Raw genomic sequence first — 57,671 nt, 5'->3', positions numbered from 1 at the left:
TGAAGTGAACATTGAGCCTGTATCCTTTGAAACATCTTCATTGCCTTTACAATCACCGCATCAGATCCATATTGAACAGCCAATCCCTACTTTGTCTAAAGATTTAACATTTACTGCTTTAAGTGTACCCAACCCTCACCTAATAACAGTCGTGCCTGAAGTGCATGATGAAAATCTCTCTTGGTTAGGAAAAGTAGCTAATCAGGATAAAGAACTTCTTCCAAATGGAGTGAATGTGAGCTATGTTCAACCACTTGGCGATCAGAAGATTTTTGTGCGTACCTACGAGCGTGGTGTTGGATTAACAAATGCATGTGGAACAGCGATGTCTGCTTCTGCACTTACAACAGTCATTGTAGAGATGAATCAATTGAATGAAGAGATCTTCGTTTTTAACCGGGGCGGTTTCGTTATTTGCACGGCTTTAAAGGATGGGGATGATTATGTTATTAAACTGCGTGGAAATGCTACTTATGTTTATTCATCAACGATTCAGTTAGATGAAGCAACAAGTGAAATTACAGAAGTAAAGGATCGTAAGCTGTTTGAAGCAGAGAACCATGCCTATGCTAAAATGCAGTCATACGCACAAGAACAAATTACGTTATAATGAGAAAGTAGCCCTCCCTATTTAAACGGGAGGCTTTTTCATACAAAATAAACAGGTGCAATGATATAATGAGCATGAAATTATGATTATATGGAGCGTTGTTATGATTACAACTTTATTATGGGTCGCACTTATCATAAGTATTGTTATTACAATTTTTCGAGCTATTCGACGCAAAAGGAAATATGGAAAGGTTGGGGGATTTAAGAGTTACCTAACCTCAATCAGTTTGTATGCAGTGGCTGTAGTAAATTTGATTGCCGCTCATATGGAATCTCTCGGGATCGTGAGCTGGGTGCTTACACTTATTTTCATTCTGTTAGGAGCGTACTTCTCCAAATTCATCCCAGTTGAAGAGAAGTCTCCATTCGTAAAGGATTCATAAAGTCGAGGGTATTGCCTCATACTATGTGTAGGAGGCGATGTAGATGAGTGAAAAAATCGTAGCAGTCCGAAAAAATAACCAGGGTTCAATCGTTGAGATGAAATTATCATCTGGTCAAGTTGTTGGTTATAAAGAAGCCCAACAAATGGCTCGCGATGGCATGCTAGAGCATGTGAATTTAATCCGTGGCAAGGACAACGAAGAACATCTGCGAAGCGAACCAGACGGCGATCCAACGAACAATTTAGCTAATTTACCATTATTTTAAGAACCAAAACCTCTGGCCATAAGCCAGAGGTTTTTTACGTAGTAAAGAACTGAAGAGAGTCAGGCACCGTGCATTACTTTAACGTGTTGAAGAGTGCCTGGCACCATTTAGTGCTTTAATGTGATAAACGTTTGAGCGTTGATACAATGGGATTTTTTGAAGGGGGTTGCTTTTTTTGGTAATAGGTTTTATTATCAGTTAAAATAGGGATATTATTTGGGAGAACGTACTGTTGAGGTAATGATTTCAAATAGCAGGGACATCGAAAGAGGGTGACATAGGTGGAGCGGATCTCTTTTATTCAAATGTTAAGTGCACGTTTTGATGAAGAGCTAGTCAATTATGCTGAAAAACACGATGCATTGAAAGAGCCTAAAGTGAAAAATTGGGACCCAATGAAAGCGGAGGGCTTATATGAGTTAATGCGGTTTGACTGGAAACAAGATGAGGAAGAAGTATGGTCTTGGATTCTGAAAGAATGGCAGTTCTGGAAAAAAGCAAAAGCTCATAATAATATCGTGTTAATACGAGGTTCTAAGTACTTTCAAGCTCTCCATCCAGAGAGTAGCGGAATGCACGTTTGGTGGACATTGTTCGATGAAATTGTACTTGAAGTATTACGTCAAAAAGTAAAATGGTACAATAATTAAGAAGCTGCTTTCGAATGGAAGCAGTTTTTTGGTGCTTGACTGAACGACTTAGACTGTTAGAAACTAACCAAGTTTCATATATATAAAAGAAGAGGTGGGAAAGATGCAGCTTGAGGCATTCACTAGAGTGTTCGAAGACTACACGGATTCCATACATAACTCACTACATATAACCTTTTCCTTTAACGGCGATTATCAAATTGCTATTGGTAAAGGTGAGGATCAAAAAATAGTGCCTCTTACGCTAGAGCACCTTCAACTCCTCTATCAATCTATAGGAGACCATTTGGAGCGTCATGCATTCAGAAGTCAGTTGATGGAGGACATTGTACAGTATGCTTTGAGCATCCCAACCATTGATGGGCTGCGTAGCTTTTTGAGGGAAGTGGATCAAGTTGAAGGGATCGAAGTGACTGAAATTGGAGAGCGAATTAAGAATAACTCTCCAGCTTTCATGTTTGATTTCTTGGATTCACTAATCAATGAAGTTGTAAATGAGAGACAAACAGCAGAATCTTAATTGACATAGAAGACCCCTTTGAGGGTCTTTTTTTGTTTCTTTTCGATCAGCAACAAGCATACCGGGATCGTACAAATATTGTAATTTTACAGCAAAGAATAGATTGATGGTATCGATTACAGGGTAAAGAATAAATAGAAAATTAAGAAGAATAGGAACAAGCTTATGAAGGAGGCCAATGATGGGATACAATGTAACCCAGAAACTAATTAAGGATCATCTTGTAAAAGGAGAAATGAAGCCTGGTGAAGAGATCGGGCTAAAGATTGATCAAACGTTAACGCAGGATGCTACAGGGACGATGGTCATGCTTGAACTTGAAGCGATGGGGCTTGACTATCGTAAAACAGAAGCTTCTGCACAATATGTGGATCATAACTTAATTCAAGAAGATAGTAAGAACCCGGATGACCACTTATTCTTAGAAAGTGCAGCCCAGCGGTTTGGGCTACATTTCAGCCGTCCTGGTAATGGTGTCAGTCACCCGGTTCATATGCAGCGCTTGGCAAAACCAGGACAAACGCTACTTGGTTCCGATTCTCACACTTGTGCCAATGGCTGTATGGGTATGCTTGCGATGGGAGCAGGCGGAATTGACGTAGCCATGGCCATTGCAGGGGAACCATTTTACGTTAAGATGCCTGAAGTTTGGGGTGTGTATGTAAAGGGAGAACTTCCTGACTGGGTAGGTGCTAAGGATGTCATTCTTGAGATGCTTCGACGCCATGATGTGAAAGGCGGCGTTGGAAAAGTAATTGAATACTATGGACCAGGGCTAAAAGAATTATCCGCTATGGATCGCCACGTTATTGCCAACATGGGAGCAGAGCTAGGAGCGACAGGCACTGTATTTCCTTCCGATGAAGTTGTAAAAGATTACTTAAAACGTCAAGAACGAGAAGAGGATTGGATTGAGCTTGTAGCTGATAAGGATGCTGAATATGATTTACATGAAACCATCAACCTTTCAGAGCTTGAACCTCTAATCGCTAAACCTTCAAGCCCTGGAAATGTTGTTCCTGTCCGTGAAGTTGCAGGCGAGCCAATCTATCAATCCTATATAGGATCCTCAGCTAATCCAGGATACCGTGATTTTGCTGTTGCAGCTGAGATTGTAAAAGGGAAGTCTGTTGCGCAAGGGGTTTCGTTTGATCTTAATCCAACTTCTCGCCAAATGCTTCAGGACTTAGTAAAGGATAACCATATCGCAAGCCTTTTATCTAGTGGTGGCCGTTTACACCAGGCAGGTTGTAACGGATGTATTGGAATGGGACAAGCACCGGCAACAGGGCGCAATAGCCTTCGTACAACGCCGCGTAATTTCCCAGGACGTTCTGGTACAAAAGAAGACAGTGTGTTCCTGTGTGGACCGGAAACAGCAGCTGCTTCTGCACTGTATGGTAAGATTGTCGACCCACGAGACTTAGGTGAATATCCTAAAGTTGAAGAGCCAGCCCATCCTACAGTGGATACAAGCTTACTCGAGTATCCATTGCCAGAAGATGAGGCGAAGAACGTAGAGCTTGTAAAAGGGCCAAATATTGCGTCTATTCCTGAGATGGACGAGTTACCAGATCAGCTTGAGCTACCGATCTTACTGAAGATGGGAGATAACATTTCGACTGATGAAATTCTTGCTGGTGGTGCCCGCGTTCTTCCGTACCGCAGTAATCTTCCTGAGATAAGTAAATTTACTTTCGAAATTGTAGATGATACGTACTACAACCGAGCGATGGACACGAAAGAACAAGGTGGTCATGCCATCGTTGGGGGATACAATTACGGTCAGGGTTCAAGTCGTGAACACGCAGCGCTAGCTCCTCGTTATCTGGGGCTTCGAGTAGCCATTGTACAAGACTTTGCCCGAATCCATTGGCAAAATCTTGTGAACTTTGGGGTGCTTCCATTAACATTCGCAGAAAGTGCTGAAGCAGAGAAAGTCGAGCAAGGTGATATCATTCAGTTTAGTGGATTGCGGGAAGCTATGAAGAATGGAGAAACCATTACCGCGAAACTGAAAGATAAGAATCAAGAAGTGCAATTGCGCCACACATTATCAAGTCGTCAAGTTGACATGATGCTAAAAGGTGGACTTATTAACTGGACGAAAGAAAAAGCTTAAATATAAAGAAGAGGCAGCTCTTAGTAGGGCTGTCTCTTTTTTAAATAAGGGGGTCATTTGTAGAGACTGATTAAAGTAATATAAGGATATTTATTGATCATTTATAGTACCATGTAGATATTGTCGAAACATTGCCTGGGAAATAGAGAAGCAAGTTTTGTCATAAAAAGCTTATCACAAGATATTGATAAAGGAGGGAGTGCCCTCCTTATCGTCGTAAATCGATCAATCCATTTCCTTCAACACTTTTAGGTAGGCCTAGGTCTCGTGTATGCTTCACTAATAAAGCATAGAGTTCTGGTTCTGTTAGGGTACGTTCAAATTCCTTATTTCCTTTTTCGAGTAAAAGCGCTGCGGCGCCTGCTACGTGTGGGGTTGCCATAGAAGTGCCGGAGAGTTTGGCGTATCGATTACCAGGATAGGTGGAGATAATATCCACGCCTGGTGCCACAAGGTCAATTTCATCATTTGTATTGGTGAAATCGGCCATCTGTCCCTCATAATCAATGGCACCTACTTGAACAACTTCTTTATAAAAGCCTGGATACATCTGTTCTGTGGTTCTGGCATTGCCATCTCCTTGATTACCAGCGGCACACACAACCAGTATATTTTGTTCGACTGCGCGCTTTATAGACTTATGAAGTAAAGAGTAATCTCTGCTTCCTCCGAAAGACATGGAAATAATTCGGACCTTTTCACCTCTTGGCCCTCTCCATTTCGTTGCGTACTGAATCGCTTGAATGATGGTTTGATAAGATGTTTCCCCGTTAGCATCAAATGCTTTCAAGATCAGCAACTTTGATTTTGGAGCCACTCCGGCAACTCCTTTTCGATTCAAGGAAGCTGCAATCGTTCCAGCTACATGTGTTCCATGCCCGTTCTCATCGGTGACATCTCTACGACTTCCATTCGTGAAATTATGCCAGCCTATAATGGAATTCTCTAAATCAGGGTGATCAATTTGGCAACCAGAATCAATAACGGCGACTACAGAACCTTCCCCTTCGATTCCCTCTTTCCACAATGTATCAGCCCCAATCATCTCAATACCTCTTGGAGCTTCATCTCGTAGCTCTAATAATTCTTGTAGGTGAAACGGTATGAGTTTCATGTTTGACATATCTATTCCCCTTCATATCGTACTACTGTATTACATTCAAAAGGGGAAAATATGTGCTTCATTACATCTACCATATGTGGTAAGCATTCACCCGAATAGACTAAGAAAAAAGAGGCATACCAAGTAAGAAGGGGGGCTAACAAATGGCTCGTCGTAATAAGTTATTGGTACCCGAAGCAAGACAGGGTCTTGATCAATTAAAAGCTCAGTTATCTAAATCAAATGATCCAAATGAAGCGAAATTTGAAGTAGCTCGTGAACAAGGCGTAACCTTAAATAAGGGATATAATGGAAACTTAACCTCTAAAGAAGCAGGGAAAGTCGGAGGTAATATGGGTGGTAAAATGGTGCGAGAATTGGTTCAGATGGCTCAGCAGCAAATAAATGATCAACAAAAGAAATAGTAGTTCTAAACAGTTTTTTTAATTAAACAAAAGCATGGAATCCTTTATCGATTCCATGCTTTATCTCTATAGCTTCGTGAATGATTATGAATGAATGGTTTTGGATGCCGCTATTTCATCGATTGCCATAGTAGAATTCAACTCTTCTAAGAATAAGGAGGCAAAGTAGGGGTCCCACTGAGTTCCGCTGCCATCTTCAATAATCGACATCGCTTTTTCAATTGGCATTCCCTTGCGGTACGGTCGATCTGAGGTCATCGCGTCAAACGCATCAGCTACAGCCATTAACCGTCCAAATACAGGAATGTCTTCACCCGCTAATTGGTCCGGATACCCTTTCCCATCATAACGTTCATGATGAGACCTGACCCCTGGTAAAATAGGGTGAAGATCGTCTGGTAAACCGACTTGTTTTAAAATGTTATAGCCAATTACCGGATGTTCTTGAATTTTAGAGAATTCTTCGTCCGTTAGCTTGCCTTCTTTTAGAAGCACGTAATCACGAACACCGATCTTTCCAATGTCGTGAAGCAGTGCTGATTTCCTCAACAACTCTATCCTCTCATCAGAAAAACGGGCCCGCTTGGCAATTCGTACTGAATAGTCAGCTACTCGTTCAGAATGACCAGCTGTATAAGGGTCTCTTGCATCTAAAGTAGTTGCAAACACCGTAAAGAAACTTTCTATTAGTTGTTCATTCTGTTTATCACGTTCTTTTATCCCTGTAACCATATGATTAAACCCGTTCACCAGATGAGAGAACTCGTCATCATATAGGTTATCCATTGATTGAATATCCCCTTCAAATACTGAATCAAAGCGTTCTTCTAGTTCCGTAATAGGGTCCTGGATATTTTTAAATAACAAGATGGCACCAGATAAAGAAACAATGAGAACGACCACAACAATGATTGAAGCCCAGCTCCAGTAGTTAGAAAGCATCTGGCCTTCGTTTTCAACAAGGCGGATTTGAGAAGCTAATATAAATAAAAGAACAGGAAATAACGCAGTAAAAACAGCGCTAGCTAAGAGTTTCGCGCGTATACTAACTTGATTCCTTGGGTCGATCTTTAAAGTCATACCGTAACGCTCCAAACTCTCAGATGTAATGTATTGAATGAGCGGTCGTATAGAGCGATAGGTTAAGAAGAATTCAATCATTGCATGCATAAGCGCAATGAGAATAGCACCGCACCAGGCTAATGCGATGTAATAGATTGGTAGATTCAGGACTCCTAAGCTAATAAGAACAAAAGCTAGGAGAGAGACGGGAATTGAAAAACCGAGTAAATGCGGACCTAATATACGTTGTACGGTTAATAATGGAAATCGGTGTGCTGTTCTATAGGCGAGTTGTAAATCAGCCTGAGTTGTCTTATGACGACTAGCAAAAATCTTACGAATGGGAGTGACGTGTTTGGAATAAAGTAAGAACTCGCTGTAAAGCATGATTATGACAGACACACTCATGATAAACAGTAAATAATTCATCTCACTTGAGGTGAGATCTAATGTATGAAAAATAAACATACTCCCCACGCCAAATACAGCGATGAAGGAGCCGATTAAATAGTTTAGGAGCATTTTTTGTTGAAACGATTGGAACAAGGTTGAGAAGCCTCCTCCAGAATATATATAGTTCTATTATACCAAATAAAACCTTTAAAGGAAGGTTTTATTGAAAGTGGTCAATGTGATCCTTATCTAGATTATTAAAAAGTTTTAAAAATATTAATATAAGGAATAGAAGAGTAGATTATGAACAGGAGGTTTTATAGTGGATAGATTACAAGATAAAATTGCTGTTATTACAGGCGCTGCAACTGGAATTGGTCAAGCGACAGCTGAGCGCTTTTCAGAAGAAGGGGCTACAGTAATTTGTGCTGATGTGGACCAGGATGGGATGGACAGAACAGTAACGCAAATTCGAGAAAATGGAGGAAATGCTGAAGCTTATTACTTAGATGTTTCAGACGTTGAAAGTGTCCAGACATTTGCTAAACAAGTTGAAGAGAAATATAAAAAAATTGATATCCTTTTCAACAATGCAGGTGTTGATCAAGAGGGTGGAAAGGTACATGAATATCCGGTGGAACTATTTGATCGAATTATAAATGTTGACCTGCGTGGGACATTCTTAGCGAGTAAGTTTCTGATTCCGCTTATGCTGGAGGAAGGAGGTTCGATTATAAATACTTCTTCAATGTCAGGACAAGCTGCTGATTTGGATCGGTCTGGTTATAATGCAGCTAAAGGTGGTATTACGAACTTCACCAGAGCCATGGCGATCGACTATGCTCGTGAAGGAATTCGCGTAAACTCTATATCGCCAGGGACCATAGAAACCCCTCTAGTTGATAAATTAGCAGGTTCTAAGAACGAGGAAGAAGGGAAAGAGTTCCGTGAAGCACAGAAGTGGGTTACCCCTATGGGACGCTTAGGTGATCCGAGTGAAATGGCTTCAGTAGCCCTTTTCTTAGTTTCTGATGATGCTTCTTACGTAACGGGTGAGGATATTACTGCTGACGGTGGTCTTCTAGCTTACACATGGCCTGGGAAGATGCTTATAGATGAAAGTTGGAAAAAAGGGACAAAATAAACCCTAAGAAAGAAAAGGCAGCTCTTTAGAGAGCTGCCTTTTCTTTAAGTTATAATGAGGATTAGTTGGGTTTTACTAAAAAATACATATCAATAGTTCTCTGTATATAAAAGTAGTAAAGCAGTCTGCTGACGGATCATACTAAGGATCCCCCAATTGAGTTGGACTGAAGTAAAAAAGGAGGGAGTATCTTGCAACCTTTCACGAAAGAAGTTATTACAATCATAAAAGGAATCCCAGAAGGTCAAGTCATGAGCTACGGTCAAATTGCCAAAGCAGCCGGAAACCCAAGAGCCGCTCGCCAAGTGGCTCGAATTCTCCATTCTATGAGTCGTAAAGAAAATCTCCCATGGCATAGAGTTGTAAATGCTAAAGGGGAGATCGTGGTTGGTGGGGAAGAAGCCATCTTTACACAAAGATCTACACTAGAAGAGGAGGGAGTTCAGGTTCAAGACGGAAAAGTTTCTCTCTCTAGGTATCGATATAATTTTGATGAGAGTGAATAGCGCCGGTTTAACATGTAATTCACTAGGGGATAAGAATGATACGCCCTTATTAAGTCTTAGTAAGAGAAAGGTCGATTCTTATGCATCCAAAAGTGAAAAGCGTTGTTATTCAAATTAGTATCGTACTTATTGCAGCAGGAGTGATCGTAGCGTTAAATCATTATGTGTTTCAAATAAAGCCGGAGCAAATTAAAGACTGGGTAGACCAATTCGGCTTTTGGGCGCCTTTTATCTTTTTATTAATCTTTGCGGTGCGCCCATTTACACTAGTGCCGCTGTCCATTATCGCGATCTCATGCGGAATCATGTTTGGTTCTATTAATGGGACCATCTACATTATTTTAGGTACCACTCTGGGAGCTTTCACATCTTTCATTGCTATGAAATATTTCTTTAAAGAACTGCATATGAAAGAAGAAGGACAAGTGAACCTGAAGGCATTAAAAAATGACCTGGAGGAACATGGTTTTAAATCTGTACTGTTCATTCGTTTAATACCAGGCTTAAATTTTGATTTTATCACTTACATTTGTGCGAAAACGAAAGTGAACTTGCTAAAGTTCTTGCTTGCTACATTTGTCGGAACGATACCAGGCTCAATGATGTTTGGTTTCTTCGGTTCAAGTCTTCTTTCTTTAAAAACAGAAAATCTAATTGTATTAGGTATTATCCTACTTGTTATGGTCTCACTTGGACTTATTATTAAAAAATCAGTAGGGAAGAAGTATGACGTGGATCAACTTAAATCAGAGATTAAGGATTTAAAGCAAAGCTCATAATAAAAAACGACACTCTAAGAAATAGAGTGTCGTTTTTTTATGTTCTCTTTTGTCGTCTCCTCTGACGCCAAAGGGTTAACTCTAAACCGTAGATACAAACGAACAGCCAAGAAATTCCGAACGCGAATCCTGCTAGTATATCTGTTGGGAAGTGAACTCCGAGGTAAACCCGGCTGAATCCGATTAGAAAGATTAAAAGACCCAAAATGGTATTCAATACATAACGAATGGACTTTTTCCACCGCGTAGTTGAAACCATATAGATCATAAAGCCGTAGAACACCATAGAGCCTGTTGAATGGCCGCTTGGGAAGCTGAACCCTGTACCGTCATATTGCTGCAATACTTCAGGTCGTTGTCTTTCAAATAGAAGTTTTAAGACTTTCGTAAGTAAACTAATGCCAAGCATGTTTATGGCAAAATAGACAATAACCCACCGACTCTTTTTGGTGAAGAAATAAATGAATAAAGCAAATAAAACAGATGCTACAGTCAGCAGCATGACAGAACCGAGTTCCGTAATCCAGCCGAACATTGTGCCAAGCCATGGAGCTTGAATATCTTGTACCCAATCTGTAACCATTTGGTCAAAAGCGAACTTTTCTTCTTCAATTACTTGTTCTGCTAATTCAGCAAATAAATAAACGGCCATGCCAATCGTAACAAAGCCTATTAAAAGAATTAAAAACGATTTCCTTGAAAAATCTGATGGTTTGGTTCCTTGAAAGATCAAGTGGCTAACCTCCTAATATCAATATGTTAAAGTCGGCTTTTCCTAATGGTTTACCCTTTTGTGTGGCTTGTAAACAGAACTGTATTCTATGGGAAAATATTACGTCATCCTTCTTTTTTAAAAGATTGAATTATGAGAAAATAATGTAGATTTCATCAAAGAGGGGAAAGCGATATGTCTAAGGAAAAGTTAATAATAGAACGCACAAAAGAGCCGAGAACAAGAGAAACATTAAAGAATGATTTGACCAATATGGGTATAGAGGAGGGGATGACGATTCTTGTCCATTCGTCCTTGTCGGAGATTGGCTGGACAAATGGAGGGGCGGTAGCGGTCGTCCAAGCATTGATGGATGTCATAACTGAACAAGGAACCATTGTTATGCCTGCCCAATCCCCGGTATTATCTGATCCATCTGAATGGGAGAATCCACCGGTACCTGAAAAGTGGTGGCAAACGATAAGAGATACGATGCCTGCTTATGATCCTGTTATCACACCTACATTAGGAATGGGGAGCATTGTCGAACTCTTTAGAACGTTTCCGAACGTCAAACGTAGTGATCACCCGGCTGTTTCTTTTATAGCATGGGGGGATAGAGCCGATGCAATTCTTTCTGATCACCCTTTACATAATGGTTTGGGTGAAGAATCACCTCTTGGAAAGTTATATAATGAAGGTGCCTATATTCTTTTTATCGGAACGGGATATGATACAGCAACAGCCTTTCACTTGGCTGAGTACCGTGTACCATATCAGAAGAAAATCAATAAAGGTGCTCCATTATTGGTTCAAGGGGAGCGGGTTTGGAAAGTATATGAAGATATCGTTTTTCGTGAGGAGTTGTTTGAAGGAATTGGTAATAGCTTAGAAAAACACATCTCCGTTACTAAAGGTTTTATAGGTTCAGCGGAATCGAAGCTTTTCCCAATGAAGCAAAGTGTTGATTTTGCAGTCAGGTGGCTTCATTCTTACGACCAGACATATGAGGAGTGAATCACGAAGTGTTAAAACAATTTGAACACGTGCGAGGGTGTAATATTTATACAAAACAGTTTGGTTCAGGAGAGCCGATTCTTTTCTTGCATGGAGGACCAGGTGCAAGTCATAGGGTCTTTCTTCCCCATATCGAACCCTTAGCAGAAGACTACCACCTTCTGCTATATGATCAAAAAGGGTGCGGGCGTTCTGATGCACCATCTGATGACGAATACAGCATCCATGAAGAAGTAGAAACGCTTGAAGCCCTACGCAAGGTGTGGGGGCTTGGACAAATGACGCTCGTGGGTGAATCCTGGGGTTCTATACTTGCATTACAGTACGCTAGTATGTATCCCACACGCGTTAAGAAACTGTTCTTAACAGCAGCAATCGGTGTAGATGCCAGAGGATATAAGGAATTTCCTAAACAGTTAATCAGACGTATGAATGTTCAAGATCGCTTAAAGTTTCTCTATCATGAGCGAAAAGGAAATTCAGATCAAGTTATGGATTTAATTGAGCCTTATTACGTTTATGAGCCAGCATCTTTAATAAGAAAAAAACCGATGGCCTTTAATCAACAAGCGAATGAACAAATCGGTAAAGACATCATAAAGCATTACAACCTTAGGCCATTTGCTCATGAACTACAATCGATTCCTATTCGAATTGTCCAGGGAAGTCATGACCTTCTTTCACCTGAGAAAGTTTTGAAAACAGTGAAACACGTGATTCCCAAAGCTCAGGTGATTCGATTAGATGAATGTGGGCACTGGAGTTTTATTGAATGCCCTGAGATGATGAATCACTTATTAAAAGAATTTATGGAGATTAAATAACAGTAAAATGAATAGAAGAAGGGAGATGAGAACCATGTTGAAAAAGTTTTCCCTCATGGCATTAGGGGTTATGCTCGTTATTCTCGCGGCTTGTTCTGATGAAGACAAAAAAGAAGAGTCCCCGCCTGAGGATAAAGAGGAGACGGTTAAAGCAGAAGAAGTAGTAGGTACATGGAACGGGGAGATTGAAGTTCCCGATGGAGCACTTCAAATAATTGTAGAATTTAATAAGGATGAGGAACTAAACGGAACGATTGATATACCCAAGCAACAAATTGAAGACTTCGGTTTAGAAAATATTGAGTTAAATGGAGATGGGGTTAAATTCCAGATGCCATTGTCCGGTACGCCAATGACATTTGACGGAACTGTTGAAGGGGATACAATCTCAGGTACATTCGTCCAATCGGGACAAAGTTTCCCGTTCACTTTAGAGAAAGGGAAAGGTACGAGTGATCCCAAAGCGAACAAAGACGAAACCTTTTTATCTATTGAAACAGAAATGGGAACCCTAACTGGTGCGCTGATGACACCAGATAACCAATCAGAATTTCCCGTGGTGCTTATCATTCCTGGATCAGGTCCTACGACCCGAGACGGGAACTCAGCCCAGTTACCCGGGGAGAATGATAGTCTCCTTAAAATTGCTGAATCCCTTAAAGAAGAGGGAATCGCAAGCCTTCGTTATGACAAACGCGGAGCTGGGAAGAATGCTTCCGTCATAAATGAAGCCGACCTTCGCTTTGACCAGTTTGTGGATGATGCAAGCCTATGGATAGAGAAACTTGGCCAGGATGACCGATTTACAAGTGTTGGTGTCATCGGGCATAGTCAGGGGTCACTTGTTGGGATGCTATCAGCTAAAGACTCGGAGGCAGGAGCGTATGTGTCCTTAGCAGGTGTAGGGAGATCATTTGATAAAGCTCTTCTTGACCAGCTCCAACGAGCATTACCAGGAGAGTTGTATGAAGAGAGTAAAAGAATCGTCGAAGAGATCAAAAAAGGAGAAGTTGTTAAAGATATACCTGAGTCTTTGCAATCCACATTCAGACCATCTGTCCAGCCCTTTCTACGATCTTGGATGGAGTATGACCCTGCTAAACAAATTCAAGAGCTCTCCATTCCAACTCTTATAGTGAGTGGGACCCATGATTTGCAAGTTCCACCTAAGGAAGCAGAAATGTTGGCGGAAGCTCAACCTGAAGCGGAACTTTTAGAAATTGAGGGGATGAATCATGTTCTAAAAGATGCCCCAAAAGACCGTGAAGGAAACTTGAAGGCCTACGAGGACCCTGAAATCCCTCTAGCCGAAGGATTAATGGCAGGCATTGTAACCTTTTTAAAAGATCATCTCAATTAATCGTTTATAATGTGCAAAGTTTGAAATGGACTTTGGATCTTTACGTTTAAAGGTGTTAAGGAAGGAGGATGCCAGTGTCTGTTCAAATGAATGCGTTCTTATTTCTATTTGTCGTTGCTCTTTTTATTATCCTTTTTTGGTATATTTATTACCGAATTAGAATGGCGACTGTAAGAGAGGGAGCCCCTGTTATTATGGTCGAAAATTACGAGGTTAAAGAGAGCGATAATCACCTACATATAGAAGTTACGTGCCATGCTTATGGAAATTCTGTAGCGCCTGTAGTGTATTTGTTAGGGAAATGGGAGGGCAGAGAGCGCATAGAGAAAGCTGCTCCAAAGCAATTTATCACATCAGAGACAGGCGCTTTCACAATAAATCTCGATATACCGCTTCAAGAAGATATATCTGATTCAAATGTCAATGAGCTTGAGCTTGTCATCTATTATAATGATCCCTTTGGTACGATCTATGAATCTCCTGTTGTAAAGCGTAAAGAGGGATATATGGATCAAGCATTCTCAAGGTCTATTCGCACTTATCCCAAATGGTCTTTTCAAAATAAAGAGATTTTGGGTTATATCCAAAAACACAAATAAGTTGGGAGAGAAGTCGTTGAAACTGTTAATTGCGGATCGGGATGAAACAGAAAGATATGGGATGCGATGGCTTGTCACATCGTCTTCTCTACCCTTTTCTTCTGTTTTACTATCAAGTACATTAAAAGAAACCTTAAGCATGATCGAGTCTGAACGTCCGCACGTAATCATACTCGAACTTGATATGATGAACGAGAATTCGTTTAGTGAAATGAAATGGCGTCTTGCGGACTACGTCATAAAGGTGGTCGCTACTACAACTGAAGCGACTTTCGCTAGAGCGATGGAAGCGATCGAGCTTCAGGTCGAGAAGCTACTTATGAAACCTTTATCGCCTATGCAACTACAGAGTATATTAAAGAAAAGTTTATTAGATATAGAGTCTCAACGTTCGAAAGAATCAAGTGTTGAAAAGCTTGACGATCATCACTTTCTTTATCATGCTCTCTTTGTAAAAGATTCCCCTGCTTTGAACGAAAATCTCACCCTTTTCTTAGTACAACCTGAGTACTCACGTGGTCTAAAGTCTCTCCACCACTCGCTCCAATCCTACCCTTTTCAGTATCCGGTTACGGTATTGCCACTAAGCGATCGAATCATCTGCCTTTACCCTTCTTCGGATCGGAATCTTGTTATCGATGAAGCCAGGCGTTTTTTAAGGGATTGGCATGATAGCTCGAAAGGCTCCATAGGGATTTCCTTACCAGCAACCGCGCTTAACGATAATAGTATCTATCACCAGTATCAGGATGTGAAGAAGGGCGTTGAACTCTTTTTTTATAAAGGATTTCGTCATGTGATGGCTCTTGAAGAACCAGTAAATTGGCGATATTTAGATCCATTTCTTAGTCCAAGTGAGCAAGTCGAATGGGAAGATATACTTAAGAAGAAGGATCAAAACCGCATGAAAGATTGGATGTATGGTTCATTCCTTCATGTTATACCTCCATATCCTGATCCTGGCTTGTTAAAAACACGTCTAACGAGCATACTAGCTCAGGTAAGGCGTTTTATGAAGACTCATCATCTTGATGAGGACAAACGATTAGAAGAGCGATATCAAGGTGTGTTTGAATCCATTCTTCATCACCGTCTTCTCTATAAGATTGTGCAAGATATGCTTTTGTTTATGAGTCTGGTTGTGGAGGAGGTAGAAGAAAAGGAGATCGATCATTACGATGTGGTAGAGAGTTGCCTTGGTTATATGAAGACACACTTTGCTAACCCGAGTTTATCGCTTGTGGAGGTGGCTCGATCGGTGAATCGTAATCCGTCATATATTAGCACGTTAATAAAGGACCGAAAAGATCGGTCTTATCGAGAGATTTTGTTACATATTCGTATGAATGAAGCAAAAGTTTTGTTAGCATCCTCAAAAGAACCGATTCAGCAGATTGCTGAACATGTAGGGTTTTCTCAGGCCAATCATTTTAGCCGGAAATTCAAAGAAGCAACAGGGATGAGCCCTAGTACATACCGTAATCAAAAATTGAGATCATAACCCAATTAATCGATCATTAATTTGATGAGATGGTCGAATGAGATGCACATACACCTAATGTATGTGTATTTTTTTATGTTTTTTCGACATTCTAACGATCTTTTTCATTCGATATAGTGTAATTAGACAGAAAATTAAGTGAAAAAGGATGATTACAATGGAACGATTAAAAGCAAATCAGCCCATCAAAAGTCCAACAGGATCAACGCTTCATACAAAAGGATGGATTCAAGAAGCCGCTCTCAGAATGCTTTTAAACAATTTAGACCCAGAAGTAGCAGAGCGTCCGGAAGACCTCGTAGTGTACGGAGGGATTGGGAAGGCTGCCAGAAATCAAGAGTCATTCAACGCAATAGTGAAAACGCTTCAAGATTTAGAGAACGATGAAACGATGCTCATTCAATCAGGGAAACCTGTGGCCGTTTTTACGTCACATAAGGATGCGCCTCGCGTTTTACTAGCAAATTCTAACCTCGTTCCAGCCTGGGCAAATTGGGACCATTTTCATGAGCTAGACCAAAAGGGGCTCATGATGTATGGCCAGATGACAGCTGGCAGTTGGATCTATATTGGGAGTCAGGGCATTGTGCAGGGGACGTATGAAACGTTCGCCGAAGCGGCTAAGCAACATTTCGGTGGATCCTTGAAAGGAACCATCACGGTGACAGCGGGTCTTGGTGGAATGGGCGGGGCCCAACCTTTAGCTGTGACACTGAACGGTGGTGTTTGTATTGCCATCGAAGTGGATCGATCAAGAATTCAGAAACGCCTTGATACAGGCTATGTCGATACAATGGTTGAAACATTGGATGAAGCAATTCAACTAGCGCAGGATGCCAAAAATAAAGGGGAAGCCCTTTCTATTGGCTTGCTAGGGAATGCATGTGAAATCCTACCTACTATGCTTGACCGTTCATTTATACCAGATGTTCTCACGGATCAAACATCGGCTCATGATCCGTTAAATGGATACATTCCTGAATATACCTCCCTCGAAAAAGCCAACTCCTGGCGTAAGGATGATCCAAAGACATACGTGGCGGCTTCTAAGAAATCGATGGCGAAACATGTGAAAGCGATGCTTCAGATGCAGCAGAAGGGAGCCATCACATTTGATTACGGAAACAACATCAGGCAAGTGGCCAAAGAGGAAGGTGTAGAGGATGCCTTTGATTTCCCTGGCTTTGTCCCTGCTTATATTCGTCCGCAGTTTTGTGAAGGGAAAGGTCCTTTCAGGTGGGTGGCGTTATCTGGGGATCCTGAAGATATTTATAAAACGGATGAAGTGATTTTACGAGAGTTCAGTGACAATAAACACTTGTGTAATTGGATTAAAATGGCAAGAGAGAAGATTCAGTTTCAAGGATTGCCATCAAGGATTTGTTGGCTTGGATACGGCGAACGAGCTCGATTTGGCAAAATCATTAACGATATGGTTAGGAATGGAGAGCTAAAAGCCCCGATTGTAATAGGTCGAGATCATTTGGATTCAGGATCTGTCGCTTCACCAAACAGGGAAACAGAAGGGATGAAAGATGGCAGTGATGCTGTAGCAGATTGGCCAATTTTAAATGCGATGATCAATAGCGTTGGCGGAGCCAGTTGGGTATCCGTTCATCATGGTGGTGGCGTAGGGATGGGGTATTCCATCCATGCAGGTATGGTCATTGTTGCTGATGGAACGAAAGATGCAGAAGTAAGATTAGAGCGGGTGTTAACAACAGACCCTGGCATGGGCATTGCAAGGCATGCAGACGCTGGATATGATCTTGCAATTCAAACGGCTAAAGACAAAGGTGTAAACATTCCAATGCTAGATCAATAGAAGGAGGAACGGATATGAAGCCGATTTTTATTCGACATGCTAGCCAAGTAATCGCAGGTCAGAAAGATCAAGGAGACCCACTCACTCAAGAGGCAATGAATGTCTTGAATGTCATTGAGGACGGAAGTGTGTGGATCGAAGAAGGAGTCATTAAACGTGTTGGTACTGATACACAGTTGGTGGAGGAGTTCGGTAGTCGTGTGGAAGAAGCGGACGTAATAGACGCACGAGGCAAACTCGTTACACCAGGTCTTGTCGATCCTCATACGCACCTTGTTCACGCGGGGACAAGAGAAAATGAATTTGATATGCGCTTAAATGGGAAAACGTATATGGAAATTATGAATGCAGGTGGCGGTATCCACGCCACTACAAGAGCAACAAGAGAAGCGACAGAAGAAGAACTATATAAGGAGAGCTATGAACGACTCAATCAATTTCTTTTGCACGGGGTGACAACTGTTGAAGCTAAGAGTGGCTATGGAATGAACCTTGAAGTGGAAATGCGTCAGCTTCAAGTGGCTTCGGAGCTACACAAGGATCATCCAGTTGATATTGTTCGTACGTTTATGGGAGCGCATGTAGTACCACCTGAATATAAAGAGGACACGGATGCTTTTGTAGACCTCGTCATTGATCATATGATTCCGAAAGTAGCTGAATCCGGTCTTGCTGAATTTAACGATGTATTTTGTGAACGTGGTGTATTTACGCCGGAACAATCGAAGCGCATTTTAGAAGCCGGCAAGGCGTATGGTCTACATCCTAAAATACATGCAGATGAGATTGAACCTTACAAAGGAGCTGAACTGGCCGCTGAAGTAGGAGCCATATCGGCTGATCATTTACTTCGTGCCTCTGATGAAGGGGTAAGGATGATGGCTGAGCGCGGGGTAATGGGTGTGTTATTACCTGGTACTGCCTTTTTCTTAATGGCTGATAGTGCTAATGGTCGTGGCATGATTGACGCTGGGGTACCTGTTGCACTGTCTACTGATTGCAATCCAGGCTCCTCTCCGACGGTTTCTCTTCCTCTAATTATGAACCTCGGCTGCTTGAAGATGGGAATGACTCCTGCTGAAGTGTTAAATGCAGCTACAGTGAACGCTGCGCATGCCATTCGTCGCGGAAACGTAGCAGGGAGCCTCTCTGAAGGTAGAAAAGCAGATGTAGTCATTCATAACACACCTAACTTTATGCAACTGCAGTACCGATATGGAGTGAATCATACCGATACCGTCATTAAAGCTGGAAAGGTTGTTGTGAAAGGGGGTGCCCTCGTATGATGAACTATCCGTATCCTCAGCTTGAGCGCCCTTCTTTTAAGTGGAATAGGAGTGTAAATGAAGATCCCAAAGTCCACCATTGGATCCGAACGGTTCCAGAAGATGGGGATATGGAATGGTCCGATGTTGATGTGACACTTCTCGGGGTACCACTTAGCAGGTCTTCAATTAGTGCTTCTGCGGCAAGTGAAAACCCAGACGCTATGCGGAGAGCCTGGAAGTCGTTTTCAACCTATAATATTGATTACGATATAGACCTATCAGCGTTAACGGTTGTTGACCTTGGTGATACGAGGCAACATGTAACCGATATTGAAACGTGTCACAGACACATTGTAGAAGCTATGGAAACGGGGCGAAAGGTTCATCCTCATACAATCCCTTTAACCCTTGGAGGCGATCATTCCATTACAGCTATGCTTATAAAAGGAATGAAACGAGCTGAACCGCATAAACGCATCGGCCTCCTTCAGTTTGATACTCATTTTGACTTGAGGGATCTTGAAACGTACGGACCAGCAAATGGCACTCCTGTTAGGAACTTAATTGAAAGCGGGACGGTTAAAGGAGAAGATGTTTATAACATTGGATTGCACGGATTCTTTAATGCGAAATCATTAAAAACATATGCTGATCAAGTTGGCTTACGGTACGTGACGATGAGAGAGGCAAGGAAAATGGGTATGGAGTCTGTCGTCAATGAAGCCATAAAGGAGCTTTCTAAAAAAGTCGATATGATTTATATGACAGTCGACATGGATGTCCTCGACATGACACAAGGACCTGCGGCACCAGCCTCAACTCCAGGAGGTATGCGAACGGATGAACTGTTCGAAGCAATCACACTAGCAGGCAGCTCTCCCCACGTTCAAGCAATGGACATCGTCTGTCTCGACCCTACTAAAGACGTCGGGGACTTCACCGTCAAAGCCGCCGTCCACACCATGCTCTCCTTCCTAACAGGCCTAAGCATGAGGAAAACGTGAGTGCTTTAACAAACGAAAGCGTGCCAGACACCCGTCAGTGCTTTAGAGCAAGAAAGGGTGTCTGGCACGCTTCATTCTGATAGAGAGTTAAATCACTTTGGTTTTTTGGTTTCATAGTTATGTTGAATGATATCCTCAAATTTATTTTCTTGACCTCCGTACATAGAGTCCCCGTATTGACTTATAAATTGTTTGTATAGGTGTTGAACGAACTCTGCGTCTTGAGGGCGATTAGATCCTATGTTTAAGAGTTTGTCCCATTTGAGGGATTCTAGATAAGTGTTGAATTCGTTCACATGATAACGATTTATTTGACCCTGATAAAACTTGTCATAAAATTCCGTCCACACGTTTGTCTCTTTTAAGTAGATCGCTCCGTTTGTCATTTCTTTCAGAAATCGTCTTTCATTTTCTTTATGTTGAAGGGCGGTATATAAATGTTCTCCAGCTACAAGAGAATGAAGGTGAATTTGCGCACGTACTTCTGATGCTGTTCTTATTACTTTGGCATCTTCACGATGTTCATCGTAGAAAAATATCGTTATAAAGATCAGAATGAGGAAAGAAAAAAAGAACAAGACTCGTTTCGTAGACCACATTTCCTTTCACCCTTTCAAATATGATTATTTTAGAAGTATACATGACACTCCAAATGATTCCAATGATACATGAACTAGATTCCGAGGTTTTCCCTTTGTAATAAAGCATAAAAAAAGAACCTTCTAAAGGTTCTAGGTTTTGCTCTTTCTTGTCATCATCCCATAAATAAGGGAATAGCTGCTGCTCTTGCTGAACAGAGCTTTCGGTAAAGAAACTTTGCACAACATGGTTTGAAAGCAACGATACATAGATAGCAAACAGAAGGACTGGTATGACGGGAACTCTCAACAAACCCCCTCCTTCTTTCTTGATGTTAATGTAAAATATGATTAGAGAGGGAGAATTATGTCAGCACCATTTCCACTACGTACTTGTCCGCACGAACTTATTTTTTGTTATACTAGTTAATTAGAAATGAGTAGAAGGAGTACGGTTACATGGAAAAGAATAAAGTATTGCTCGTAGACGGAATGGCGTTATTATTTAGAGCCTTTTATGCGACTGCGATGAGTGGTTATTACATGGTCAATAGTAAAGGAGTGCCGACAAATGCCGTTTACGGATTTGTGAAGCACTTATTTGCAGCGACGAACGAATATAAACCAAGTCACGTCATTTGTTGCTGGGATATGGGGAGTCATACGTTCCGAAATGATCTATACCCAGAATATAAAGCAAACAGAGGAGAGGCTCCTGTTGAATTGATTCCACAGTTTGAACTTGTCAAAGAAGTTACCGCTGCTATGGACATTCCAAATGTCGGAATAACAGGTTATGAAGCCGATGACTTAATGGGCACGCTTGCTAACGTTTATAGTGAGGAAAATGAAGTGCTTATTCTAACTGGGGACCAGGACACTCTACAACTTCTAAAGGATAACGTAAAAGTCATTCTTATGAAGAAAGGGTACGGCAACTTTGCAGAATATGAACATGGAACGTTCTATGATGAAAAAGGGATCTCACCTCAGCAAATGATTGATTTAAAAGCACTTATGGGAGATAGTAGCGATAACTATCCTGGTGTTAAAGGAATCGGTGAGAAAACAGCGTTAAAATTACTGCAAAAGCACGAGACAATCGAAGGACTCCTTGAAAATTTAGATGCCCTAACCAAAGCACAGCGCACAAAGATCGAACAAGACCTAGAGATGCTTCACTTATCAAGAAAACTAGCCCGCATCCACTGCGAAGTAGACGTCACATGCTCTCTTGAAGAAGCTGTGCTCTCGATTAACGAAGACCTCATGCATAATAAGTTTGATGAGCTCGAGTTTAAAAACATCAATCGATTAATCAATCCCTAAAATAAAACGAGTATGAAATCCTAGAGATTTCATACTCGTTTTTGTAATGTTTCCGTCTGCTTTGATAGAGCGGAAGGTGGTCCTGGAAACCACTCAATAAACATAACGGCCCCTGTTTTCCTCAGAAAAATAGCATGTGTAAACCAATCTATTGTTTGTCACGATGCATCCGGTTAGAAATGAACGACATCACCATAACGATGATAATCACCCCGATTAAATTAACCCACCATGGAGATTCAAAAGCTGAAGTGAAAATCCCTAATAAAAAAGCTAGGGCGAGAGTCCAGAAAAAGCGAGTAGTAGATTTCATATTTCAACGACCTTTCTCATAGTTGTATAGGTTTAGTGTAATGGAAATCCCTCGTAAATGAAAGCTTATTATAGGATGATACTTATAGGTGTATGGGTATAATTGTTTATATTTGGTGGAATAGGTTTAAGGAATCCCTGATGAGGAATGAGTACAGTGGTTGTAATCATAGTAAATGAGGTTTCCATGTATGGAACAAGAAAATCAAGAACAAACGTATACGATGCCAAGAATTGGCGATGAGGCGCCATCTTTCCAGGCCGCTACAAGTCAGGGGAACCTGAGTCTTGAAGATTATAAAGGGAAATGGGTTGTTCTATTCTCTCATCCATCTGACTTTACTCCCGTATGTACAACAGAATTTGTAGCTTTTCAAGAGATTTATCCAGAATTAAAAGAAATGAACACAGAACTGCTCGGCTTAAGTGTAGATAGTGTCCCTTCTCACATAGCCTGGATCAGAAGCATTGAAGAGAACTTTAATACGACGATTGAGTTCCCGGTCATAGCTGATCTGGATAAGCAGGTGGCTATGAAATATGGCATGATTATGCCAGGTGAAAGTCAAGTGGAAACAAGTCGTGCTGTATTCGTTATTGATGATAAACAAAAGATTCGCTCCATTATCTATTATCCATTAACAACTGGTCGGAATATGCAAGAAATTCTTCGCCTTGTAAAAGCCCTGCAAACGACAGATGAGCATGGTGTTTCAACACCTGCTAACTGGACAGAAGGGGACAAAGCTGTCGTTTCACCGCCTAAAACACAAGAAGATGCAGCAAAACGAGCGCAAGAAGAAGGCATCGAATACATTGATTGGTATATTTCTAAGAAAGAACTTTAAGAGTGTGAGGATGTAAACTAAAGGTAATGTAGTTTCGCTTTTTTCGATCATTGCATTCTAAATGTAAAAAGGCAGCTCCCCAAAAAAAGGGGGGCTGCTTTTTTTAATATCTTTTGATCATCCACTCTAGTTTATGTAAAGTTTGAATTTTGAACAAGTTGGATGAATCGATCAACCTGAGGGAGATTACGGACATTTTTTTGAAAACACAGCCACGTTTCTCTGCTGAGGGGCTCATTGTCCAGTGTCAAGGGTAGGTGTGGATACTGATGAAGTTCTTCAGAGACGACACTTTTAGGGAGAACGGCCATCCCTAGTCCTTTCTTCATAAACTGTTTACACGTTTCAATCTGATCCACTTGAATGCTCTTGATGGGTTTAAAAGAAGGGTGAGATAGGAACCACTCGTCCACTAGATTATGGAACGTTGAATCGCTTTTGAACGCAATAAGAGGACGTTCTTTTCCAGATGCAAATGGCTTCGTGTCATACAAGTATAGGGGATCGCTTAATAAGTGTATGTTTTCTCCATCTTTCATCGCTTCGCCGCGAATGAGACGGACATGGAAGTTCTGGTTGGGATTTCTAAGGTCCTCGCTTAATCCTGTTACTAAATCAATTTTTACATCAGGATAAAGGGAGGTGTATGTTTCAAGTAAGCTCGGTAAAAACTGCTGACTCACAATCGATGAAGCTCCGATCGATAACGTCCCGGAAATCTGATCTCCATAAGATTGAAGAAGGGTTTGAAGTTCTGTTTCTTTCTCAATTACTTCTTGTGCGTGTTCTACAATTTGTTCTCCAATGGGTGTTAGCAATAGTTTCTTTGATGTTCGTACAAATAATGGGTGATGAAAATAAGATTCTATATAGCGAAGACGTTGGGTGATGGCAGGTTGGGAAACGTATAGGTGCTTAGCTGTACCTCTGACGGTCCCGATTGTGGATAGATGAATAATCAATTCATAATCTTCTAGCTTCATAGGTTCACCTCCTAGAGTGATAAGTAATGGTTATCGCTTTTTATTATAACTTAGTATTATTCCTAATGCGATAAATTGAATATAGTAAAAGTAGATAGCAAAGGAGGAATGTATGATGAACAAGAAACGAAATGTGCAAGAACAGTTCGGGAAACATGCCAATCGCTATGTAACAAGTACCACTCATGCAAAGAGCGAAGATCTCCCTATGATGGTGGAGTGGCTGCAGCCTCAAAAGACAGAGAAGGTCCTCGACATTGCAACAGGTGGAGGGCATGTCGCTCATACCTTAGCCCCTCATGTGAAAAGAGTGGTGGTAAGTGATCTGACCAAGCCTATGCTACAAGCTGCTGTCAACTTTTTAGAAACACATGACAATATTGAGGCGGTAGTAGCCGATGCAGAAGAGTTACCCTTTTTAGATGAAACTTTCGATATTGTCATATGCCGTATTGCGGCCCATCATTTTCCTAACCCTGATCGATTCATTCAAGAAGTAGGGCGTGTAATAAAGAAAGGAGGAGCTTTTGTTCTTATCGATAATGTTTCTTCTGAACACCGTGAGATAGCGGACTTTTATAATTCATTTGAAGAAAAGAGAGACTGTAGTCATCAGCGGGCGCTTCCTATATCAGAATGGAAAGCGCTTATGAATCAGTTCGATTTAAAAATCCAAAAGCAGTCGTTAAGGAAGAAAACACTCCCTTATCATGAATGGGTGAGTCGCATGATAGAAGATGGGAATGAAAGAGAGGAAATCCATCAAATGATGGTAGGGGCGGAGCAAGAGATAAAAGAGTATTTTCAGATGGAAATGAAAGAAAATAGACTCCTATCCTTTGCTATTGATGAGTGGATGGTGCTTTGTACTAAAGGGTGAAGGAGGGGATGGCATGGTAAAAGGCAAAATCTATCTATCTTATTTCGTGGCTGAAGTTGGGAGAGCCATGTATTTTGTCATTATTACGTGGTATTTATACAAAGCTACAGAAGATGCCTTTTATACAGGCCTTCTCGTCAGTTTAGGTTTCCTGCCTGGGTTGCTATTAAATATGGTCTTTGGAGTGCTCGTTGATCGGTTCAATCGAAAATACCTCATTATCTTGTCACTATTAGTATCTATGGCTGCCGTCCTTGTATTGGGTGGCAGTGTAACCCGCGTAAAGGTAGCGGTCCTGATGATCTTTATCATTCACATGCTGTTACAAGCGATGGGGTCTTTGCTAAGGCCGGCTATTCAGGCGTTCGTCGCTGAACAATTTGATCATGAAGAACTTCCTCGTGTTTATTCTCTATCAGCTTCCTTTGCCATTATAGGCAGTATGATGGGAGCAACAAGCGGTGGAATGTTAACAGGGTGGGTCGGCGCGAGCGGTGCTCTTATATGGAACGGTGTTGCATATGGTTTAGCTTTAATCGCAATTATATTGGTGCCATCTATAGAAGGAAATAGAAAAAAGTCTCAAAAATCTGGGTGGGAGGACTTTAAAGAAGGGGTCACTTATCTTCATAATCACGCTTTGTTAAAAAGATTGTTTGTTATTATGTTTGTGGGTCAAATGGTATTCCACTCAACGATTGCTTTCTTATCGGTTTATGCCAGTGAGGTTCTTGAAGTTTCTGCTCTCGTCTATGGTTGGCTTGATGCTTCTTTATCGGTCGGGGGAGCTATTGCTGGTTTTTTTGGCGCCTGGCTCTTAAGAAGATTCAGGTCTTATATAACAATGATTTCCTTACTTGTTATCGTAGCTGGTCTATTGATTCTGGCATCATCTTCGGTTATAGCGGGAGCTTTTATTGGTGTTTGCAGTATTGGGATAGGAACGACTTGGATTCGAGTATTGCTGCAAACCGTTCAGCAGCTCGTAACAGATGCTCAATATCATGGAAGGATGGCGAGCTTTCGGATGCTATTTAATCAAGGCTCTGTCGTCATCAGCGGCCCTTTGTTAGGATGGATAGCTGGTAGTTTTGGGGCTCATTATGTGTTTTTCGCCTTGATGATTCTTGTTATCGTTATAACGATCTTCTCCATTTCTCAGTCAAGCTATGTTGAATTCGAGTCTTCCATATAGGGAGGCTTACACACAGTAAAATCAACATTGCCATTAACAAAGCCATCATAAAAAGTTTTTATTGAATTTTTATGCTGGTTTTTCTATGATTGAGGTACGTTTGTGGAAGGAGATTTAGGTTGATGGCTTGGGAGATTGTAAATGTAATCGCGGTTGCTGCATTTGCCTTTAGTGGGGCGATTGTGGCGTTAAGTGAGCGATATGATATTTTTGGTGTTTTCATTTTGGGTCTTGCACCGCCGTTTGTTGGTGGTATAGCTCGAAATTTATTTTTACAAATTGATGTTGTACATGTGTGGGAACAGGGTATGTTTCTATATGTGGCTCTTGGAACCATTGCAATTGTCTATTTCTTTCCAAAAAGCTGGGTCATGTTTTGGGACAGATGGAACGTCTACTTAGATGCTATAGGACTATCTGTGTTCGCCGTTCAAGGTGCGATGTTTGCTCTTGAAGCGGATCTCCCGTTTGGTGCTGTTGTATTTTCAGCTATTATTACAGGCGTTGGGGGCGGAGTTGCACGTGATGTATTAGCTCAAAGGAGACCTATGGTATTACATAAAGAGATTTATGCAGTCTGGGCCATGATGGCCGGTGTGCTATTAGCACTTGGAATTATTGACTATGAGAGTACGGTCCAATTGTATGTACTCTTTGGAGCGACTGCTATGTTCCGCTTGCTTTCTTATCATTTGAACTGGCACCTCATGTTTAGGGATCTATATAGGCTATAATAGAAGAGCAGTGTTACATATCCAATCAGTCCAGGGAATAGAATAAACGTAAGAAATTCATAATAAGGGAGCGATTTTGATGAGTGACAAACTAAACGTTGGGGTAATCTTCGGAGGGAAATCCTCTGAACATGAAGTATCCTTACAATCTGCAAAAAATATCGTTGATGCAATCGACAAAGACAAATATAATGTAACGCTTATCGGAATCGATAAAAATGGCCACTGGCACCTAAGTGAGCCAAGTCACTATTTATTGAACGAAGAAGACCCGGCAAATATTGCTTTGAATAAAACGAATGAAGGCATTGCGCTTGTACCAGGGCAAGATCATGATCAGCTAATCCGCACGAGTACGGTGGAGAGTCTTGGAGAACTGGACGTCGTATTTCCAATTGTACATGGTACGCTTGGTGAGGATGGAAGTATGCAAGGAATGCTTCGTCTTGGAAACATTCCTTATGTAGGACCTAATGTACTGAGTTCAGCTTTATGCATGGATAAGGATATAGCAAAGCGTCTCCTTCGTGATGCGGATATTAAAGTAGCGGATTGGGTGACATTTAAACAACCCCAACAGCCGGATATCGCATTTGAAGCTGTAGAAGAACGCTTAGGTTTACCGATGTTTGTAAAGCCTGCTAATCAAGGTTCATCTGTTGGTGTAAGTAAGGTACGTAATGAGAAAGAATTCTACGAAGCGATCGAAGAAGCTTTTCAATATGACACGAAATTAATTATTGAAGAAGCTGTCAATGGTCGGGAAATAGAAGTAGCTGTGTTAGGTAATGATCATCCTAAAGCATCTGTGCCAGGTGAAATCCTGCCACAGGGAGATGACTTTTACTCTTATGAGACGAAATACATTAGTGAGAGTGGAGCACTGTTAGAGTTACCTGCAAAACTTGATGACCATACAACTGAAAGAGTACGTGAAGCGGCTGTAGATGCGTTTCAGGCTCTAGAATGCGAAGGATTAGCGCGTGTTGATTTCTTTTTGAAGGAGAATGGCTCGCTTATCGTTAACGAAGTGAATACATTACCAGGTTTCACGAAGATCAGTATGTATCCTAAACTGTGGGAGTTAAGCGGTATTTCTTATCCTGAACTTATTAATCAACTGCTTCAACTTGCAATGGATCGTCATCATCGCGATAGTAATTTAAAGAGTTCAATTTAATGAAGTAGCCTTGAGGGATCCTTCCTTAAGGCTTTTTCTATTTAATTATCCAAAAGTTGAAACCATTGAAGGATGTATTCGTACATACAAGTAGATTAAACTAAATGAAGGAGTGCAGCTACATGAGTGATAAAGGTTGTATTAAATGCGGAAGTACAGATGCAGGTAAGAAAGAAGTAGCCATGACAGGAGCTGGACTTGCGAAAATGTTTGATGTTCAGAATAACAAATTCTTAGTCGTTTACTGCAAGAACTGTGGTTACTCTGAATTTTATAATAAAGAAGCATCAGCAGGTGGAAACATACTAGACTTCTTCTTCGGATAAAGAAACGAGGCGATGATCTCGCCTCGCTTTTTTATTTAAAGACCAGGTAAAGGGAGAATGGAAAATGAAACATATTTGGGCAACAAGCTTAGCCTTAATGATGATCTTAGCAGGGTGCACATCTGACGCTAACCAAGAAAAAGAGGCAAATGATGACGCTTCAAAAGAAATGGAGCAAGAACAAGCACAAGAAGATAACAACAAAGAAGCCGATAATAAGGATTCTGAAAAAGATGAAAAGGAATCTAAAGAAAAAACAACTGCTGAGGCTTCAAAAGAAAGAGAGAAAGCAGACGAAGAAACTTCAGAAGATAAACAGAATGAAAAAGATGAGGGGAAAAATCATGATAACGGGTCATCAGGCACTGATGAAGATGAACAGGTGGATCAACCTAATGATGATACAGATCAAAAACAAGTTCCTGCAGACCTAACAAAGCAAGAAGCCAAAGCTGTTGTCAATGAATATAAGAAAGTCTTCTTCGATGTCATTAAAAATACAGACGATAACTTAATGATCAAAGACTATTCATCTCTTGAGGAAATCGAGAAAGAGTTTAAAACCGCGATGTCCCAATCACTGACTGATGATTTCATGTCCTACTACATACGAAAAGAAAATGGGAAACTATACGTCGTCCCATCAAGCGCTCCAAGTTTCTTAAACCCAGACCAGCCTATATCAATTGAGCGCATAAATGATACTACATCTCATGTAGTACAGACTCAAACAGATGAGATGGAAGGAAATAGCAAAGTCAAATATGTAGTGGTTCATGACGGTGCTCAATGGGTCGTCGATGATATTCAAACCACTTATGTGCAAGAAGGGTCTTCAGAGACAAATCAAGCAGCTAAAGAACAAGCAATTCAAGCTGTCCGAAATCATTTAGAAATCAATTCTACTAATGATCGTGTGAAAGTACAAGTTGACCACGAAGAGAGTGATAAATATCTTGTTCACGTATACGAACTCGTTGAACAGGATGGGACCTCACATACCGCGACGATAGGGTGGTATTACGTAGATAAGAAGACTGGTAAAGTTACGGATATGATGAATCCGTAAATGAGAGGAAAAGAGGTTGGTAGTCCAACCTCTTTTTTTATTCTTGCTGAACATAATAGCAGGATTTTTGTACTTGCAGCTAAGTTTGTGTGTCCGTTACTGTAAAGTGTGCTTGGGCAGGCTTTTGGGACAACTCGCTTTCCTGCGGGGAGCTGGGGAGACTATCCAGTTCCGGCGTGGAGGACCTAGCGAGATAAGACATCTTTTTCCAAAGGCTAATCGCCTTTTCCAAAAAGCTGTCTTATCCGTACGGTCCTAGGCACTACTCCTGCACTTTAAATATTAGAAAGGATTGGTGATTATGGTTCGATCAAAGGTGGCTGTTGTAACTGGAGCTTCGGGTGGGTTTGGTTCTTTGACGGTTGTCAATTTAGCTAAACAAGGATACGTGGTGCTTGCTGCAATGAGAAATGTCAGCAAGGTGTCGGTTTTTGAACCTTTTCAAGATGAAAAGTGGTATAAACAAATCATCCCTGTCCCTTTAGATGTAACGAAAGAGGACTCAATTCGTGAATTTCAGTATTATATAGAAAAAGTAGGACGTTGTGATGTCCTTGTTAACAATGCAGGATTCGCTCTTGGCGGTTTTAGTGAAGAAGTTCAAATGAGTGAATACCGGGAGCAGTTTGAGACGAATGTATTTGGTGTGATGGGAGTGACGCAAAAGGTGTTGCCCCTCATGAGAGAGCAGGGGTTTGGGAAGGTCATTAATGTCAGCAGCATTAGCGGATTGTTTGGATTTCCTGGTTTATCACCTTATGTGTCTTCTAAATACGCATTAGAAGGATATAGTGAAAGCTTGCGTCTAGAGGTGAAGCCGTTTGGGATCGATGTGGCTTTGGTTGAGCCTGGGTCTTATCGGACGAACATTTGGACTTCAGGGAGAGTAGTAACGGAACAGTCGCTGAAGAAGGATTCTCCTTATTTTGCTTACATGGAACGCATTGAAGAAGAATTAAAAAATGGGGAAGGTTCGCTTGGTGACCCTCAAGAGGTAGCTGATCTCATATCAGAATTAGCCGATAAGAAGACGATTAAGAATTTACGTTATCCAGTCGGTAAAGGGGTTAAAGGAATGGTGAAGGCTAAATCTATTTTACCATGGAGCGCATTAGAGAAGATAATATTAAAGAAATTAAAACAAACATAAGAAAGGCTAGTCTCTTATATAAGAGACTAGCCTTTTCAAATTAAATAGATGCGACAATTTTTCCTGTTACGTGACGACTACACCTATTTATTAACCTCGAATCTTTAACCAAGGGCTTAGTTAATGTTTAGTGTTAATTTTGTTCCATATAAGCCCCCTTATGTGGAATACTTGAAACTGAGATGTTTAAGCCGGAAAGGACCGTTATGTTTAATGAGCGCTTGGGCTAGCTCGGGGACAACTCGCTTTCCTGCGGGGAGCTGGGAAGCCTCCTCGTTCGCTGTCGCTCTCTGTGGGGTCTTCCCTAGGCTCCTTACCCCGGGGGAGTCTCGTAGTCCCCGAGCTAGCCCTTACGTTAACTAGGCTAACGGTCCGGGAATCACACCAAGTAATCTTGTTTCTTCTCACATGGCTTGTTTCCGTTCAGACTAATGTGGCAAAGGTGGGCCTGGAAACTACGAGACTCCCGTGGGTAGAAGAGCCAGTCTAGTTCCGGCGTGGAGGACCTAGCGTGATAAGTCATCTTTTTTCCAAAGGCTAATCGCCTTTTCCAAAAAGCTGTCTTATCCGTACGGCCCTAAGCACCACGCCTGCACTCTTCAATCTAGGTGAGACCCCTGAAGCCGGCTTGCCGGCTGAGGAGGCTCACCAGCTCCCCACAGGAAAGCGAGTGGTTTCCAGGCCCACCTTACACTCAATTAAAGCTAACGGAAACATTCTCTCAGCTCGGGTCTTCAACAATCCTACCCTACTCTTGAACAAGCTTGTTATAAAGAATAACAACATTAAACTTTGACAGAGCCTAATAAGAAAGAGAGTGAGCTAAACCGCCAAGCGATTTAGCTCACTCTCATTAACACATAGAATCTTTAGGATTTGGGTTCTTCAATCCAAACAGAGGTCTAATAAATAATGCAAGGAAGGTTCCTGCTAGCGCCATGATCATCCATACCCAACCATGTAGGCTCATTGATGCAATGCCTCCAAAGTAAGCACCGATATTACAGCCGAAAGCAAGTCGTGCGCCGTATCCCATCATAATGCCACCTACTAAGGAAGCGAAAAAGATCCCAGGTTTAAAGCGTTGTGGTTTAAATGAACCTTGAGCAGCTGCTGCAATGAACGCTCCGAGGATAATGCCAAAGTTCATAACGCTTGTAGAATCTAGAAAGACGCTATTAGTGAGTTGATCTGTTTTACCAGCCCAGTACCCCCAGCTACTAACATCTACTCCAATAGCCATAAGGGCTTTTGAACCCCAAAGAGCAAAGGCCGATGTAATACCCCATGGGTTACCACGGACAGAAAGGGTAATGGCATTTAAAATTGCTAATACAACGGCTGCTACCAGTAAAGGCCATGATCCTCTCACAAGTTTTTTCCATCCCTTTACGGTTGGGAGTGGTTTCATTTGAGGTGGATTTTTCTTGCGAGCATAGCGTACGGTTAGTCCGTAAATTCCTGCAAAAAGGATAATTTGGAACAACCAGCCTCCAAAATAGCCTAGATCTGTTGCTTCAGCAAATGAAATTGCAGGGAGAGATGGCATTGCTTCGCTTGTCCACCAAGGAAGGTGATACGCGCCAAGTACTGAACCAGCAATAAATCCAATTAACGTAACAAATAATGAAGCTTTTCCGCCTCCAACATTATAAAGCGTACCAGATGCACAGCCGTTCCCAAGCTGCATCCCTATACCAAATAGGAATGACCCGAAGACAACGCTCATCCCAACAGGGAAGACATAACCTGAAGGTGTGACTCCAGTAAAACTAAAGCCTGTAGCCAATATAATAGCAAACAAGGTGGTAGCTACTGCAAGCATTACCATATGCGCTTGAAGCCCTTGAACGTTTCCGACCGATGTTAAGCGTCTAAATGCTGACGTAAATCCGAAACGAGCGTGTAATAACGTTAATCCAAGTGCCATTCCGACAATATATAGAACGCCTTGTGCCCATCCCCCAATAGATACTGACGTTATGAATAGAATGATAGAAACAAGTACTCCGAACGTCACCAGTGGTTTTTGGACTGGGTTTAGGGTAGAAGTGACGGTTGTGAAAGGACGACTCTTTGTTGTCATTGTTTCCATTTTTTAAATACACCTCAATTCTTATCTATTTACTATGAATTAAATCCTTTACGTATAATAATATGGATGAATGTATTTGTAAATCATAAAAACTTATAGTCCTACTACCTGATGTATAATATAGGGAGTTAGTTATTATACTTAGAGGTTTCTTTTTGGGTAGAACGGTTACATAAAGAATAAGGAGTGATAATGGATGAAGACATTTACAGTAAAAACGACTGAACATGACCAGATGGTTGATATTACAAGTGAACTAAAGAACTATGTACAAGCATCTGGGGTAAAAGAAGGAGTACTTGTGGTTTCTTCTTTACATACAACAGCAGGAATTACAGTGAACGAAAATGCAGATCCAGATGTGAAGACTGATTTTCTTAGAAGGTTAGATGAAGTGTATCCTTGGGAACATCCTGAGGATCTTCATGGGGAGGGCAATACAGCTTCACATTTAAAAACAAGCACAGTTGGTTCTTCTGAAATGGTGATTATTTCAGGTGGAGAGTTAGTTCTTGGCACTTGGCAAGGAGTATACTTTTGTGAATTCGATGGACCTAGACAGCGTAAGTACGTGGCAAAACTTTTATAATCCTGTAGTGGTGTATTTATCTGTTGATTAGAATAAAGGTTTGATCCTAGTATATTAGGGGCAATAAATATATAAAGGATGTGGAGGAGGGTATGTATGAAAGAAATGCTCAGAGTTGGAGTATGTTTTATGTTCCTATCTGTAATGATTCTATTCCCCTTCAAAAAGACCGTCCTAAGTGCTGTAGACATTATTGATCTTACACAGGAAACAGCTGCACATGATGAATCTACTACTATCGTTATAGTGGATCTATTTAAGTATTTACTCTAAATCTATATAATTGTGCTGATTTTTATGGTGCTCTGAACGATACAATAAACTATATACTGTTAAACATGAGAGCCATGCGTAACTTATACGCATGGCTCTCCTTTATTCTTGCGTTTTTATCAAAGTTACTGTACGCTACTTCAAGATTAGTCATTAGTCATAGGAAGTAAAGGAGATTCATGTATGACATTTAAAGCAGTAATCTTTGACCTGGATGGTGTGATCGTAAACACGGTCCCACTTTATCATAAAGCGACACTACCGGTAGCAGATAAGCTCGGTATATCATTTACAGAAGAAGATAACCTCGCTTATCAAGGAAGACCCCGAATGGAATTAGTTCAAATGTTAGCGGAGCGTTCTGATCAGTCTTTTTCTCACGATGAGTTGGTTGAGCTTGGTGAATGGAGGAATAGGAATTACCAACAATTAATTGCTCAACTTACAGAAGATGACTTAATGCCTGGTATGAAAGCTTTTATTAAGAATTTAGCAAATGAAAGAATTCCAATGGCTTTGGCTTCTGCTAGTTCAAATGCAGAGTTTGTGCTTCATCAGTTGGGGTTATTTTCATATTTTGATGTAATTATGGATCCAAAATCCTTAAGAAAAGGAAAACCAGACCCTGAAATTTTCGTTACAGCAGCAGATCGGTTAGGAATAGCACATAAAGATTGTGTGGCTATAGAAGACGGAAAAGCAGGACTCGAGGCGATTCTATCAACTCAAATGTTTTCTATCGGAGTAGGCACAGCCCCTTACTTAAGCGCAGCCGATTGGACAATTAGCCAAACATCATGTCTAACTCTAGAAAAAGTAAGAGCTCAATATAAACAAAGACAAGAAAAATGAATCTTTTTTCATAATAACAAAAGAGCTTGGGATTCCAAGCTCTTTTTATATAGAAGAGATTACGTTATCTAGAACTGTTTTTAAGGAATTAAACTGAGGTTTGACTATATAATCCTTAGCTCCAAGGCAGAGCGATTGTTGAATGTGATACTGTTGCCCGATAGATGAACACATAATAATTGAACTCGTTGGATCTATTTCTAACATCTTACGTAAACAGCTCATTCCACAGTAATAGGGAATCATAATATCTAAAACCGTTACATCGGGTTTATGTAATCGAAATAACTCTATAGCTTCAAGACCATCAGCAGCTTCGGCTATAACATGATAGTTAGAGTTAGTAAGCTGGTCCTTTAAAAAAGACCGGGTGAGCTTCGAATCATCAACTAACATGACACTATACATGTAAACATCCTCCGTCATTAAATTAAGTAGAGCATAAGACCTATGCTTTACCTAATATAACTATATCATTAATTCGACAAAATGTGACAAAAAATGTTTCTTCTTCTATATCGCTTATGTGGTTTCAATAAAAGTGTGAATCAACCTTGAAGACGCGGACAAGCTTTGATTTACCTCGAATTGGAGTATTTCAGAGGCTTATATGGAACAGGTTTAAGATTAACAATGGATTTAAACAAACTTTAGAATACAAAAAGGACAAACTTGTTAACAAGTTTGTCCTTTTTGTTATTGTTGCTGAGACAGCCCAAAGTTAAAAGCTACGAGATGTTTCTTTGATGCGTCTCGTAAATTGGTGAAAACTTTCGTTGCATTTGGGGGTAAATTCTTAATTTCTAAAAATCTGTTATACATAGCAATATTATCGATTTCAGCTTGTACAGCTTGTTGAAGGGCTACTTTAATAGAGGCAGGCATCGCAGTATATTGTTTTGCTTGATTTTCTGGGATACTCAAGTTTGCTTTATTATAAAGCCGTGTAAGTGCCTCAATGTGTTTTTTTTCTGCTGCTTGAATTTTTGGGAAGGGGAAGACTTGCCCATACTTCTGGATCACTTTATTGTATCGTTCTTGGGCTAAGTATTCGTCTTCAATGGCATATTCTAATGCTTTTTCGTAAGTTAATCGAGGGTCTTTTAATGCTCCTTTAGCTCCATAGTCCTCAGGGATCGTTTGAGCGTTTATAATAGAACTAGCTAGGAATAAAACAAAACTAAACACGATCAAGCCAATTCTGAACCGACGTGATAATAGAAATTTCATTTTTGCACTCCTTCGTTCATGATTTGGTATTAGGATGTTCTAAATGGTTTAAAACATACTAAAATAGCCAACTGATTTGTTTAAATTAACTCAAAATCAGGAACACTAGCTAAGAAACAATGATGAAGGGAGTCCTGGGAAATGAATGAACAACAAGTGAAAGATAAGGTTCTAGAGGTTCTGGAGCATCATAAAGTTGGCACCCTTGCTACGGTCCAACAAAATAAACCACATTCACGTTATATGACATTCCATAATGAAGACTTGCACCTTTACACAGCAACGGACAAGGATACACACAAAGCTGACGAAATCGAACAAAATCCTTATGTGCACATCTTGCTAGGCTATGATGGAAAAGGATTTGAAGACCCGTATATCGAGGTGGAGGGTAAGGCAGTTATTAATGATTCAAAAGAGTTGAAAGAAAAGTTGTGGAATGAATACATGAAGCATTGGTTTAAAGGACCTGAAGATCCGGACTATGTTGTCTTAGATATTCAACCAACGCAGATTCGCTTAATGAATGTAGAAGGGGAAGATCCTCAAACGATTCAATTATAAAAATGGAAGAACCTGACATAATTTGGATGCCAGGTTCTTTTAATTTTATAAAAAAAGAAGATAATTTATCGTGATTCTTTTAATGCTTTAATGTGGAAAAAGGTTCTTCTAATTGAGAATAGATTCAATGATTTATGACAAAAATATTACGGATTGAGAAAGTATCTAAAACCACTGAAATGACAGTAACAAAGAGGGATAAAAAAATCAGGTTATACATGTAATTTAATCTGTACAGTTTAAAATGATTATTAATAAAAATGTAGTTTTATCATTTACAAATGCAGGTTTCAGGGAGTACAATGAAAATTGTAAACGGAAGTTTTAGCTCTGGAAATGCAGGGAAATGCTTTTGTAAGAAATTATTAAGGAGGGTCACACTATGACCATCATGTTTTCAAAAGCTCGCGAGCTATTCGAGAAAGACTATCAAAACAGCCAGGAGCTAACAGCAAGCAACACTACAACTCAGAACACAAACGCTGCTAAAAAAGGAAAGATGGGAGCCAGAGCAAAAAAGAAAAAGAAAAAATAAGTAACCAATAAGGAAGGATTCTACATTCATGCTTACGAAAACTAAAGAAGTGCCTGTGTAGCGATGAACCCGATTCATAGAAAGTTACATCTTGCTCGTTATACCAGTATAAGATCAAGCAGGCACTTTCTTTTACATATTTTATTTAAACTAGACCACCGTTCAAGAGAAGGGTGTTTTTTTGTGCCCTCTTTTAGGCGTGTCTGCAGGCACTAGGTTAAGTGACCGCTAACCATGTAAAAAGGGAGAACAAAAGTGTCCTCCCAATAAGTTAAGATATGATTTTAATCTTTATTGTCCTTCTCCCGTAATCCAAAGCGTCCTCTTTATTCTTCATATAGATATCGATTCGGTTCCCTTTAATTGCACTTCCGATATCCCCTGCTACAGCTGTTCCATATCCTTCTATATAAACTTTTGTACCTAATGGAATCACATTTGGATCAACGGCAATGACTTTTAAATTTGGGTTCTCTAATAAGTTGATTCCAGTTCTGGTTATGCCGCTACAACCTTCACAATAAGCTGTATAGGCAGTAGCTTCTACTGTAATCTCTTTTTTGTATGCTTTCTTTGATTCAATTGCTTGTCCCTTTTCTGAAGAGGTATGTGCTTGAACTGGAGTTTTTAGGAACCTGGAAACTCCTTTTTTCTCTTTTAATGTGATTTGTTTATTTATGTCATGATTTTGATAAAGTAGTGTAGGATCTTCTTGATGTTGTTCTTTCATCTCTACTGACTGAGCTTGTACAACTTGATGATTTGAAATAAGAATATTTATAAATCCAAAGGCAATGAGGAACAAGATCGCTGGCATCATGATGGTTTTCATCATCAATCACCCTCCTTTAGTATCTGAGATGAGTATAGCAGGTCTAGTGCTAAAACCCCATTAAAGAACGATGACATTTATAAGTCAAACCCGTGTCAAACATGTCAGTTTTGTAACAGACATTGCTTAAGATTGTGGCTTCAATGTAGCCTTAATTCTCGAACGAACTATATGCTGAAAATATTGGGTGAAAAGAAAGTAGAGTTTAGGGAAAAAATGGGTGAGCCCGAGGGTTAGACGAGATATTTAGTGTTAAACCAAATTTTATTATGTGGTATAAAAGGACTATATACTTTTTGTGTTTTATGGGTAATTTAGATCATTTATTTTCGGGGGACAGAATATGATTCAGAATATTTGTATCAATAAAAAAACTTCTGGAATGTGCATAATGAATGAAATGAACGAAGGTGTAAATAAATGGTAAGTCTTATAAATGGTCTAAAATCATTAAGAAACGCTGTTATAAAGGCATTTTTGCTTTTCAAAAAATTATGGTAGATTTATTAACAATTGTTCTTATGTGAAGCGAAGACATAAGCAAGAGTACCACTTTGATTAGGTTAGTTTAACCTGATCCCTCTAATTATTAATCTTCGTTTTGTTTTCTACAGATCCGGATCAGAAAACAGCAATTCTTAATCACAACTCAGTTCACATAAGTAGCGCGCGTAAGTATACGCTTAAAGCTAACAGATTTAGTCAAATCAAAATGATCAAGCAGGAGAGGAAACTAAAACTTATGGAACTACAACAAGATCCAACATTATTATGGTTTATTGGATTATATGCCCTTCTTATGATAGGAATTGGGGTATTCATGTCGAAGAAAGTGTCTGGAACAGAGGATTTCGTCCTCGCAGGTAAGAGCTTGGGGCCTTTCGTATTAATGGGAACACTTCTCGCTACCTGGACAGGAAGTGGAAGTATCTCAGGAGGGGAAACGTCCATGGCATTCAGCTATGGGATCATTCCATCCTTTATGTTAATGGTTCCGACACTATTTGGTATCATTATGCTTTATATCGTAGCTCCGAAAATCCGTGCGTTTGGTAAATATACGGTATCTGGAATTTTGGAAGCTAAGTATGGAAAGTCTGCACGTAATATAGCAAGCGTAATAATTATTTTAGCTTATGTAGGAATCGTTTCTTATCAGATGAAAGGCTTTGGCTTCATTTTAAATCTGACAACTGGAATGACGGTTGAAACAGGTACTATGATTGGTGCAGGTTTAATTATTTTCTTAGCTATGATCGGGGGCTTGCGCTCTGTTTCACAAACGGATGCGTTAAGTGGCTTTCTTATGGTAGGAGGTTTACTCATCACGGTGCCGACAATCTTTATCATAGCTGGGGGCTGGGGAGAGATTGTTCAAAATGTACCTGAGTCTCATATGAGTAATACAGGTGGACTATCAACAATCCAACTACTCGGTTATTTACTTCCGTCCCTCTTCTTATTATTAGGTGATCAGAACATGTACCAACGGTTGGCATCATCTAAGAGTGATCAGTCCTCTAAAAAAGCCCAAATTGGTTGGCTAATAGCGATGATCGTTATTTCACCTGCTATTTCTCTTATTGCATTTGCTTCAAGATCACTATTCCCTGGAATTGATCCAGGTATGGCACTAATGGCAACGACCACAGTGATGCCTGTAGCAATCGGGGGGATTTTACTTGCTGCAGCAGCTTCCTTCATTATCACGACAGGGAATTCTTATTTACTTTCAGCAGCGACCAATCTAACGTATGATATATATAGAAACTATATCAATCCTAAAGCGTCTGATGAGAAGCAACTGCGTATTACAAAAGGCTTTATTGTTCTATTGGGAATTCTGGCATTTGTCATTATTACGTACTTCCCAAGTGTGCTAGCTGTACAAATGTATGCCTACACCGTATATGGAGCGGGTATAACGCCAGCGGTTCTAGCGGTATTCTTCTGGAAACGCGTAACAGCTGCAGGTGGTATCTCATCTATGCTCGCCGGTGTGACATCGACACTAGTATGGGAAGTAGTCTTGCAAAAGCCATTTGACCTTAACAGTGTAGTTATTGCTGTACCGGTAGCGATTCTATTCTTAATCATCGTTACTCTAAGTACAGAGAGGCATTCATCTGACCTTTCAAAATCAGCTTAGGGAGAGTGTAAAGAATGAAGCAACGCTTACAACAATTAACAGAGTGGATGGAGAAAGAGTCAGTTGACGTTACTTTCTTCAACTCTACAGAAAATGTATTTTATCTAACGGATTTCCATACAGATCCACATGAGAGGTTAATGGGACTCTTTGTATTTCAGGAAGCTGAACCACTCTTTATCGTTCCGGGTATGGAAGCAGGCCAAGTGAAAGATGCTGGATGGCCGTATGAAGTACTTGGCTATGCAGACCATGAGGACCCATGGGAAATGGTGAGAGCTGCTCTTCTAAAACGCTCACTAAAATCGGTTGAACGGTTCGCTTTTGAACAAGACGTTTTAACGTTTAATAGAAGCCAAGCTCTTCTAAGTCTATTCCCAAGTGCTACATCGCAATCGGTTGAAGAGGCGATTAACCTCATGCGTGTTGTAAAAGATGAGAACGAAATAAACATCATGCGCCGGGCAGCTGAAATGGCTGACTATGGGGTTAAAGTAGGCGTTGAAGCGCTTCGCGAAGGCGTAACCGAGATGGAAGTTCTCGCTAAAATTGAATATGAATTAAAGAAAAAAGGTATTCGTGAAATGTCTTTCTCTACAATGGTTCTTTTTGGAGAGAAATCGGGTCAGCCACACGGAAATCCAGGAGATCGTACACTGCAAAAAGGCGACTTTGTTCTATTTGATTTAGGGGTGGTATTAGAAGGGTACACATCCGATATAACAAGAACTTTTGTATATGGCACCGTATCTGAACAACAACGAGAGATCTACGAAACCGTTCTAGAAGCTCAGCTTGCGTCTCTTAACATTAGTAAGCCGGGGACTAGAATCGGTGACTTGGATCAAATTGCTCGTGATGTCATTGAAAAAGCAGGATTCGGTCAACTATTCCCTCACCGTATCGGACATGGACTTGGTATTAACGTGCATGAATTCCCATCCATGAGTCATCTAAATGAAGATGAACTGAAAGTGGGGATGACCTACACCCTCGAACCTGGTATCTATGACCCTTCAGTGGGTGGAGTTCGAATAGAAGATGATGTGCTCATTACTGAAAATGGTTTTGAAACATTGACGAAATTTCCTAAAGATCTTCAAATCATTGATTAATAAAAATCCCGTCCATAGTGACGGGATTTTTTGTGCTTGTAAGATCAGGAAAGGTGTCCTTATCTTACCTTAGCGGACGTCTGCTTATGTTTGTGACTACAAACTTCTTTTACTGAAAGAATTTCTTAAATGTTTCGATTTCTTCTGGTGTGTGCTTTTTCTTTTTATCGAAATATGGGTTGTCTTTGGTGACATCTTTTGGGTCTAGGTTGGTCTTCATAGATAGGGAAGGCTGCTTAGCTGCTTCTCCAATAAAACGGTCACTCAACTCATCGAATGTTGGTTGATTGGTATCTTTATGGTGATCCTTCATGATAGCACCTCCTATATAGTAGGATGGATCTCATCAATAGAAATATGTATCATAAAAAAGCTCCCTTACTAGGGAGCTTTTTTTATGAGGATATGATTTCTACTTTAACATTCTGACGACGTCCGTAGTCGATAGCATCATTATGATCCTTCATATATAAGTCGATACGGTTCCCCTGAATCGCACTGCCGATGTCACCAGCGATTGCACGTCCATATCCTTCAACGTACACTTCTGATCCTAGTGGAATTACATCAGGGTCTACAGCAATGACTTTCTTATTAGGGTTCTCAAGTAAATTAATTCCCGTTTTTGTAATCCCAATGCAGCCATCACAGTGAGCGGTGTAAGCTGTAGCCTCAACGTGAACAGTGCGTTCTACGTTTGAAGGTGATTGCTCTTCTTTCTCTTTTGTATCATAAAGGGCAAATTCGGTCTTCTTCTTGTCTACTTCTATTTCCTTTATAGGAAGAGAAGCGCCATGAACAGGACTTTCCTCTTGTAGATCGGTTTGTTTCTTCTCAACGTTTGCTTTTTCATCAGCTTGTACAGAAGGTAATCCAAATGCAAAGATTCCAAAAGCGATAAGGGGCGCTACCAATGACTTAATGACGTTATTCATATAAGTTCCTCCTTAAATTTCATTGGGAGGCATGAAAAAAAGCCATGTTTTCCTAAAAGGGATAAATGGCTTGTTTACATGCAATTGCGCAAAATCTATTCGTTCCATGCGTTTATTCTAAAATGTTGAACAATCGAGTTTTCTTTCCTTCCACATGATAAGGTAACACGGTAGCAGGTATGTGTAAACCCACACAGGTAATGTTATTGATAATGATTATCGTTATCGTTTATAAAGAGAATAAAAAAACCTCCTTCGCTCAAGATAAAGGCATACAGTTACAAAAAGGAGATCGTGTACATGAAATTTAAACAAATTGATTGGCCAACGTTTATTGGTGCACTTGTTTTATTATTGGCAGTTTCTGTTCCGCTAGTTGTCTTTCCGGAATCGGGCAACAAGGTTGTCAACCTTGCGAATGAATTTATGACCAGGCGCCTTGGAGTTGTCTATCTAATAGCAGGTCTTGGAATCTTATTCTTTATGCTCTATGTCTCTTTTAGTGAAAAAGGCAAAATCAAACTAGGGGAGATGGATGAGGAGCCTGAATTTAACAACTTCTCATGGGCGGGGATGATTTTTTGTGCAGGTATTGGAGCAAGTATTTTATATTGGTCTACAATTGAATGGGCTTATTACTATCAAAGCCCGCCATTTGGGATAGAACAAGGGACAGAAGAAGCGGTTTTATGGGCAAGCTCTTATGGAATGTTTCACTGGGGTCCTATTGCATGGGGGATGTATTCGTTGCCAGCTTTAACGATTGCCTATTTCTATTATGTGCGTAAAAAGCCAGTATTGAAGATCAGTGAGGCCACCAGACCTGTAATCGGTAAGTTGGCAGATACGCCTGTTGGGAACTTGATTGATATCTTGTTTATGTTTGGGTTAATAGGCGGAGCAGCGACGACACTTGCTCTTGGAACGCCTATGATTGCTTATGGCCTGGAGAATTTATTTGGTCTTCAAGTAAGCTTGTTTGTTAAAACGATTGTATTACTGGTGTGTACAACAATCTTCGCTGTCAGTGCTTATGTCGGATTAAATAAAGGGATCAAAGTGTTAAGCGATATAAACTTATGGGGATCGATTTTCCTAATTGCGTTTGTATTCGTTTTTGGCCCTACTCAGTTTATCGCTGAGACTACGCTGAATAGTATCGGATTGATATTTGATAACTTCTTTAGAATGAGCACGTGGACAGAGCCTTATAACAGCTTAGGTCCATATGATCGTACAGGTTTTCCGGAGAGTTGGACGATTTTCTACTGGGCATGGTGGCTTGTATATGCACCATTTGTTGGGTTGTTTGTAGCTAAGATTTCAAGAGGGCGTACGCTAAAGCAAATGGTACTCGGTACAATTGCATACGGTTCTACGGGTAGTATTCTATTCTTTGGGGTCATTGGTAACTATGGTTTACACTTGCAGCTAACTGGGAAGTTTGATACCATTTCTGTTCTCGAAAATAACGAACCTGCTAAAGCGATTATTGATGTAATAGGCACTTTACCATTATCTTTTGTCATGGTTGCCTTATTCACCATCCTGTCTGTGATCTTCTTAGCTACTACATTTGATTCAAGCTCCTACATTCTAGCTTCTGTTGTTCAAAATGAGGTAGAAGGGGAACCTTTACGATGGAACCGCTTATTCTGGGCCTTTGCACTATGCCTTATGCCGCTTGTTCTTATGTTCCTGGGGGGATTATCGGCGCTGCAAACGGCAAGTATTGTGGGAGGATTTCCGCTCATATTTATTATGATTTTGCTTGCCATTTCCTTTATGAGGGCTTCAACTGGTGATATTAAAGATGCAGGTGAATATGAACCAAAAGCCATCCACATTGATTTTGAAGATGTAAAAAGGGTGAGAAAGAAAAAGAAGAAGAAAAAAGGACCAGATGAAACCCACGTGTAACAGGAACGTGAGGAGTAGGGTGGATATGAGAAGAGAGCCTGAAGCATGAGTTGCTTCAGGTTTTTTAATTAAAGGCTCTGTTAAAGTTCAATGTTGATATTTATAGAAAAAAATATAACTTCCACAAAAGGAAGTTATATTTGGTTTATTGTCATCCGCAAAGTTTATTGTTCTTTTTTTTGTTTATGTACACCTGTAAAATCAGGAATAAGTATTCCACCACCAAAAAATAAAATAAGACCTATTATTTGAAATATCTGTGCATATACAGTGGAATATAGGAAAGTTGCTCTAACCATAAGTATAACTGCACCGATAATTGTAATAACAATTCCCATGTATTTTTTTGAGAACATCTTCTATTCCTCCTTTCACTATTAAAACCTCGTAAATAAATAACCTTTATACAGTAAACTTAGATAATCTTAGTGTATCATAGGTTTCCACACTTGGAATTAAATTTCCTTTTACTATCATATCATTCATTGTGACTTCGTTTCTTTGGTGATGGATGCTTTCTAATACTTGAAACCACGCAAGATAATTGTTCAGATACTTAGTCGCCACACCGTTAAATCGCTGTATCCACCCTTTAAGTCTTCGGTGGTAGTTGTTAACGTTTTGGATGTGATAAAGACCCTTGGTGCGAACTTTACCGTCAGATTTGAATTGGTAAATCGATAACTCCTTTTCAGCAGCATAGGTTTTAAAGGCACGCCAAGCATCGGTGCATAATACATTCTCGTGGGAAAGTTTATGCCCGATGGCTTTGTCTAATTGCTCTTTTGTTAATCGTCCCATCCCTAACGTCTGGGAAAAGGTCATCTTGTCACGGTCTCTTGCAACTAAGACACATACCTGTTCGTTACTGATGCCGCGTTTCTTTGCGGAACCACCCCGTTGGCGAGGTTTTCTATCGGCAATCTTCCTTTGTCCTTTTTCTGAGTATAGGAAATAGGTCTCGTCCATTTCAACGATACCTTGGAATTTTGAACTTTCCATTTGTTTTAGTGCTGACAAGAGTTTGTGCCTCCAATAGAACAAGGTCACATGAGTAACGCCACCAATCAACTCTGTTGATTTACGAAGCGAATATCCTTCTATCATACATTCAATAAACTTCATCCAACGATGGAGATGACGAGTTCTATATAATGCCGTATTGGTGAGGTCAGTAAAGGTCTTTCGACAGGCTTTACAGCGATAACGTTGTTTCCTCACTTCTTCACCCTCTACGATAGTGGAGTATTTCCCGAAACGCACAATATGTTCTGACTCGCAATCGGGGCAACGATAACCATCCTTATTTTTACGTTCAGAGATTTCATCCAGTACGGTTCCCGTTAAGGATGACGCAGTAAGAGCATCTATTAAATATTCTCGTAAACGATGCTTTTCCGAAGGATTAAGTTTTTGAATGGCTTTAAGAATATCGGTTGCTCTCACAGTCATCACCCACTAATATTTTCTGACTCCATTGTAGAACATTTGTTCGATTTTAGCAAATATCAACAACTGAGTTTAACAGAGCCTAATTAAAAAATGAGAGAGAGGCAATAAAACCTGACACATGTTTAAAAAGTGATTCACAAGGCTAAAAATTTACATAATACTTAAAAAATAATGCTTGCGAGTAAAGTGTTTTTTTTATTATAGTTAGATTAATTTATGGTACGAGAAGGGGAGAAGTAAAATGAACAGAGTTGCTAATCCTATTGTTGCAACGTTTTCAATTGTTGGATACGATCCTGAAACAGGTGAGTTAGGAGTTGCCGTTCAGTCTAAGTTCTTAGGTTCTGGCTCTGTTGTTCCTTGGGCAAAAGCGGGTGTAGGTGCTGTTGCCACCCAATCCTTAGCTAATCCTTCTTTTGGTCCTGAAGGGCTTCGCTTATTAGAAGAAGGCTTTGCTCCTGATGAGGTGGTAAAACAATTAACGGAAGCTGATCCAGAAAGGGGATTGCGACAGGTTGGAATCGTGAATGCGAAGGGTGAGTCAGCTAACTATACAGGTGACGGCTGTTATGAATGGGCAGGGGGCTTAACAGGATCGAATTTTGCCGTTCAAGGAAACATATTGGTCAATGAAGAAACTGTGACCGAGATGGCTTCTGCCTTCGAATCAGGTAAAGGGTCTTTGGCTGATCGCTTATTACAGGCGCTCCAAGCTGGACAGATGGCTGGTGGAGATAAGCGTGGGAAGCAATCTGCAGCTCTTCTTGTCGTTAAAGAAAATGGGGGCTATGGTGGATTTAATGACCGTTTCATTGATCTTCGGGTGGATGAGCATGAAGAACCTATTCATGAGCTAGTGAGAATTTATCACCTTCAGCAACTTTACTTTGGGGCTACGAAAGAAGAAAATGTGGCCTTCATTGAAGGAGAAGTTAAGCAAGAACTCTTACTTCAATTGAAAAGACTCGGATACCTCCCTACCGTGAATGTTGTAGAATCCATTATGTATAAAGCATTTACTTCATTTCTACACAGAGAGAACTTCGAGGAACGGGCTCTTGAACATGGTAAACTTGACTTAGAGGTTCTTGAGTTTATGAAACACAAGCAACTATAAAGCTATTGAGACTCTACTCCTTTTTGAAAAAAGGGGTGGAGTTTTTTTGTGAATCTTAGTGAAGGTGTGGACTACGCCCGTGGGTTGGCAGGCCCTAAGCTTGAGTGAGTCGCTCAACTCTCTAACCTTTTGAACTATAATGAATAAGGGAGTATGAAATTGTACATAAAAAAGAAATTCTTTTCATTTTTATCTTTATACTTGTCACAAAAACCATAAATCTGGTGTCTCTATTATGAAAGCTGTTCGAAAGGAGGGGCCGCTTTGGAGGTGAGAGCAAATTTGTTCGATTCCAATTATTCAAATGAAACAGAGCCATCAGTAGCTCAGTTTCAGCAATTATTTAAACAGTACTACCCAAATGTCGTTCGTAAAATTATAACGATTGTACACGATCAGCAAACAGCAGAAGAGATTGCTCAAGAAGTATTTCTGAAACTTTATCATTCTGATATGGGAGACATTGAATCCATCCCTGCTTGGCTTATGAAAGTTGCTGTTCGTTTATCTTACAACTACATACGAACAGAAAAACGCCAGAAGAAGAAAGCAGAGAAACAAGCAGAATATAGTCATGACTTAATGGCATCCGTAGAGGAATCTTATATGAAAAAGGAACACCGCCAAGAAGTAAAAGATGCGCTAGCTCAATTAAATGAAAGGGATCAACTGTTACTGATGATGAAATTCTCTGGCTTTAAGTACGGAGAGATTTCTCAAACAGCAAACGTTGAGCGAACGTCCGTTGGCACGTTGATTGCAAGGGCAAAGAAGCGCTTTAAAAATGTGTACTCAAAGATGAAAGGAGATGACCTGGATGGCATGTATTGAGAATGGAACGTTACAAGCTTACCTAGACGATGCACTTACTCGTGATGAGAAAAAAGTTGTCATGCAACATTTGGAGACTTGTTCTTCTTGTCGTGAAGAATTAGAAGAGTTACAAGCACTAGAATCTGAAATCGAATTCTCGTTTCAAGAACCAGATGTAGACATCGATGTAGATGCCGCCTGGCGTTCATTTGAAAATAAGATTCAAGGGAAGGAAATGAACAATAACACAATCGTAATACAAAATAGTGAAAAACGACCAAAACCAAAAGGAGTGTTGAAATTGACTACCAAGACCAAACGTTTTATTGCTTCTGGAGTAGCAGCGGCTACAATTTTTGGATCTCTTGCTTTCCCGCAAGTTCAAGTTGCTGCTGATCAATTCCTTTCTATGTTCCGCGTTAATCAAGTTGAAATGGTTAAATTGACACAAGAGGATATGAACGAAGTCGATCGTTGGTTAAGCCGGGAAGAAGAAGGCACCTATGAATTAAAGGGACTTGGTGAAATAGGAATTTCAGAAAGGACAACTGACTTTAACAGTTATAGTGAACAGTCCCGGTTTAATCGAGTTCAAGATGCGGAGGAAGCTGGATATCAAGTTCCGGAAATCGATTCTCTCATGTTTGAAAGCTTAAATATTGATCCCGGATATACAATGAGCTTTAATCTAGATGTAACGAAAGCCAATAATTTGTTAACGCAGTTCGGTGTGGAACAACAATTTGATGAAGCATTGGATGGAAAAACGTTCTCGTTACAAGTTGGGGAATCGAACAATTTCGATTTTAAACGAGGAGAGAACCAAATAAATTATTCGAAAATAGACGCTCCTACCTTTACGGTCCCTGAAGGTACTTCGGTTGAAGAATTGAAGAATAATTTATTGGAGCTTCCGTTTGTGCCATATAATGTGAAACGTCAAATTCAACAAATACAGAGTATCGAAGAAACCCTGCCTCTTCCTTACATTGAAAATGAGGGTGAGAAGGTAGAAGAGTTGACCATTGCAGGCAATAAGGGGTATATGATGAGTAGCGATCAAGTGGCTACAATTATGTGGCAAGAAGGCGAACACATCCATGTAGTAGATTCCTATACGGTACATGGCCAAAAAGGTATTGAAAAATCTAGACTAACAGATCAAGAACTAAAATCAATCGCCAACGAATTAGCACAATAATAGTAAAGGGCTGCTTTAGCAGCCCATTTTGTGCGTTTCTTTATAAAGGAGAGTCAGTTATGAATGTAATGGAAGCTAAAAGGCTTACGAAAACATACAATGGCCAGGCTGGTATACGTGATGTGTCATTAGAGATCGAAGAGGGCATGGTTTATGGATTCCTTGGTCCGAATGGTGCTGGGAAGAGTACATTTGTGCGAACGATGTTAGGTTTACTTAATCCAACAAGTGGAGAGGGGCGAATTTTAGGCGAGCCGATTGGGACTCCTAAATCAAGAGAAAAGGTAGGTTATCTGCCAGAGTTATTTCGATATCCAGATTGGCTTACAGGGCGTAAACTTCTTGAGAGTCATGCAGAACTATGTAAGGTGCCAATTCGTGAAAGGAAGAAGCGAATTGAAGAAGTGATTGACCTCGTTGGCATGACGGGGCGTGACAAACAAAAGATTAAAGGGTATTCAAAAGGGATGTCCCAGCGTATTGGACTTGCCTGCGCGCTTATTAATGATCCAAAATTGATCTTCTTAGACGAACCCACCTCAGCTCTTGACCCAATTGGAAGGAAAGATGTACGTGACTTGATGCTTCATTTAAGAGATCAAGGTAAAACCATTTTCCTAAATAGCCACTTGTTAAATGAAGTGGAGTCCGTTTGTGATCATGTTTCTATTGTACATAAGAGTGAAATGATCGTTCAGGGAAAATGGCGTGAACTCATGATGGTGGAAGCCCAGGTTGAAATTATGTCCTCAGCTACAGCTGGATTAACCAATCTTGATTTTCCTGACTTTGTACGTAATGCAGAAAACAAGGAAGTCTTGAATGACCGTTCTAAAGCCTTATACCAGTTGAAAAGCGAAGAGGATATTCCAAGGCTTGTCGACTTCTTGGCGAGTCACAAGCTTCCTATTTATGAAGTAACACCCGTTATTCCTCATTTAGAAGATGTGTTTATGTACTGGGTGAATGAAAAGGAGCAGCGTTATGTGGACCATCGCTAAGTTAACGTTTAAAGAGATAGTATCTAAAAGGATTTTCCTTATTACGATGATTATGACAGCGGTCTTCCTTATTTTATATGGCGTTGCGATTCATTATGCAGTGAAAGATTGGGAAAGTTTTGGAGCCTCAACGGTAGACCAAATGATGCAACAACAACTGTTCTCATCACAATTACTTAGTATTGGGCTTTATTTCTCTTCATTCATTGTTGCTTTGCTCACTATTTTATCTAGCGTCAGTGCAATTGCTAGTGAAATAGAGAGTCATCAAATAGATACGTGGCTAATGCGCCCCATAACTCGTACACAATTTCTTTTAGGTAAAGTAATCGGACTTGGAGGTCTGTTGATTACTTACGCGGCTTTATTGTTTGCGGGTATCATCATGTTGCACCAAGGCATAGGGGGCGAAGTTGTATCCCTTGATTTCTCCATTAGCCAGATTGCAAGTGCTTTAGCAACGTATATGTTGCAACCTCTAGTTCTAGTGACATTAGGTGTCATGTTAAGTAGTAGAATGACTTCACTAAATGCGGGTATCGTGTTAATCATCCTATACGGATCTGCCTTCATAGGAGGATTTGTTGAGCAAATAGGAACCATAATGGAAAAGGGTGCACTTGTGAATATAGGAATTATCTCAAGCCTCATTTTTCCTGTAGATGCTATGTACCGAAAAATGACCGTATTCTTATTTGAAACAGCAGACAACCCCGTGAGTCTTGCTCAGCAAGGGATGTTTGCAAGTGCTTCTGCTCCTAATAATGTGATGATTCTTTATACCATTATGTACGGTTGTGTGGCGCTCGTGCTAGCGATTACATTATTCCGGAAGCGTGATGTATAGGGGGGGGAGTCGCATGGGGAAGTGGTGGACCATTCCATTATTTACGATTTTCTTTTTACTTGTATTATTTGTTTTCACAAAGCGGGAGACAATGGCGGGACAATTGTTCGTTGTTGATTCTTTCTTATAGTTCCCAAGGTATAAAAAATGACGGGATACATGTATCCCGTCATTTTTCGTAATTTACGCTGCTTTTTTAAAACGTGGGAATCCAACTGTAATTGCTATGAGACCGGAGATTGCAATTAATATAGGATAGAAAGAATACGGTAGTAATTCTATTGGTGATAGGCTTCCGATTTGGGCTGCTGTTAATAATTGCGCTCCATAGGGGATTAAGCCTTGGATTGTACAAGAGAATATATCTAGTAAACTTGCCGACTTTCTGGAATCAATTTCATATTCATCAGCAATGTTCTTTGCTAATTGGCCAGTCGTAATAATGGCAATTGTATTATTTGCTGTAGCTAAGTTTGTAGTGGCTACAAGACCGGCAATACTTCCTTCTGCACCACGCTTAGAGCGAATTCCTTTTGTAAGAGTATGAAGAAGGAATTGAATACCGCCATTGTGTTGAATCATGGCTACGATTCCGCCAATTATAATAGTAAGGAAAATTAATTCCGACATGGAGTTAATTCCTGATGTTATGTTAGACATAAAGGCATCTAGAGAATAATCTCCACTAATTCCTCCAATTATTCCAGATAACAGAATTCCTCCAATGAGAACAGCCATCACATTTAGTCCTGCTAATGCACCTACTAAAACGCCAACATAAGGAATTACTTTTAACCAGTTGAAGCTATCTGCATCAATAGAGGATGTTCCGCCTGAAGTGATGATGATTAACAAGATAATTGTCGCAATAGCTGCAGGGAGAACAATGAAGAAGTTAGCTTTGAACTTGTCTTTCATTTGGGTTTTCTGTGTTCGAACCGCTGCAATCGTCGTATCAGAAATGATGGATAGGTTATCACCAAACATGGCACCCCCAACAACAGCTGCAAGCGATAAGGCCGCAGAAAAGTCTGTTTCGGCACTGATACCGACAGCAATTGGTGCAAGGGCACTGATTGTACCAACCGATGTTCCCATAGAAAGTGAAATGAAGCCAGCAATGATGAAGACTCCAACAATGATTAAGTTTTCAGGAAGATAAGTTAATGCAAGATTTACTGTAGACTCTACGGCACCAATACTGCTTGCGACAGAAGAAAACGCGCCAGCTAAAATGAAAATGAAGACCATAATCATAATGTCAGGATGGCCTGCACCTTTTGCAAATTGCTCAACTTTTTCGAAGGTTGGCTTCTTACGATTTTGTAAAATGGCGACAATCGCTGCTATTAGAGCTGGGATTAAGATTGAAATATAATAGAAATCACCTGTTACTATACCTGATCCTACAAAGATAACTAAGAAAATGAATAAGGGTAACAGAGCAAGTGGATTCCCTTTGTTTATATTCATGTTGCTGCACCTCTTTCTTGCTTGTTAATAATATTGTGTGATAGATCACTTGTCATGATTAAAAAAAGCCCCCTTCTTGATCAGAAGAGGGCTGTTTATTTTGAGCTCCTCTTCTCATCTTTCAAGTGTAATCTTGCTGGATTTGGCACAGCACTCATTTGCAATGAGCCCGCTGCCGAGACATCGTAGGGCCAGTCCCTCCGCCTCTCGTGATAAGAAGGAGTATTCACTTTTTGTTTTACATGCAGTACCTAAGTTTACTTATATCGTGGTTTATTGTCAATGAATGAAGAAGAAAAGAAGGGCTTGCGGAATGAGAAAGGTAAACCTTTTGGGGACAACTACCTAAATAAACGTATATCTAAATCCTGTACAAAAGTTTTATTTTCTAAAGATTCCTATATTTACCTATTACAACAAGAATGAAGGAATGAAGGGATTTTGTTGTACTTTTATAAAAAATATGTCTTTTTTGAAAACAAATTGTAATATAAACGTAACTTTATGACAAACAAACTTTTGGTAGAATGGTCGTAGAAGAAAAAACAGACGATACTAGAAGAAAATGGAGTGGGGAATATGTTGAAGAAAATTGTAGCGTGTGGAATGGCTGTAATGTTTACGTTTAGCGGCGCATCTGTAGCTGGAGCGGCTACAAGTCAAGATGATTTGTTAGGTGTAGCTAAAAATCATATGGGAGTACCTTATGTATTTGGTGGCCAAAGCCCTAGTGGATTTGACTGTTCAGGATATACACAATACGTTTTTAACAAAGTGGGTATTTCAATCCCTCGTACAACGGGAAGTCAAGCTACAGTAGGACAAGCAGTTAGTAAAAGCAATATGAAGCCAGGAGACCTAGTATTCTTTGAGAACACATATAAAGCAGGCATCTCGCATGTTGGGATTTATGTGGGTGATAATAAGTTTATTAGTGCTACTTCTAGCAAGGGGATTGATATTGTTTCACTTAGTAATCCTTACTGGGGCCCTAAGTTTGCTACGGCACGCCGTGTAGCAGACTTAAATAATGTAGATAGTTTGTTTGCTGATGTAGATGAAAATCATGTGGCTTATGAAGCGATCAAAGCTCTAGTAAGTAGTGAGATTATAAAAGGATACCATGATGGTACATTTAAACCTAACAAGGATGTAACTAGAGGGCAAGCAGCTGCTTTATTTAACAGAATCATTGAGCATGAAGCTTCTGATAAAACGACATTCCCAGACGTAGACCCTAATCACCAATTCGCTAATGACATAGCAGCTATGAAAGAGCTAGACATTATTAATGGCTTCCTAAACGGAGAATTTAAACCCAACGAAACAATCACATTTAGTGAAATGACTACAATGGTTTTAAATTCGTTTGAAGCATCAGGTATTAAAAAGGATCAAAGTGTAAAAAGCTATTCCGCAGAAAATGTAACTCGCGCTGATTTTTCTTCAACATTATATGAGACACTTTACCAACACCAACAGTAAGTCTATATTACATGTACGCTTATATATCCTCTTTGGTTTCAAAACCAAAGGGGATTTTTTATGTTCTATAGATTTTATACCCAGCTTAATGGTTTTATAAACTCGTAGAAATCATTCATTACGCAATTACGGTTTTGAAACTCAGCTAATAAAAAATTCATTACCATTACGTAGGTCAAATGAACTTAGTTAAAGAAATGATTGAGCTATATGACCTAGTCCTCTAGTACCTAAAATTATCAGAATATTGATATATTTCTAATTTTTGATTATGATGAATATAACTTACATCCTATATTCCAATTATGTTTGGGAAAAATTTAGATGGAATATAGTCTTTATGGCTATATTGATAGATATACTTTCCCAAACGAGAAAACGGATATGAGAGGGGTAGTTGGAACATCTGAAGCATATACTCTAGCAAAGGAGGTTGCTTCAGTGAGAGAGTGAGTTGATTCAAATCTTAAAAGGGTCTGAAGTGGGCAAAACAATCAAGTTACATCGGTTAAACCAAAATCGTACTCTTGAAGAAACGGCTCAAGGAATTTGTTCGATTTCTTATTTAAGTAAAATTGAAAATGGGCTTACAAAATCAAGTGAAGAAATTGTTCAACTACTCTTACATCGCCTGGATATTCCAGTTGAAGTGCTAGAAGAAGGCGTAGATGAAGAGTTACTAGAACAAGAACTACACGAATGGTATACCGTTATCATGCAAAGAGAAACAGATCAGGCAACAGAGTTATATGTAAAGTTAAAGCAAAAATTAAGTACACTCTCAACTCCGAGCATACTAGCCTTATTTAAGTTGTATGAGGTTCGCTATCATTTGTTGATGCGTCACTTTGGGGAAGTGCCGGTCTTGTTAGATAAGTTAGATAGAATGCAAGATCTGTTTGAAGAAAAACATCAGTACTATTATATAAAGTTCTCTGGCCTTTATCATAATATGCAAGAAAGATATCGAGAGGCTCAGCAATACTATAAGAAGGCATTAGCACTTGTTCACCAAAATACGCTTAGTGATAGTGAACGAGCTGATTTGTACTTTATAACAGCCATTAATGAATCTTCTCTCCAAAATGTGACTTTATCACTTCATTACGCTAGGTTAGCACTAAATTTATACACGGTTCAATTCGATTTTAAAAGAAGTGGAGATTGTCAGATTTTACTTGGAATTTGCTATAAACGGATTCACCAGTTTGAACAAGCAGAACAGTGCTTCCAACTAGCTGTAAAGGCGGCAGGGAATTTGCAAAGCTCTTACTTAAAGGGAATTGCCTACCACAACCTCGGCGCTCTTCATGCAGCTCTTAAGCATCATGAAAAAGCAATAGACCATTTTGAGAAGAGTTTAGTGTTTAAAGATGATCATAACGTAAAAGGAAAGTTAACAAGTATTGCCTCTATTGTAGAATCACTATTTGAATTAAGTGAACGGGGCAGGGCGTTGGAATGGATTGATCGAGGGTTAATAATGATTGAAAAACAGAACGATTTTCAAATTCTACGCTACTATTTTCAGGTATATAAATACCGATTTCTCGAGGATCTCATTAGTCTAGAGCATTATTTAAAAGAAATAGTCATTCCTTATTTTGTCGATAATGAGAACCAGTTCTATATCGGACTATATTGTGAGTTGTTGGCTGAGTGCCTGCAAAAGCACAAAAGGTATAAGGACGCTTGTTACTATTTATCTCTAGCTAATGAATCATATAAAAAATTATCAATTACGTAAAGGGAGAGTGGGAAGTATGAAAAAATGGATGATTTCAGCTTTAGCAGTAGGGGCAATTGCATTTTCAGCATTGGGAGGTTTCACAACATCTCAACTAGCACTTGATGAAGAACCAGAACCAACAACAATTGAATTAACAGATATCTAAAAAAGTAAAAGCCCCTGGCTCTTTTATAAAAGAGCCAGGGGCTTTTTTAGTTCTTATATCCACAATATAAACTTCTCTAAAGGTGAATTAGATAATTTTTTTAATATCTTTAGATTCCGTAACCATTAGAAGGACTTTTCCTTCATCTAAATCCTCTTCATAAGCATCAGCTTCAGATTGAGAAAAGCCAAGATCTTGTAATTTATTACGAAGTTCATCGCCTTTTTTGTTAAAAATATTCCCAATTACTTCTGCAAGATTCATCTCTTGTGTACCGACTGTATTCGCATCTGTATTGTTAGCCAAGCGCTCAGTACGATCTTCATCATGTGACATTAAATAAATATGCTCTTTCGTAATGCCGTTATCCGCTAGCTTCTGCACATCATTCTGTAGTTTTTCATCATTATGGTATTCGCGTACAAATGGTTTCATTTATATACCCCTCCTACATATTGCTTCCTGCTTTTTTACCCTGGAAACAAGAACTGAAACATTTGGGTGGGTTATGATGAGGGGGAATCGTTCCCTTCGTTATATTACTTGATTGGAGTCCTTTTAAGATGATTGAACAGTTGATTGAGAATTCGGGTGAGCTATTCTTTTTCTATTCATAGTTTTGTATAGGTACATGACAATGAATACAAATGATCCCATGATGAAATATAATGGTTGATAACCGACAAGAGCTACTACAATCCCCAACACATATGAACCAGTTGCGATACCTATATCAAATAGGGTAAAGAAGGTCGCAGTGGCGTGCCCGCTTCGGTGATGATCAGCAGACTGAATAGCTAACGTTTGGAAACAAGGGACAAGACTACCATAACCTAGTCCAATTAGTGTTGCTGACAGCAAGAGCATAAAGGGGGAAGATGTCATGCCCAATGTAAATAAACCTAAAGCAAATAGTCCAAGAGACGGATAGATGACAATACTTGGACCTCTAGAATCAAATATGCGTCCTACAAAGGGTCTCGAAATGAGCATCGCCACAGCAAATACAGCAAAGAAGAAACTCGCTGCTTCTAGCAATCCAAGAGACTTCGTGTAAATGGAAATATAAGAAATGACACTAGAATAGGTGAAAGCTAGTAAACTTCCCACTAATGCAATTGGTAAAGCATTCAATTCAAATAAATCATGAAGCGTTACTTTATTCTTCTTAGAAGGTGCTTTCATAGTGGGAGCAGTGACTAAGCTTGTGAAAAGAAGAGCTCCTGCTAAAAGGGCACCAAGTACAATAAAGAGCGTTGAGAAAGAGATCCATTTTAATAGGGATAAAGCTAAGAAAGGACCTGCAACAACGGCTAGATTCATCGACATAGCAAAATACCCAAGTCCTTCTCCACGTCTGCTATCAGGTATAATGTCTGCAGCTATGGCACCAGCTGCTGTAGTGGCAATTGCGAACCAAATACCGTGAAAGAATCGTAAAGCTAATAATAAGTAGAAACTAGTTGCTGCTACATAAACGAAGGTAGTCAACATAAATAGTAATAGACTGATGAGCAACATCTTTTTCTTTCCGAAGTCTTCTAAAAGTTTTCCGGAAAACGGTCTTACAAGGATAGCTGATAGTAAAAACAATGTAACAATTAAACCTGCTTGTGCTTCTGTTCCTTGTAGATTATCTGTCACAAAGATCGGTAAAGTGGTTAACAGAGCATAAAAAGTCAGGAATAAAAAGAAGTTGCTTAAGGAAATGAAAAGGAAGCTTTTCGTCCATATAGGTAATTTTGTTTGTGTCATAATAAGTCCTCCTATGGTGTTTCGTTTCCTGATGGAATCTTGATGTTAAACACCAAGGAACATCATAGGCTTATCAAGGATCTTTGTAAAGGTATATGCTTTATAAAGTCTTCCATATAAGCACACCTTATGTGGAAGACTCTGAGCTGAGACACTTTTGTGTAGATAGGTCCGTTACGCTTGTCGAGTGGTTGGGGTGTCTAGGGAACGACTCGCTTTCCGCGGGCGAGCTGTCGAGCCTCCTCGGGAAACCCACCCTGCGGGGTCTCGTCGACCTCTTTCTCCCGCAGGAGTCTCCCCGTTCCCCAGAAACCCCTGCTATAGTTTTCCGAACGGCCCCACATCTTAAGAGTGGTGAGAGTTGGGAGGTTTCCCCATATGGCATGTTTCCGTTACACCATATATGGCAAAGGCGGTTGGGGAAATTGCGAGACTCCTGCGGCAGTAGGAGCCAGTCTAGTTCCAGCGTGGAGGACCTAGCGTGATAAGTCATCTTTTTTCCAAAGGCTAATCGCCTTTTCCAAAAAGCTGTCTTATCCGTACGGTCCTAGGCACCACGCCTGCACTTTTCAATCTAGGGGAGACCCCGGAGGGAGCGAATGCGACTGAGGAGGCTCCCCAAGCTCGCCGCGGAAAGCGAGTGATTTCCCCAACCGCCTTAGTCTCAATTAAAGCTAACGGAAACATTCTCTCATTTTCAAGTCTTCAACAATCCTGCTCTAACCTTGAAAATATAACAACATTAAACCTTAAAGACAAAAAAATTCCCCGGGAAGGACCCGGGGAACGAAGGGGAAGGTTCATTTATTGTGCTACTGCAAAAGTAGTAGTAGCTGTGTTGATTGCTTCCTGTACGTTAATTAAACCATTACCGTAGTAGAAA

At 40.1% G+C, this 57,671-nt stretch carries 60 protein-coding genes and 1 riboswitch (2 of these 61 running past the window's edge); of the genes, 43 read left to right on the top strand and 17 right to left on the bottom strand.

Annotated features, from left to right (window positions below; all coding sequences use genetic code 11):
- The 6 genes from dapF to N780_RS05835 form a co-directional block, all read left to right on the top strand.
- Nucleotides 1–610 carry the 3' portion of a diaminopimelate epimerase gene (dapF, locus tag N780_RS05860; RefSeq protein WP_036781313.1) on the top strand. Its footprint begins 362 nt before the window's first position, so 610 of the gene's 972 nt are visible here — the last part of the coding sequence; the start codon falls outside the window, past its left edge; its stop codon occupies nt 608–610.
- A gap of 103 nt (nt 611–713) precedes the next feature.
- Nucleotides 714–995, top strand: coding sequence for a hypothetical protein (locus N780_RS05855; protein WP_036781310.1), 282 nt, complete (start codon nt 714–716; stop codon nt 993–995).
- A gap of 43 nt (nt 996–1,038) precedes the next feature.
- Nucleotides 1,039–1,263 carry a DUF3892 domain-containing protein gene (locus tag N780_RS05850; protein WP_036781308.1) on the top strand — a complete coding sequence of 75 codons (225 nt, stop codon included), beginning with the start codon at nt 1,039–1,041 and terminating at the stop codon, nt 1,261–1,263.
- Between the two features lie 281 nt (nt 1,264–1,544).
- Entirely contained in the window at nt 1,545–1,913 is a 369-nt protein-coding gene (locus N780_RS05845; RefSeq protein ID WP_036781306.1) for a hypothetical protein, read from the top strand.
- 103 nt (nt 1,914–2,016) lie between these two features.
- Nucleotides 2,017–2,433 (top strand): hypothetical protein, encoded by a 417-nt coding sequence (locus tag N780_RS05840; RefSeq protein ID WP_036781303.1) that lies wholly within the window; start codon nt 2,017–2,019, stop codon nt 2,431–2,433.
- Between the two features lie 181 nt (nt 2,434–2,614).
- Nucleotides 2,615–4,555, top strand: coding sequence for an aconitate hydratase (locus tag N780_RS05835; RefSeq protein WP_036781301.1), 1,941 nt, complete (start codon nt 2,615–2,617; stop codon nt 4,553–4,555).
- A gap of 208 nt (nt 4,556–4,763) precedes the next feature.
- Here the strand turns inward: N780_RS05835 and N780_RS05830 are convergent, their stop codons facing one another.
- The gene (locus N780_RS05830) at nt 4,764–5,678 is read right to left on the bottom strand and encodes a S8 family peptidase (RefSeq protein WP_036781298.1); all 915 of its coding nucleotides are present in this window, start codon (nt 5,676–5,678) and stop codon (nt 4,764–4,766) included.
- Between the two features lie 143 nt (nt 5,679–5,821).
- On the opposite strand from N780_RS05830, the gene N780_RS05825 reads away from it, so the two are divergent.
- Nucleotides 5,822–6,082 carry an alpha/beta-type small acid-soluble spore protein gene (locus N780_RS05825; RefSeq protein ID WP_036781296.1) on the top strand — a complete coding sequence of 87 codons (261 nt, stop codon included), beginning with the start codon at nt 5,822–5,824 and terminating at the stop codon, nt 6,080–6,082.
- Nucleotides 6,083–6,166: 84 nt separating this feature from the next.
- Here the strand turns inward: N780_RS05825 and N780_RS05820 are convergent, their stop codons facing one another.
- Nucleotides 6,167–7,690 carry an HD domain-containing phosphohydrolase gene (locus N780_RS05820; protein ID WP_332307805.1) on the bottom strand — a complete coding sequence of 508 codons (1,524 nt, stop codon included), beginning with the start codon at nt 7,688–7,690 and terminating at the stop codon, nt 6,167–6,169.
- A gap of 169 nt (nt 7,691–7,859) precedes the next feature.
- On the opposite strand from N780_RS05820, the gene N780_RS05815 reads away from it, so the two are divergent.
- The 3 genes from N780_RS05815 to N780_RS05805 all read left to right on the top strand — a co-directional run bounded on the left by N780_RS05815 (nt 7,860) and on the right by N780_RS05805 (nt 9,966).
- Entirely contained in the window at nt 7,860–8,681 is an 822-nt protein-coding gene (locus N780_RS05815; protein ID WP_036781293.1) for an SDR family oxidoreductase, read from the top strand.
- A 191-nt stretch (nt 8,682–8,872) separates the two neighbouring features.
- Nucleotides 8,873–9,187, top strand: coding sequence for an MGMT family protein (locus N780_RS05810; RefSeq protein WP_036781290.1), 315 nt, complete (start codon nt 8,873–8,875; stop codon nt 9,185–9,187).
- Between the two features lie 80 nt (nt 9,188–9,267).
- Nucleotides 9,268–9,966, top strand: a complete 699-nt coding sequence (locus tag N780_RS05805; protein ID WP_036781287.1) for a TVP38/TMEM64 family protein — start codon at nt 9,268–9,270, stop codon at nt 9,964–9,966.
- Nucleotides 9,967–10,003: 37 nt separating this feature from the next.
- Here the strand turns inward: N780_RS05805 and N780_RS05800 are convergent, their stop codons facing one another.
- Nucleotides 10,004–10,699, bottom strand: coding sequence for a phosphatase PAP2 family protein (locus tag N780_RS05800; RefSeq protein ID WP_036781284.1), 696 nt, complete (start codon nt 10,697–10,699; stop codon nt 10,004–10,006).
- A gap of 174 nt (nt 10,700–10,873) precedes the next feature.
- On the opposite strand from N780_RS05800, the gene N780_RS05795 reads away from it, so the two are divergent.
- The 8 genes from N780_RS05795 (at nt 10,874) to N780_RS05760 (ending at nt 20,076) form a co-directional block, all read left to right on the top strand.
- Complete coding sequence (locus tag N780_RS05795) at nt 10,874–11,695, top strand: AAC(3) family N-acetyltransferase (protein WP_036781282.1); 822 nt, start codon at nt 10,874–10,876, stop codon at nt 11,693–11,695.
- A gap of 8 nt (nt 11,696–11,703) precedes the next feature.
- Nucleotides 11,704–12,519 (top strand): alpha/beta fold hydrolase, encoded by an 816-nt coding sequence (locus N780_RS05790; RefSeq protein ID WP_052114909.1) that lies wholly within the window; start codon nt 11,704–11,706, stop codon nt 12,517–12,519.
- 34 nt (nt 12,520–12,553) lie between these two features.
- Nucleotides 12,554–13,879 carry an alpha/beta hydrolase family protein gene (locus N780_RS05785; protein WP_036781280.1) on the top strand — a complete coding sequence of 442 codons (1,326 nt, stop codon included), beginning with the start codon at nt 12,554–12,556 and terminating at the stop codon, nt 13,877–13,879.
- Between the two features lie 74 nt (nt 13,880–13,953).
- Nucleotides 13,954–14,478 (top strand): hypothetical protein, encoded by a 525-nt coding sequence (locus N780_RS05780; RefSeq protein ID WP_036781278.1) that lies wholly within the window; start codon nt 13,954–13,956, stop codon nt 14,476–14,478.
- A 16-nt stretch (nt 14,479–14,494) separates the two neighbouring features.
- Entirely contained in the window at nt 14,495–15,979 is a 1,485-nt protein-coding gene (locus tag N780_RS05775) for a helix-turn-helix domain-containing protein (RefSeq protein ID WP_036781277.1), read from the top strand.
- A 157-nt stretch (nt 15,980–16,136) separates the two neighbouring features.
- Nucleotides 16,137–17,804, top strand: coding sequence for a urocanate hydratase (gene hutU, locus N780_RS05770; protein WP_438942500.1), 1,668 nt, complete (start codon nt 16,137–16,139; stop codon nt 17,802–17,804).
- Nucleotides 17,805–17,818: 14 nt separating this feature from the next.
- The gene (hutI, locus tag N780_RS05765) at nt 17,819–19,090 is read left to right on the top strand and encodes an imidazolonepropionase (RefSeq protein ID WP_036781274.1); all 1,272 of its coding nucleotides are present in this window, start codon (nt 17,819–17,821) and stop codon (nt 19,088–19,090) included.
- Nucleotides 19,090–20,076: an agmatinase family protein gene (locus tag N780_RS05760; RefSeq protein ID WP_036781666.1), complete on the top strand. Its 987-nt coding sequence runs from the start codon at nt 19,090–19,092 to the stop codon at nt 20,074–20,076. Before hutI ends, N780_RS05760 begins: the two co-directional genes overlap by 1 nt.
- A 92-nt stretch (nt 20,077–20,168) precedes the next feature.
- On the opposite strand, the gene N780_RS05755 is transcribed toward N780_RS05760, so the two are convergent.
- Entirely contained in the window at nt 20,169–20,675 is a 507-nt protein-coding gene (locus N780_RS05755) for a hypothetical protein (protein WP_156969087.1), read from the bottom strand.
- Between the two features lie 438 nt (nt 20,676–21,113).
- Here N780_RS05755 and N780_RS05745 point away from each other — a divergent pair, with 438 nt between their 5' ends.
- Nucleotides 21,114–21,983, top strand: a complete 870-nt coding sequence (locus tag N780_RS05745; RefSeq protein WP_036781265.1) for a 5'-3' exonuclease — start codon at nt 21,114–21,116, stop codon at nt 21,981–21,983.
- 503 nt (nt 21,984–22,486) lie between these two features.
- Entirely contained in the window at nt 22,487–23,143 is a 657-nt protein-coding gene (locus N780_RS05740) for a peroxiredoxin (RefSeq protein ID WP_036781262.1), read from the top strand.
- A 131-nt stretch (nt 23,144–23,274) separates the two neighbouring features.
- Here the strand turns inward: N780_RS05740 and N780_RS05735 are convergent, their stop codons facing one another.
- Complete coding sequence (locus N780_RS05735; protein ID WP_036781260.1) at nt 23,275–24,126, bottom strand: LysR family transcriptional regulator; 852 nt, start codon at nt 24,124–24,126, stop codon at nt 23,275–23,277.
- A gap of 115 nt (nt 24,127–24,241) precedes the next feature.
- On the opposite strand from N780_RS05735, the gene N780_RS05730 reads away from it, so the two are divergent.
- The 7 genes from N780_RS05730 to N780_RS05700 all read left to right on the top strand — a co-directional run bounded on the left by N780_RS05730 (nt 24,242) and on the right by N780_RS05700 (nt 30,660).
- On the top strand, nt 24,242–25,006 hold the full coding sequence (locus N780_RS05730; RefSeq protein WP_036781257.1) for a class I SAM-dependent methyltransferase: 765 nt from the start codon (nt 24,242–24,244) through the stop codon (nt 25,004–25,006).
- 13 nt (nt 25,007–25,019) lie between these two features.
- A complete protein-coding gene (locus N780_RS05725) occupies nt 25,020–26,201 on the top strand; it encodes an MFS transporter (RefSeq protein ID WP_036781254.1) in 1,182 nt (393 codons plus the stop codon).
- 122 nt (nt 26,202–26,323) lie between these two features.
- Nucleotides 26,324–26,935: a trimeric intracellular cation channel family protein gene (locus N780_RS05720; protein ID WP_036781252.1), complete on the top strand. Its 612-nt coding sequence runs from the start codon at nt 26,324–26,326 to the stop codon at nt 26,933–26,935.
- 79 nt (nt 26,936–27,014) lie between these two features.
- A complete protein-coding gene (gene ddlA / locus N780_RS05715) occupies nt 27,015–28,115 on the top strand; it encodes a D-alanine--D-alanine ligase (RefSeq protein WP_036781249.1) in 1,101 nt (366 codons plus the stop codon).
- Between the two features lie 122 nt (nt 28,116–28,237).
- Nucleotides 28,238–28,441, top strand: coding sequence for a zinc ribbon domain-containing protein (locus N780_RS05710; protein ID WP_036781246.1), 204 nt, complete (start codon nt 28,238–28,240; stop codon nt 28,439–28,441).
- A 64-nt stretch (nt 28,442–28,505) separates the two neighbouring features.
- The gene (locus N780_RS05705; RefSeq protein ID WP_036781243.1) at nt 28,506–29,510 is read left to right on the top strand and encodes a hypothetical protein; all 1,005 of its coding nucleotides are present in this window, start codon (nt 28,506–28,508) and stop codon (nt 29,508–29,510) included.
- Nucleotides 29,511–29,811: 301 nt separating this feature from the next.
- Nucleotides 29,812–30,660: an SDR family oxidoreductase gene (locus tag N780_RS05700; RefSeq protein ID WP_036781241.1), complete on the top strand. Its 849-nt coding sequence runs from the start codon at nt 29,812–29,814 to the stop codon at nt 30,658–30,660.
- An 853-nt stretch (nt 30,661–31,513) separates the two neighbouring features.
- Here N780_RS05700 and N780_RS05695 read toward each other — a convergent pair.
- Nucleotides 31,514–32,755 (bottom strand): YeeE/YedE family protein, encoded by a 1,242-nt coding sequence (locus N780_RS05695; protein WP_036781238.1) that lies wholly within the window; start codon nt 32,753–32,755, stop codon nt 31,514–31,516.
- Nucleotides 32,756–32,951: 196 nt separating this feature from the next.
- On the opposite strand from N780_RS05695, the gene N780_RS05690 reads away from it, so the two are divergent.
- From N780_RS05690 to pgmB, 3 genes are all read left to right on the top strand, one after another.
- The gene (locus N780_RS05690) at nt 32,952–33,344 is read left to right on the top strand and encodes a secondary thiamine-phosphate synthase enzyme YjbQ (RefSeq protein WP_036781236.1); all 393 of its coding nucleotides are present in this window, start codon (nt 32,952–32,954) and stop codon (nt 33,342–33,344) included.
- A gap of 96 nt (nt 33,345–33,440) precedes the next feature.
- Complete coding sequence (locus N780_RS19710; RefSeq protein WP_156969085.1) at nt 33,441–33,617, top strand: hypothetical protein; 177 nt, start codon at nt 33,441–33,443, stop codon at nt 33,615–33,617.
- Between the two features lie 183 nt (nt 33,618–33,800).
- Nucleotides 33,801–34,469, top strand: coding sequence for a beta-phosphoglucomutase (gene pgmB / locus N780_RS05685; protein WP_036781233.1), 669 nt, complete (start codon nt 33,801–33,803; stop codon nt 34,467–34,469).
- Between the two features lie 45 nt (nt 34,470–34,514).
- On the opposite strand, the gene N780_RS05680 is transcribed toward pgmB, so the two are convergent.
- Nucleotides 34,515–34,877, bottom strand: coding sequence for a response regulator (locus N780_RS05680; RefSeq protein WP_036781232.1), 363 nt, complete (start codon nt 34,875–34,877; stop codon nt 34,515–34,517).
- A gap of 288 nt (nt 34,878–35,165) precedes the next feature.
- A complete protein-coding gene (locus tag N780_RS05675) occupies nt 35,166–35,699 on the bottom strand; it encodes a ferritin-like domain-containing protein (RefSeq protein WP_036781229.1) in 534 nt (177 codons plus the stop codon).
- Nucleotides 35,700–35,840: 141 nt separating this feature from the next.
- Between N780_RS05675 and N780_RS05670 the strand changes: the two genes are divergently transcribed.
- Both N780_RS05670 and N780_RS19705 read left to right on the top strand, forming a co-directional pair.
- The gene (locus N780_RS05670) at nt 35,841–36,263 is read left to right on the top strand and encodes a pyridoxamine 5'-phosphate oxidase family protein (RefSeq protein WP_036781227.1); all 423 of its coding nucleotides are present in this window, start codon (nt 35,841–35,843) and stop codon (nt 36,261–36,263) included.
- A gap of 382 nt (nt 36,264–36,645) precedes the next feature.
- The gene (locus N780_RS19705) at nt 36,646–36,798 is read left to right on the top strand and encodes a hypothetical protein (RefSeq protein ID WP_156969084.1); all 153 of its coding nucleotides are present in this window, start codon (nt 36,646–36,648) and stop codon (nt 36,796–36,798) included.
- A gap of 271 nt (nt 36,799–37,069) precedes the next feature.
- On the opposite strand, the gene N780_RS20315 is transcribed toward N780_RS19705, so the two are convergent.
- Nucleotides 37,070–37,633 (bottom strand): 3D domain-containing protein, encoded by a 564-nt coding sequence (locus N780_RS20315; RefSeq protein ID WP_332307804.1) that lies wholly within the window; start codon nt 37,631–37,633, stop codon nt 37,070–37,072.
- 739 nt (nt 37,634–38,372) lie between these two features.
- Here N780_RS20315 and N780_RS05660 point away from each other — a divergent pair.
- Entirely contained in the window at nt 38,373–39,779 is a 1,407-nt protein-coding gene (locus N780_RS05660) for a sodium:solute symporter family protein (RefSeq protein ID WP_036781225.1), read from the top strand.
- 14 nt (nt 39,780–39,793) lie between these two features.
- Entirely contained in the window at nt 39,794–40,894 is a 1,101-nt protein-coding gene (locus N780_RS05655; protein ID WP_036781222.1) for a M24 family metallopeptidase, read from the top strand.
- Nucleotides 40,895–41,003: 109 nt separating this feature from the next.
- Here the strand turns inward: N780_RS05655 and N780_RS05650 are convergent, their stop codons facing one another.
- Together N780_RS05650 and N780_RS19160 are read right to left on the bottom strand one after the other, a co-directional pair.
- Nucleotides 41,004–41,207: a hypothetical protein gene (locus N780_RS05650; protein WP_036781220.1), complete on the bottom strand. Its 204-nt coding sequence runs from the start codon at nt 41,205–41,207 to the stop codon at nt 41,004–41,006.
- Nucleotides 41,208–41,289: 82 nt separating this feature from the next.
- Nucleotides 41,290–41,829, bottom strand: coding sequence for a 3D domain-containing protein (locus tag N780_RS19160; protein ID WP_052114908.1), 540 nt, complete (start codon nt 41,827–41,829; stop codon nt 41,290–41,292).
- Nucleotides 41,830–42,129: 300 nt separating this feature from the next.
- Here N780_RS19160 and N780_RS05640 point away from each other — a divergent pair, with 300 nt between their 5' ends.
- Nucleotides 42,130–43,749 carry a BCCT family transporter gene (locus tag N780_RS05640; protein ID WP_036781218.1) on the top strand — a complete coding sequence of 540 codons (1,620 nt, stop codon included), beginning with the start codon at nt 42,130–42,132 and terminating at the stop codon, nt 43,747–43,749.
- A 164-nt stretch (nt 43,750–43,913) separates the two neighbouring features.
- On the opposite strand, the gene N780_RS05635 is transcribed toward N780_RS05640, so the two are convergent.
- Complete coding sequence (locus N780_RS05635; RefSeq protein WP_036781216.1) at nt 43,914–44,105, bottom strand: hypothetical protein; 192 nt, start codon at nt 44,103–44,105, stop codon at nt 43,914–43,916.
- Between the two features lie 46 nt (nt 44,106–44,151).
- Nucleotides 44,152–45,201 (bottom strand): IS1595-like element ISPch1 family transposase, encoded by a 1,050-nt coding sequence (locus N780_RS05630; RefSeq protein WP_036781213.1) that lies wholly within the window; start codon nt 45,199–45,201, stop codon nt 44,152–44,154.
- A gap of 241 nt (nt 45,202–45,442) precedes the next feature.
- Between N780_RS05630 and N780_RS05625 the strand changes: the two genes are divergently transcribed.
- From N780_RS05625 to N780_RS05605, 5 genes are all read left to right on the top strand, one after another.
- Complete coding sequence (locus tag N780_RS05625) at nt 45,443–46,318, top strand: DUF1028 domain-containing protein (RefSeq protein ID WP_036781211.1); 876 nt, start codon at nt 45,443–45,445, stop codon at nt 46,316–46,318.
- A gap of 270 nt (nt 46,319–46,588) precedes the next feature.
- The gene (locus tag N780_RS05620) at nt 46,589–47,149 is read left to right on the top strand and encodes an RNA polymerase sigma factor SigX (RefSeq protein WP_232299503.1); all 561 of its coding nucleotides are present in this window, start codon (nt 46,589–46,591) and stop codon (nt 47,147–47,149) included.
- Nucleotides 47,136–48,332, top strand: a complete 1,197-nt coding sequence (locus N780_RS05615) for a zf-HC2 domain-containing protein (protein ID WP_036781209.1) — start codon at nt 47,136–47,138, stop codon at nt 48,330–48,332. Before N780_RS05620 ends, N780_RS05615 begins: the two co-directional genes overlap by 14 nt.
- Nucleotides 48,333–48,391: 59 nt before the next feature.
- On the top strand, nt 48,392–49,333 hold the full coding sequence (locus tag N780_RS05610; RefSeq protein ID WP_036781207.1) for an ABC transporter ATP-binding protein: 942 nt from the start codon (nt 48,392–48,394) through the stop codon (nt 49,331–49,333).
- Nucleotides 49,317–50,180 (top strand): ABC transporter permease, encoded by an 864-nt coding sequence (locus tag N780_RS05605; protein WP_036781206.1) that lies wholly within the window; start codon nt 49,317–49,319, stop codon nt 50,178–50,180. The genes N780_RS05610 and N780_RS05605 overlap by 17 nt, the downstream gene beginning before the upstream one ends.
- 183 nt (nt 50,181–50,363) lie before the next feature.
- Here the strand turns inward: N780_RS05605 and N780_RS05600 are convergent, their stop codons facing one another.
- Nucleotides 50,364–51,653, bottom strand: coding sequence for a Na+/H+ antiporter NhaC family protein (locus N780_RS05600; protein WP_036781204.1), 1,290 nt, complete (start codon nt 51,651–51,653; stop codon nt 50,364–50,366).
- A gap of 111 nt (nt 51,654–51,764) precedes the next feature.
- Nucleotides 51,765–51,872: riboswitch (SAM riboswitch) on the bottom strand.
- Nucleotides 51,873–52,232: 360 nt separating this feature from the next.
- On the opposite strand from N780_RS05600, the gene N780_RS05595 reads away from it, so the two are divergent.
- From N780_RS05595 to N780_RS20235, 3 genes are all read left to right on the top strand, one after another.
- Entirely contained in the window at nt 52,233–53,138 is a 906-nt protein-coding gene (locus tag N780_RS05595; RefSeq protein ID WP_052114906.1) for a C40 family peptidase, read from the top strand.
- 454 nt (nt 53,139–53,592) lie between these two features.
- Nucleotides 53,593–54,885: a helix-turn-helix domain-containing protein gene (locus N780_RS05590; RefSeq protein WP_036781203.1), complete on the top strand. Its 1,293-nt coding sequence runs from the start codon at nt 53,593–53,595 to the stop codon at nt 54,883–54,885.
- Between the two features lie 16 nt (nt 54,886–54,901).
- Nucleotides 54,902–55,033, top strand: a complete 132-nt coding sequence (locus N780_RS20235) for a hypothetical protein (protein ID WP_269746691.1) — start codon at nt 54,902–54,904, stop codon at nt 55,031–55,033.
- Nucleotides 55,034–55,120: 87 nt separating this feature from the next.
- Here the strand turns inward: N780_RS20235 and N780_RS05585 are convergent, their stop codons facing one another.
- The 3 genes from N780_RS05585 to N780_RS05575 all read right to left on the bottom strand — a co-directional run.
- Complete coding sequence (locus N780_RS05585) at nt 55,121–55,468, bottom strand: YflT domain-containing protein (protein ID WP_036781201.1); 348 nt, start codon at nt 55,466–55,468, stop codon at nt 55,121–55,123.
- A gap of 123 nt (nt 55,469–55,591) precedes the next feature.
- Nucleotides 55,592–56,788, bottom strand: a complete 1,197-nt coding sequence (locus N780_RS05580) for an MFS transporter (protein ID WP_036781199.1) — start codon at nt 56,786–56,788, stop codon at nt 55,592–55,594.
- An 804-nt stretch (nt 56,789–57,592) separates the two neighbouring features.
- Nucleotides 57,593–57,671, bottom strand: partial view of a S8 family peptidase gene (locus tag N780_RS05575; RefSeq protein ID WP_084599366.1) — the 3' portion only. 1,073 nt of this gene lie beyond the right edge of the window; only the last 79 of its 1,152 coding nucleotides appear in the window; its start codon lies off the right edge, out of view; its stop codon occupies nt 57,593–57,595.

This window comes from Pontibacillus chungwhensis BH030062, assembly GCF_000770675.1.
GTDB lineage: Bacteria > Bacillota > Bacilli > Bacillales > BH030062 > Pontibacillus > Pontibacillus chungwhensis.
Note: the sequence above shows the minus strand (reverse complement) of the source record. Positions and strands in the feature narration are given on the sequence as shown.

Excerpts from the sequence above, each read along its gene's own strand:
- N780_RS05670 (WP_036781227.1), top strand. The coding sequence starts at position 35,841 with ATGAATGAACAACAAGTGAAAGATAAGGTTCTAGAGGTTCTGGAGCAT.
- N780_RS05690 (WP_036781236.1), top strand. The coding sequence starts at position 32,952 with ATGAAGACATTTACAGTAAAAACGACTGAACATGACCAGATGGTTGAT.
- N780_RS05655 (WP_036781222.1), top strand. The coding sequence starts at position 39,794 with ATGAAGCAACGCTTACAACAATTAACAGAGTGGATGGAGAAAGAGTCA.
- N780_RS05680 (WP_036781232.1), bottom strand. The coding sequence starts at position 34,877 with ATGTATAGTGTCATGTTAGTTGATGATTCGAAGCTCACCCGGTCTTTT.
- N780_RS19705 (WP_156969084.1), top strand. The coding sequence starts at position 36,646 with ATGACCATCATGTTTTCAAAAGCTCGCGAGCTATTCGAGAAAGACTAT.
- N780_RS05840 (WP_036781303.1), top strand. The coding sequence starts at position 2,017 with ATGCAGCTTGAGGCATTCACTAGAGTGTTCGAAGACTACACGGATTCC.
- N780_RS05640 (WP_036781218.1), top strand. The coding sequence starts at position 42,130 with ATGAAATTTAAACAAATTGATTGGCCAACGTTTATTGGTGCACTTGTT.
- N780_RS05720 (WP_036781252.1), top strand. The coding sequence starts at position 26,324 with ATGGCTTGGGAGATTGTAAATGTAATCGCGGTTGCTGCATTTGCCTTT.
- N780_RS05855 (WP_036781310.1), top strand. The coding sequence starts at position 714 with ATGATTACAACTTTATTATGGGTCGCACTTATCATAAGTATTGTTATT.
- N780_RS05630 (WP_036781213.1), bottom strand. The coding sequence starts at position 45,201 with ATGACTGTGAGAGCAACCGATATTCTTAAAGCCATTCAAAAACTTAAT.
- N780_RS05615 (WP_036781209.1), top strand. The coding sequence starts at position 47,136 with ATGGCATGTATTGAGAATGGAACGTTACAAGCTTACCTAGACGATGCA.
- N780_RS05850 (WP_036781308.1), top strand. The coding sequence starts at position 1,039 with ATGAGTGAAAAAATCGTAGCAGTCCGAAAAAATAACCAGGGTTCAATC.
- N780_RS05695 (WP_036781238.1), bottom strand. The coding sequence starts at position 32,755 with ATGGAAACAATGACAACAAAGAGTCGTCCTTTCACAACCGTCACTTCT.
- N780_RS05605 (WP_036781206.1), top strand. The coding sequence starts at position 49,317 with ATGTGGACCATCGCTAAGTTAACGTTTAAAGAGATAGTATCTAAAAGG.
- N780_RS20315 (WP_332307804.1), bottom strand. The coding sequence starts at position 37,633 with ATGATGAAAACCATCATGATGCCAGCGATCTTGTTCCTCATTGCCTTT.
- N780_RS05740 (WP_036781262.1), top strand. The coding sequence starts at position 22,487 with ATGGAACAAGAAAATCAAGAACAAACGTATACGATGCCAAGAATTGGC.
- N780_RS05725 (WP_036781254.1), top strand. The coding sequence starts at position 25,020 with ATGGTAAAAGGCAAAATCTATCTATCTTATTTCGTGGCTGAAGTTGGG.
- N780_RS05650 (WP_036781220.1), bottom strand. The coding sequence starts at position 41,207 with ATGAAGGATCACCATAAAGATACCAATCAACCAACATTCGATGAGTTG.
- N780_RS05705 (WP_036781243.1), top strand. The coding sequence starts at position 28,506 with ATGAAACATATTTGGGCAACAAGCTTAGCCTTAATGATGATCTTAGCA.
- N780_RS05585 (WP_036781201.1), bottom strand. The coding sequence starts at position 55,468 with ATGAAACCATTTGTACGCGAATACCATAATGATGAAAAACTACAGAAT.
- N780_RS05755 (WP_156969087.1), bottom strand. The coding sequence starts at position 20,675 with ATGTGGTCTACGAAACGAGTCTTGTTCTTTTTTTCTTTCCTCATTCTG.
- N780_RS19710 (WP_156969085.1), top strand. The coding sequence starts at position 33,441 with ATGAAAGAAATGCTCAGAGTTGGAGTATGTTTTATGTTCCTATCTGTA.
- N780_RS05635 (WP_036781216.1), bottom strand. The coding sequence starts at position 44,105 with ATGTTCTCAAAAAAATACATGGGAATTGTTATTACAATTATCGGTGCA.
- N780_RS05745 (WP_036781265.1), top strand. The coding sequence starts at position 21,114 with ATGGAAAAGAATAAAGTATTGCTCGTAGACGGAATGGCGTTATTATTT.
- N780_RS05830 (WP_036781298.1), bottom strand. The coding sequence starts at position 5,678 with ATGTCAAACATGAAACTCATACCGTTTCACCTACAAGAATTATTAGAG.
- N780_RS05805 (WP_036781287.1), top strand. The coding sequence starts at position 9,268 with ATGCATCCAAAAGTGAAAAGCGTTGTTATTCAAATTAGTATCGTACTT.
- N780_RS19160 (WP_052114908.1), bottom strand. The coding sequence starts at position 41,829 with ATGAATAACGTCATTAAGTCATTGGTAGCGCCCCTTATCGCTTTTGGA.
- N780_RS05600 (WP_036781204.1), bottom strand. The coding sequence starts at position 51,653 with ATGAATATAAACAAAGGGAATCCACTTGCTCTGTTACCCTTATTCATT.
- pgmB (WP_036781233.1), top strand. The coding sequence starts at position 33,801 with ATGACATTTAAAGCAGTAATCTTTGACCTGGATGGTGTGATCGTAAAC.
- ddlA (WP_036781249.1), top strand. The coding sequence starts at position 27,015 with ATGAGTGACAAACTAAACGTTGGGGTAATCTTCGGAGGGAAATCCTCT.
- N780_RS20235 (WP_269746691.1), top strand. The coding sequence starts at position 54,902 with ATGAAAAAATGGATGATTTCAGCTTTAGCAGTAGGGGCAATTGCATTT.
- N780_RS05625 (WP_036781211.1), top strand. The coding sequence starts at position 45,443 with ATGAACAGAGTTGCTAATCCTATTGTTGCAACGTTTTCAATTGTTGGA.
- N780_RS05675 (WP_036781229.1), bottom strand. The coding sequence starts at position 35,699 with ATGAAATTTCTATTATCACGTCGGTTCAGAATTGGCTTGATCGTGTTT.
- N780_RS05595 (WP_052114906.1), top strand. The coding sequence starts at position 52,233 with ATGTTGAAGAAAATTGTAGCGTGTGGAATGGCTGTAATGTTTACGTTT.
- N780_RS05785 (WP_036781280.1), top strand. The coding sequence starts at position 12,554 with ATGTTGAAAAAGTTTTCCCTCATGGCATTAGGGGTTATGCTCGTTATT.
- N780_RS05610 (WP_036781207.1), top strand. The coding sequence starts at position 48,392 with ATGAATGTAATGGAAGCTAAAAGGCTTACGAAAACATACAATGGCCAG.
- N780_RS05580 (WP_036781199.1), bottom strand. The coding sequence starts at position 56,788 with ATGACACAAACAAAATTACCTATATGGACGAAAAGCTTCCTTTTCATT.
- N780_RS05825 (WP_036781296.1), top strand. The coding sequence starts at position 5,822 with ATGGCTCGTCGTAATAAGTTATTGGTACCCGAAGCAAGACAGGGTCTT.
- N780_RS05700 (WP_036781241.1), top strand. The coding sequence starts at position 29,812 with ATGGTTCGATCAAAGGTGGCTGTTGTAACTGGAGCTTCGGGTGGGTTT.
- N780_RS05730 (WP_036781257.1), top strand. The coding sequence starts at position 24,242 with ATGAACAAGAAACGAAATGTGCAAGAACAGTTCGGGAAACATGCCAAT.
- N780_RS05835 (WP_036781301.1), top strand. The coding sequence starts at position 2,615 with ATGGGATACAATGTAACCCAGAAACTAATTAAGGATCATCTTGTAAAA.
- hutI (WP_036781274.1), top strand. The coding sequence starts at position 17,819 with ATGAAGCCGATTTTTATTCGACATGCTAGCCAAGTAATCGCAGGTCAG.
- hutU (WP_438942500.1), top strand. The coding sequence starts at position 16,137 with ATGGAACGATTAAAAGCAAATCAGCCCATCAAAAGTCCAACAGGATCA.
- N780_RS05760 (WP_036781666.1), top strand. The coding sequence starts at position 19,090 with ATGAACTATCCGTATCCTCAGCTTGAGCGCCCTTCTTTTAAGTGGAAT.
- N780_RS05710 (WP_036781246.1), top strand. The coding sequence starts at position 28,238 with ATGAGTGATAAAGGTTGTATTAAATGCGGAAGTACAGATGCAGGTAAG.
- N780_RS05795 (WP_036781282.1), top strand. The coding sequence starts at position 10,874 with ATGTCTAAGGAAAAGTTAATAATAGAACGCACAAAAGAGCCGAGAACA.
- N780_RS05660 (WP_036781225.1), top strand. The coding sequence starts at position 38,373 with ATGGAACTACAACAAGATCCAACATTATTATGGTTTATTGGATTATAT.
- N780_RS05735 (WP_036781260.1), bottom strand. The coding sequence starts at position 24,126 with ATGAAGCTAGAAGATTATGAATTGATTATTCATCTATCCACAATCGGG.